Here is a 46,957-nt window from a genome sequence, read left to right on the forward strand (position 1 = left end):
AAGGACTACGAGCGTTACGCTTCAACCCTCGCAAGTCTCCATGTCGTCGCTTTCGCATGTTTCATGCTCAGAAACGCCGCTATACTCGCTCAAGGTGCATAACACCCTCTAGAGTTAGTGGTATAACCAGTCAAAACGCCAGCATAAGTTCTGATTGCACCAGAGCTGACTCCGATTTCGTTGGTCATCATTCGCGCATGGTTGTGGGATATGATCCAGTCAGACCATTTCTGCGGCAGGGGATTTGCAAACGTGGCACCCCAGGTGGTGAAGGTCGGAATATGTGTCAGACCATCCGGTGCCGTGACAGCCGTTCCGGTCGTGATGAAATACGGTGAGCTCGGACCTGCATAGGTATATCGCGCGACGGCATCAAAATTATCGTAATTGGCAATGCCATTAGCGTCCCCGACGCCGACGCCCGCTATCGAACCACGCATGTTTTCTGACTGCATATAAACGCCCTCGACAATACCCATATTGCCTTCGCCATACGGAATATTATGGACGAAAAGAGGGACGCCATCGAACTCCTGCGAGCCGCCAAGACGCAGATGATTTGCCGGCATGTAATCATCGACAGTATTGTTATCCATCATCCATCGGTGATTAAATGCAATCTTGGGATTTGCTTCCTGAACTGCGGTTCCGGTATTGACGGTCCATGTAATTGCATCGTTCCAGCCGATTGTTTCATAATCGCTTGCTGTCGAAATGGTCGTGGCGAGCGGGGATGTCAGCGAACCGGTTGAATCCAGTGCCGCGGGACCGTCAGGTAAACCCAGTTCCGACGCCTGAAGAGCAGACAATGCCATGGAATATATCTGATCGACGGAGGCCGAGACCGAATTGATGGAGGTCGTGTTCTGCTGGGCCGCGCTGACGACGCCGGCGAGTGTCTGGTTTGTTCCCGAGACGATCGTCGTGCCGCTGATTTCCGGTACTGTAAATACAGATGCTGCGAGGCAGGCAGGATTAAATGGTATCAGACATGCCGCTGCTATTCCGAAGAAGAACCGCCGTCCGGGCGTCATCAGAAAACGATATTTGAGATCCCGATCCTGCGTTTTCGGGAGTGCCCGTGAAAAATTCTCTGTCATTATGTCCTGCTGGTTCAGGGAAGTAAAATTGAAAGTGTCGTTAAATATCTGTCGCAGACTCTGCGTGCACGGGAGCAGATATTACCCCGTCTCCACCTGGCGGGATGAAACGGGATATGACGGATAGCTCCGCGTCTCCGGCATCTGGTCCGTCAGTCCGGGGGTTTTCTCCGGCCTGCGAAGCGGCTATCCGCCCATGGAATAACGGCAGCCCTGACGGGCACACTACGTGGGCGAGGTCACATGAGCGACGATGTCAGTATTCTTCGGCAGGAGTGTCTGGATGCACTTGCTGCGGCGTCGGGCCATCGTCAGTGGGATGAGATCCGTGTCAGCGTACTGGGAAAATCCGGCCGCCTTACAGGCTTGCTGAAGCAGCTTGGTCGCATGGATGCGAGCGAGCGCAAACTACGGGGCGCGCAGCTCAACCGCCTGCGTGATGAACTCACTCGTGCGATCGAAGCCAGAGGAGATGAGCTTGAGGCGGCGGCTCTCGATGCCCGGCTCATTGCCGAATGTGTGGACATATCCGTTCCGGTCCCTACGGGCAGGCGGGGCGGAATTCACCCGGTCAGTCAGGCAGTGGAAGAAATAACCGCAATTTTCGGAGCAATGGGGTTCGCGATTGCGGAAGGTCCGGACATAGAAACCGACTGGCATAATTTTTCCGCGCTGAACACGCCGGAACATCATTCCGCCCGCACGGATCATGATACGTTTTACCTTCCGGCGGAGGCTGATGGTCGTAACCGGGTACTCAGAACACAGACTTCAGGCGTACAGATACGCACGATGCTCGGCAACGAGCCTCCGATCCGTATCATAGCGCCTGGCCGCACCTACCGTGCGGATCATGACGCCACCCATTCTCCGATGTTTCATCAGTGTGAAGGACTGGTAGTCGACAGGAATATCACGCTCGGGCACCTGAAAGGCTGTCTGATCGAATTCCTGCGTGTCTTTTTTGGCAAGCCCGCTTTGCCTGTTCGTTTTCGTGCGTCCTATTTTCCGTTTACCGAACCTTCCATGGAAGTTGATATCGGCTGGTCACGCAAAACAGGAGAAATCGGAGGAGGAGAGGACTGGCTGGAAGTCCTGGGTGCCGGCATGGTCCATCCCCGCGTTCTGGCGAATTGCGGTCTCGATCCGGAAGAATGGCAGGGCTTTGCCTTTGGCATGGGCATCGAACGTCTCTCGATGCTGAAGAATGGGATTCCGGACCTCCGTTCGTTTTATGAAAGTGACGTACGATGGCTGCAGCATTACGGAACTGATCCGCTGACACCTGCTCTGCTGCACGAGGGATTCTGATTCATGAAATTCACGCTGTCCTGGCTGCATGATCATCTCGAAACTACCGCTACGGTTGGTGAAATATGTGCCACGCTGAATCGCATAGGGCTTGAAGTCGAACATGTGGAACAGCTGGGCGCTCAGCTCGAACCGTTCCGGACCGCCCGCATCATCGAGGCTGTCCGACATCCCAATGCCGACAGGCTTCAGGTGTGCAAAGTCGATACCGGTCCGGAAACTGGCGAGGTGCAGGTTGTCTGCGGTGCGCCTAACGCACGTGCGGGTATCGCCGTAATTTTTGCTCCGCCCGGCACATACGTTCCTGGGCTGGACACAACTATAAAAGCGGGGAAAATCCGCGGCGAAGTCAGCGGCGGAATGCTCTGTTCACTGCGCGAACTGGGACTTGGGCAGGAAACGGGCGGTATCGCGGAACTTCCCGAGGATACTCTTCCTGGCGAATCATACGCGGATTTCGCGGGTCTCGACGATACAGTGATCGAGATAGCGATTACCCCCAATCGTGGCGATGCTCTTTCGGTGTACGGGATCGCGCGCGATCTGGCGGCTGCCGGTCTCGGTAATCTCAGACCGTTTCTCGCCGATACGGTCGAAGGCACTTTCGAGTCTCCGCTCCGCTGGAGCATCAGCTATCCGGAAGCGTGTCCATGGGTGCTGGGCCGGATGGTTCGAGATGTAAAAAACGGTCCAGCCCCGCAATGGCTGCGTGACAGACTGGAATCCATCGGACTGCGTTCAGTCTCCGCGCTTGTCGACATTACCAATCTGTTCACTTTTGACCTTGGACGACCACTGCACGTCTTTGATGCCAGGCGGATAAAGGGAGATACCCTGACGATCTGCAGAGGAGCTAACGAGACAATCCGGGCCCTCGACGGAAAAGATTATATCGTCACGGCCGAAGACTGTGTGATCGCCGATGGCGCGGGAGTGCAGTCGGTGGCAGGCATCATGGGGGGAGCGGAAACCCAGGTTACGGACGACACGACCGATGTGTTTGTCGAGTGCGCCCTGTTCGATCCGGTGCATATCGCCCTGACCGGACGCCGCCTCGGAATCAGTTCTGATGCGCGATATCGTTTTGAACGTGGCGTAGATCAGGCCATGCCTGTAGCGGCCCTAGAGGCTGCGACCCGCCTGATCATGGACCTCTGTGGTGGCGAAGCCAGCAACGTGGTTTCCGCTGGCGCACAGCCGCACTGGCAGCGGAACGCGAAACTGCGTTTTGAGCGGATTGCCGCTCTTGGCGGTCTTGAGATTGGCCAGGACGAAGCTGTGGAAATCCTTGGTCATCTTGGTTTCGAGGCGAAGTCCCGTGATGAGGTTTCGGTGACTGTCGCTGTGCCGTCATGGCGCAACGACGTCGCGCAGCCGGTTGTCCTCGATCCTGCTTCCACACTCTCCGCCGAGCGGTGCATGACCCTCGAAAAGTCAGTTGCCCGGATTGAGCCGGAATGTGATCTGATCGAGGAGATCCTGCGTATCAGGGGGCTGGATCAGATTGCGGCTGTCCCCCTGCCGCCTGTTTCCGTCGTGCCCGGTGCTGCAATGACGCCGGCTCGTGCGCGTGTGGCACTGGCGCGTCGGGTGCTCGCAGCACGCGGTCTTATGGAGACGATCGGCTTCTCCTTCGTGGCTCACGATGAGGCAGAAAAATTCGGGCCTGCTCCGGAATCTCTGAGATTACTGAATCCGATCGCCGCCGATCTTGATCAGATGCGCCCGACACCGCTGCCCGGGCTTCTCGCCGCAGCACGGCGCAATACAGCGCGCGGCTGGCCCGATCTGGCACTGTTTGAGATTGGAGCCGGTTTTGCCGAAGATGGTCAGACGACGATTGCGGCCGGTCTGCGTGCAGGCAGGTCTCCGCGCAGACCCGGAGAAGCCGGGGAGACGATGACGTTCCTCACAGCGAAAGCAGACGCGACTGACGTTCTGCTGTCTCTCGGTATCTCTCCCGACGCGCTGACCACAGCCACCGAAGCACCCGCCTGGTATCATCCCGGTCGTTCAGGAGTGCTGCGCCTTGGTCCCAAAACGGTGCTGGCGGCATTTGGAGAACTGCATCCCTCATTGTTACGGGATGCCGGGTTTGATGCGCCGGTCGTCGCATTCGAGGTTTTCCCCGATCTGATCGGCGACCCGAAGCGCCGTCGCAAAGCCGCGCCGGATCTGTCCGCTCTCCAGCCGGTCCGTCGCGATTTTGCATTCCTTGCCGAACGTGACACGCCGGTCGAAGCTGTGCTGCGGGCCGCAAGAGGGGCAGAACGGACTTTGATAACTTCTGTCTCGCTTTTTGATATCTATGAAGACAGTAAGCTTCCTGACGGGCAGAAATCCATAGGAATCGAAGTCACGTTGCAGCCGCACGATACCAGTCTGACAGATGCCGGGATCGAGGAGGTTTCAGAGAAAATTGTTGCCGCCGTGTTCAGGGCGACAAACGCGACCCTGCGCTCATGATGTGGAAACTGCCGGACATGACGTGCGGCACACAGGGTGATATGAGCGCGTTATGATGAGTGAACAGCTCCCTTCACCGGCCCTTCTTCCGTCCGGGTTCGTTGATCGTCTGCCTCTGGACGCGCAGGCAGAGGCCAGCGGAACCGAGACACTCCTGTCAGTTTTTGCGAGCCACGGCTATGAGCGCGTGGCGCCGCCGTTGCTGGAGTTTGAGGATACGCTTCTGGGAGGGGCAGGCGCCGTACTCGCCGATCAGACCTTTCGGCTGATGGATCCCGACACGCGCAGAATGATGGCGCTCCGTCCGGATATCACACCTCAGATCGCCCGGATTGCCGCAACGCGGCTCCATGCGGCTCCGAGACCTCTTCGTTTATCTTACGCCGGACAGTCGGTGATTGCTGGCAATGGCAGCGCCGGTCAGAATGAACGGCAGATCGGACAGGCCGGAATTGAGCTGATAGGTCCGGACAGTGTCGAAGCCGATGCTGAGGTCGTCGGCATCGCAGCTGAGGCGCTCGCATGTCTCGGCGTTACGGCTGTGTCTTTTGACGTGACGATGCCCCCCCTGGCTCCGTCGCTGATTGAACAGGCCGGATTGTCCGGCGCAGCGAAAACAGCCCTGATGCATGCCCTGGATCGTAAGGATGCGACCGCCGTCGCGGCTTATGGCGGCCCAATAGCAGATACGCTGATCGCGCTTCTCAGTGCTGCGGGCCCGGCTGATCAGGCACTCGAAGCTCTGAACGCTGCCGATCTTCCTTCGGTGACCCGTCCGTTCAGCAACCGGCTGAAAGCCTCCGTTGATGCTATTCGTGCAAGACTTCCGGGACTGCAACTGACGGTCGATCCGGTGGAGTTTCGCGGCTGGAAGTATCATACCGGCGTATGTGTCACTGTTTATGCGCTTGAAAGCGGTGAAGAACTGGGACGCGGCGGCCGTTATCTGTGCAACGACAATGAGCCGGCCTGTGGTCTCACCTTCCGGCCGGACGCTGTTTTTCGGGCGGCGCCTCGCGGAAAGCTTCCGGAGAGAGTCTATATCCCGTTCGGCACGGACTTCCATGTCGCGAAAGCCCTGCGTGAAGCAGGATATGTGACAGTCGCCGCTCTTGAACCGCACCGGCACCCTGAAGAGGAAGCCCGACGTCTGACCTGTTCTTCCATAGCCAGTGCTGACAGGCTCATTTCGCTCGGATGACGGTCAGCATTACAGCCTGACTATTTGTGTGCCAGCCTGCCCGAAGGCATCATTCTGAACTCATCGCCGGAGAATCTGCGTCATGTCAAACGTCACCGTTATCGGCGCCCAGTGGGGCGATGAAGGCAAAGGAAAGATTGTCGACTGGCTGGCCAGCCGCGCCGATGTCGTGGTGCGGTTCCAGGGGGGACACAATGCAGGCCATACGCTCGTGGTCGGTGAACAGGTTTATAAGCTGTCGCTGCTGCCTTCGGGACTTGTCCGCGGCAAGCTTGGCGTGATTGGCAATGGGGTGGTGGTCGATCCGGAAGCGCTGCTGGCCGAAATTGGCCGCGTGACGGAGAAAGGTCTGTCAGTCTCACCTGAAACACTGAAGATTGCGGAAAATGTTCCGCTGATCCTGCCTTTGCATGGTGCGCTTGACCGGGCGCGGGAAGCCGCGCGTGGAGAAAGGAAAATCGGAACAACGGGGCGTGGTATTGGTCCGGCATACGAAGATAAGGTCGCCCGGCGCGCCATTCGTCTGTGCGATCTGGCCGAACCCGAGACACTGGACTGGAAGCTCGACGAACTTCTTTTGCATCATAACACGCTGCTTGCAGGACTTGGCGCTGAAACATTTGAAAAGGCGGATCTTCTAGCGTTTCTGAATGAGATCGCGCCGCGCGTGCTGCCTTATATGGCGCCCGTTGCGGATCTGCTGGAAGAACAGCGTAAAGCCGGAAAGCGCATCCTGTTTGAAGGAGCGCAGGCCGTTATGCTTGATGTCGATCACGGGACATACCCGTTTGTTACGAGCTCCAACACAGTCGCATCCAATGCCGGGACGGGCGCCGGCATGGCTCCTTCCGCCGCTGGCTTCGTGCTCGGGATCGCAAAAGCGTACACAACCCGTGTCGGGGAAGGACCATTCCCCAGTGAGCTGCATGATGTCACCGGACGTACGCTGGGTGAACGTGGCCATGAATTCGGCACGGTGACAGGAAGGCCGCGTCGCTGCGGCTGGTTTGACGCTGTGCTTGTCCGGCACGCGGCGCGTGTGGGTGGTGTCGATGGCCTTGCTCTGACCAAACTGGATGTTCTGGACGGACTGGAAGAAATTCAGGTCTGTGTCGGTTACGAACTTGATGGAGAAGTTGTCAGACGTTTTCCGGCGGGGCCTGCTGCGCAGACGCGCGTCAGACCGGTTTTCGAAAAGCTCGAAGGATGGAAAGAGTCAACGCGCGGCGCGAGAAGCTGGGCGGATCTGCCCGCGCAGGCGATCAAATACATCCGGAGAATCGAAGAGCTTGTTGAGACTCCCGTCACATTGCTCTCTACCAGCCCTGAACGCGACGATACGATTCTGATGCGTGATCCGTTCGATTCCTGATCCGATACGGAAGGAAGCAGCGCCGCTTCGGGTGAGTCCGTAAGCAATCCTTTAAGAGCTCGCTGGTATCCTGATCGCGTTCATAAATGCGTGAAGGACAGCTATGGCGGACGCCGATTTTGCTGCGGATGTGGAGCACCCGGAAGAAGAAAGCAGCACCCGCATCACGATCGAGGGGCGATATGTCGTTGAAACAACACATACGCTCCCCGAACTTGCGAGATGTCCGGCGTATGTCGCGCATGATACGTTATCGGCTCATTCAGGTGTCGTAGCTCTCGCTCCTCCCGCTCTTTATCCTGCGCGCGCGAATGCACAGAAGATGGCGAGAGTTCGTTCTCCTCACCTTCTGACAGTCCATGCTCTGGACGAAGCCAGCGGTTCTGTCTGGCTTGTCTGTGATGCCCCTCCAGGGCCGGCGCTGACGGAGGGATCGACCTGGTCTGAGATATCCGTTCTTGAAAGAGTGATCGAACCGATTGCGGCGGTTCTTCATACGTATAAAGAGGCCGGATTTACGCATCGTGCGATTCGTCCTGATAATGTGTTTGATCCGGGTGGCCGCTTTTCCGTCCGGCTGGGACCGGGGCTCGCATCTCCCCCGGCCATTTTTCAGCCCGACCGGTTTGAGTCACTGTCGTCTGTCATCTGCGTTCCGGCTGCCCGTGGAAACGGGACGACAGCCGATGATGTATTTTCGCTGGGAGCACTGGCTGCATGGCTCCTGGGAGGATGCAGACCCTATGGTGACGAGCAGCCAGGAGCGTTTACCGAAGAACGTATGGCACGGAGCAGTTTTGCTGTGCTTGCGGGGCAACTTACTTTGTCGCCTGACATCATGTCTCTTCTGGCAGCAATGCTTTCCGACGACCCTTCCGCCCGGCCTGCTCCACGGGATCTGCTGAACGCCGCCGATCGTAAAGGATTTGTTGCCCGGCGGCAGGCGGCGGCTGCGATCCCGGTTCAGATCGGACCCGTTAATGTACATACGACCCGGGAACTGGCATGGTACGCAGCTCGCTACCAGACGGAGTTTACCGGGCTTTTTCGGCGTGGGGTCGTAGAACGCTGGCTGTCGCACGAACTGGGTCTGACACAGGCAGCCAGTCGCCTCGGTGTAATCGCTAAAGATGGTGCGGTATCGGGAGATTCATCTCTTTCTCCTCTTACTCTGATGGAGATTATTGCAGTCCTCGACCCGTCATTGCCGATGTTCTGGGACGGTCTCTGGTTCTGGCCCGATGCGATCGGGCATCTCTCGGCAGCGGCCGCATCCGGAGCCAGCACCTTTCCCGTTGATCTGGGATCTGCGCTTGTGGCCGTCGGACAGGGAGGCAAGCTAGCCCGCTTTGCCCAGTTGTCTGTCGTGGAAGGGCAGGCGATGGCGTGTCAGCAGGTTCAGATGGCGATCAGACAGGCGGACGTCGGAAAGCCGGCGGATGTGATCCGGCTCGCTTATTTTCTCAATCCGTTCCAGGCCTGCCTGTCATCCCGTTGCGCAGATAAACGCTTTTCGGTCGCGTGGGCGCTCCTTCAGTGGCTGAATGCAGGTCAGAACGTCGATCAGCCAGGTGTTCCGGGTTTGCTCGATCCTTACATGACGGCCTTTCTGTTTGCGTGTTCTCACAGAAACGGTCTGGTGGATTATTTTGATGACATTGCAGGAAAAGATGCCTCTGCATGGGCTTCCGATCTGAGAGTTCTGGCAAAGTTACAGCATCTGTATGTGACAGGACCATTGCCTGGAATTGCCAGAAAACTTCTTCCGCATCTTACCTCGTCACTGAAGCAATGGCGAAGCCGCACGACGAGAACACGGCGCGGTGAAGATCTGGCTGGCGCAGCGGAAGCCGGAGATCTCGTCAGAATGTTCGAGCTTCTGAATGATGCCGCAGCGGTGGCAAAAGACCGGGAAGCTTGGCTTGTCGCACGACGTGAAGCCAGAACCCTGGAAATCGCTCAGGCGAACCTTACGCAGCAGTCAGCGGACGTTCCTCCGGGAATGCGGGCCGAGATGTTCCGTGTCGCGATTGCAGTCGGAGCAGTCTCGGCAATTGCGTCATTGTGTCTGGAGATTGCGTTGTGACATCTCTCGTGAGACGTGGATTGCCGATGAAATGGAGTCACGGACTGGTCTGCGGCGCCGCTCTTGCCTGGCTGCCCGGCTACTCTCTTCTGACCGGTGTCCTGCTGCTACCTCTTATCATGGTATATATGACCGACGCGTCACGCTCTCAGGCGATGGTTCAGATGATGCTGCCTTACGAATTTGCTGCGCTCGTCCACCCGCTGCATTTATTGTGGAACGAAGACGGATCGCTTGATACTGCCGTATCACTGCTACTGAACCCGATGACAAGCATTGCCGGATGGCTTGCGGCAGGAGCCGGATGGTTCGTACTTGAAATGGCGCTGCTGTCAGCAAAATTCATCAGACAGTATCAGGCTCGCGCCAGAAAGGCAGAAATCGCCGCACGTCTTAAAGAATTGCAGGATGAATGGGCTGAGGATTCATCAGTCCCCGAGACATCTGCCTGATCCCGGCTCGTCAAAAGTATTTCCTCCGGGCATTACAGATTTGTATTGTCCGGAGGAAATTACATCAGCTGTTGCTAACGACCTTGCTGAATTGCGGACAGAAGCCAGCTTCCGCCACGAGAAGGGCGGATGAATGTCCACAATTCTGTCACCGTTACCGGATCGGTAGAACTGCCGGCTACGACCCGTCCGGTCATGTCCGTTGTCAGATCAATCAGACTATAACGCATTGCTACTGTCGCATAATCGTAGCCGTTTTCGGTCCATGATTCGGACAGATCGCCCTGAATAAATCTGACATCAGAGACAATATTGCGTTCTCCGCGGCTGGTTAGCGCTGCTAATTGCTGATTGAAATAACCTGTCATCTCAGGCGTCGCCATTCCCTGCAGAGCCTGAATGTTTTGCTGGCTCCAGGCCGCCTGAACATTCAGCAGCAATTGCTGGAAAGCCTGATAATCCTGTGGCCCGATCTGCAGGCTGGCGGCCGGGCTCCCCGAGGGAAAACCAGTCCTTGCCGTTGGGAACGCCGGTCCCGATGAAGGTGGAGCGCCACTATTCCTGTTACGCATAAACAATCCTGCCAGCCATCGGATGACCAGGATTGCCAGGGCAATCTGAATAAGCAGACCGACGAGACCGAACAGACCATGCACGCCACCGAACAGGCCGTGTCCGGACAACAGACCGAACAGGCCAGCCCCAAGCAGCCCACCAGCAAAGCCGGTCAGAAATGGATGGCGGACAGGCGCCATTCCCATCCCGTTCCTCAGATAGGGCGAATTGTATCCGTTGTTGTAGCCTGGCGAGGGACGGGGAGCGATGGATCGCTCCATCGGCGAAGCGCCATATGGCGAAGTCCGTGTCGGAGCAGGTGCCGACCAGGTCCGGCTGCCGCGGCTACCCATCGATCCGCCTTCACCGGGCCTTGCGTGAGCCGGTCCGGTGGAAAGCGCCAGCAGTATAGCCAGAACGGCTGCGGAGCAGAAGACGGTACGTTTCATGGCGGGCAGAGTAAATCTCCTGTTAATCACAACAAATCGGCAGTCCCGCTGAAGCTTTTCGCAGTTGCCGGTTTCAGTATCAGGCATATCATAATAGCCTGATTACGGATGAGACCGGTGTCAGTTTCCGGCAATGCTCATTGCATCAATCCGGATCGTCGGAGCATTCGTGCCGAAGCGAAACAACAGGTCATCTGCCAATTGTAGCCGCCCGAACATGTCCAGAAGATTGCCGGCGACTGTGAATTCCGCAACAGGCTCAGCGATCTGTCCGTTCCGGATCATAAAACCCGATGCACCTCGACTGTAGTCCCCGGTCAGCCCGTTCACCGCTGAGCCCATCATTTCAGTTACATACAGACCTTCAGAAATATCGGACATCAGATCGGCAGGCGACACCGTTCCGGGTTCGAAGAAAAGGTTGGTAGTACCAGGGGCAGGGGGCGATGAGGTGCCACGAGAAGCTCTGCCATTCGTCTGAAGGCCAAGTTGCCGGGCACTGCGGCTGTCCAGAAGCCAGCTCTGCAGGATACCACCACTCACCAGTTCAAGTTTTCGCCCGATAACACCTTCCCCGTCAAAAGGCCGCGACCGCAGGCCTCGCTTCCACGACGAATCATCCGTCACAGTCACTCCCGCAGAGAAAATCCGCTCGCCCATTTTTGTTTTCAGAAATGAAGTGCCGCGGGAAATCGCAGTACCACTGATCGCAGATGAAAAATGGCCAAGCAGGCTGCTGGCTACGCGCGGAGCAAAAACGACAGTCAGCGTTCCGGTCCGGGGCCGAACCGGATTGAGACGACTGACAGCTTTCTGTCCGGCACTCGCGCCAATGACTTCCGGGTCGTCCAGATCCGACAGATACACAGCAGAATGGTAATCGTAGTCGCGCTGCATGCCGGTCCCTTGCCCCGCAAGCGCGCTCATCGACACGGAATGACTCGTGCGTGAATAACTTCCCGCGACACCCTGCGAACTCGCCAGCGCCACCAGACTTCGTCCCCAGCCTGCATTTGCGCCGGCCGAGTTTGTCACTCCCCTGACTGACCGGGCCGCATTCTCCGCGCGTCGGGCGCGTTCAAGGAGCATAGCGGCATCGGGCTCCACAGGGTCGATCAGGTCGAGGGCATTTGTTTCAGAGCGCCCGATAAGAGGGGCATCGTCAGGAAGGCCGGCATGTAGGTCTTCGGGAAGAACCTGTGCCATTGAGAGAGCCTGTTCCACGAGCGCGTCAAAGCCGTGGGGATCAAGTGTCGATGTGGAAACGATAGCGGACCGTTTGCCGCGAAAGACCCGGAGCCCAAGATCCGTAGTCTCGGAACGTTCGAGCTCTTCTGTTGTCCCGTTTCTGACGCCGACGCCAAGCGACGTGCTGCCGACATAGACCGCGTCCGCTGCATCGGCACCCTTTTTGCACGCCCGGTCAACAAGATCACAGGCGAGTGCGAGAGGAGACACGCTCATGCGGCAAGCCGTTCCTGAAGCGAGTTAAGAGACATGACGCCAGCAATCGGACCAAGTGTCGCCAGGGTCGGTTGCGCACGGAATATGCGTGATGCTGCCCGACAGACATCGCCGGGTGTCACGGCGTTGATCTTTCCAACTGTTTCTTCGACAGGAATCAGACGACCAAATATCTGGAGCTGGCGTGCAATCTGCTCGCAACGGCTACCGGTGCTCTCCAGTGACATGAGCAGAGAAGACTTGAGCTGCGCCCGGGCGCGGGATAATTCATCATTACCGACATGAGACTGGATTTTCTGCAGTTCAGCCAGCGTCACAGGGACAAGTTCTGCCGCTTCTTTCTGACCTGTGCCCGCGTAAATTCCAAACAGGCCACCATCAAGGAACGGCGAGGCAAAGGAATATACAGAGTAAACCAGTCCGCGCTTCTCACGGATTTCCTGGAACAGGCGTGACGACATGCCTCCGCCGAGAACGGTGGAAAGCAGCAGTACGGCGTAATAGTCCGGATCGCCGAAACCTACTGATGGAAAACCCAGTACGATATGGGCCTGGTCCAGATCCTTCTCGCGGCGGAACTCACCTCCTGTGTATCGGCCTGGCATTCTGTCCGGTACCTGCACTGCGGGCAGATCCTCAAAATGGCGGGCGACCATGTCCACAACCGCGTCATGTTCGAGATTACCGGCGGCGGCAACGACCATATTCGTCGGGGTGTAATGGGCCTTCATGTAGGACATGAGCGTATCCCGGCTCATCTCCCTGATCAGGGCATCCGTCCCCAGAGTGGGCAGTCCCATAGGCTGGGCACCAAATGCAGTTTCCTGGAAATGATCGAAAATGATGTCGTCAGGAGTATCGTTCGCCTGGCCGATTTCCTGAAGGATCACACCGCGTTCGCGCTCGACCTCTTCCGGTGCGAAGGCTGAATGTGTCAGAATGTCGCCAATGATATCGATGCCGAGCGGCAGATCTTCTTTCAGAAGCTTGACATAATACGCGGTCTGTTCCCGGGCGGTGTAAGCATTGATATGGCCGCCGACATTCTCGATTTCCTCCGCGATCTGTGCCGCGGACCGCGTCGCCGTACCTTTGAATGCCATATGTTCAAGGAAGTGCGACACACCATTTTCTTCAGGACGTTCGTTCCTGGTGCCCGTCGCTACATACGCGCCGAACGATACGGTCTCGACGCGCTCCATGCGCTCAGTCACGACGGTCAGGCCGGAAGGAAGTCGGGTCTGTTGAATAGGATCGGTCATGCTGGTCCTGAAGACGTGGCGGAAAGACGCCGGTGAAGATCAGTGATTATTAGCGAGAACGCCGGAGCGGACGGCGTCCTCAACAGCCTCGATGACATTTGGAACGACACGGAAACGCTCTTCGCGATCGAACAGATCCGCAAGGGAAGGCGGCAGAGCCGGAAAAATCCCCGTTGCTGCCCGTATGGCATCCGGAAATTTCGCCGGATGAGCCGTCGCCATAGCAACCATCGGAACGCCCGGATGACGGAATTTCCGACCGGCTGCGATACCGATGACTGTGTGCGGGTCCGCGAGGTACTGGCTTTTCTGATGCACCTCACGGATTTCGGAAGTCGTTGCCTCATCATCAAGGGCCAGACCAGAAAAAAGCCCGTGGATGGACGCCCAGACGGTGTCGGGTACATCCATTTTCCCGGTTTGACGGAAACCGGTCATCAATGCCGCGCAGGCCTTTGCATCACGACCAAGAAACTCGAACAGAAGGCGCTCGAAATTCGAGGACACCTGGATGTCCATGGAAGGGGAAAGGCTCGGTACAACCGTGTGCGCCGTCATATCGTTAGCGTTAAGAAACCGCGTGAGAATATCGTTCCTGTTTGAACCGACACACAGATGCCTTACCGGCAGTCCCATTTTCCGTGCCGCCCAGGCAGCAAGGATATTGCCGAAATTACCAGTCGGTACGGCGAATGATACTTCGCGGTCAGGTGCTCCCAGCGACAGGGCTGCGTAAACATAATAAGGAATCTGCGCGGCGATCCTTGCCCAGTTGATCGAATTTACAGCGGAAAGGCGCATATCCTCGCGGAAGGCTGTGTCCGCAAACATCGCCTTCACCAGATCCTGACAGTCGTCGAATGTTCCCTGAACGGCCAGATTAGTAATGTTCGCGTCCAGTACGGTCGTCATTTGCCGGCGCTGAACATCGGAAGTACGCCCTTCGGGATGCAGGATGACAACGGACAGACGCTCACGCCCTTTGAATGCCTCGATCGCCGCTGACCCCGTATCGCCGGAGGTTGCACCAACGATAGTCACCCGCTCATTCCGCTCGGTCAGAACATGGTCAAACAGCCTGCCCAGCAACTGCATCGCCATGTCTTTGAAGGCCAGGGTTGGACCGTGGAACAGTTCCTGAACGAACAGACCGTCTTCAATCTGTAAAAGCGGGACAATGGCCGAGTGGTCAAAATTTGCGTAAGCCTCCTCGCAGAGGTGCAGCAGCGTTGCCGGATTGATTGATCCCGCCATGAAAGGCGCCATGACACGTGCTGCCAGTGCCGCGTAGGGAAGGCCACGCATGCTTCGCCACTCGTCGGCGGTGAATTGTGGCCATGCCTCTGGCATGAACAGGCCACCGTCTTCGGCAAGGCCGGCAAGCAGGATGTCGGAGAAAGAGCGGGCTGGCGCCTGTCCGCGCGTGGAGACGTATTTCATCCGCGTTGTATAACCTCTCTGATCCCGGCCGGGGAGGGGGACTATTTGTGAAGAACGTTGGATGTGGCGTCTTCGGGCACTCTGAATTTGTAAATTGTGACCGGCCACCGGACCATGCTGTGTCCATTATGGAACCGTGCCGCCTGATCGAGTTGCGAGGCGGGCACATATAAGAACCCGCCTGAAAGAGAAAGTCCGCCGGGCCAGCGCAGGCGCGGATCTGTGATCAGATGATGCGGGATACGACCTTCAGTATAGCTGTCGATACTGCCAGTCGTCACATCAGCCCAGTAGAGGGTTCCGTCTGGCCCAACCGTAAGACCGCCCAGCGAGTGAGTTTTATACCACCGCGTCGCGCTTTCCTGCAGCGCGGTGCTTGTGGAGCCGGGATCGCTGAAAAGAGAAGTGGCGATATGGAAAAGCGGGCCGCAATAGGGCTGAACGTAGAGCCATTTTCCATCGGGACTCACCGCGATCAGACTGGCGTCGATAGCCAGAGGCTTTCCATCCGGAGCTTTGACTATACCCGCTGCCGCCTCGATCGGTCGTCCGGCGGTCAGCGCCTGAACACGGTCAAGTGCGCGGCGCGTCTCACCGGTCTGCAGATCAATGGCAAGCAATCCGGCCACCCCGGAATCGGGCACGTACGCTGTCTGCGCATGAACAGCAATGCCGCCGAGGATGCTTCCGCGACGGAGCGCGGAAGCCGGGATCGGGAGAATTTTATTCACCTGGTTCGTTGTTGTGTCGATGGAAATCAGACGGGCGGGAGCAACTGGTGGTTTTTCACGGTCCGGTACGCCGCTATCCACGACCCAGAGTTTACCATCGCTGGTCAGGGTCATTCCGGTAATCGCAACGAAATGCTGACTGACCTGTCCGTCCGGTGCATTCCAGTTCTGATCCGGATAGGGAGTTATTTCAGATGATGCTCCGGGGCGGGCGATACTGAGCTGCGGTGGGGAGTTTTCCAGCCAGCGGGGAGCCTCAAGAACCAGACGCCCATCAGGCAAGACGATAACGGCGTCGATGATCTGTGACGCCGATGTCAGAGCCGGGGTCAGATCGGCCGCTGTCGCCTCCGGCTTATGCGGCATATGCACAGCCAGGCCAGGAAGCACAGCGGCAACCGCGACCGCCAGGAAAAACAGGATGAGAACAAGCCGGCGTTTCATGATAGTCTATGTCGCCTGGACGTCAGTAACTGGCAACACCCGGGCTTTGCGGGGCAGATTCGTGCGGCTGAGGCTCAGGCATCTGCCGGCACTTCAGCGAGAGCCAGCCCCTCCGCGACGGACACAAATTCTCCGCCGAGTTCCACTCGTCCGGACCCAAAGCGGCTGGTAAATAACTGTCGGACTGCGGGAACAAACGATGTGCCGCCCGTGAGAAACACCCGGTCAATCTGACCCGGCTTCAGTCCGGCGCGTTCCACTGCCAGATCAATCCCTCTGCCGAGCTGGTCGATGTCCGGCGCAATCCACTGTTCAAATTCTTCCCGTGTTACAACCTGCTCGATTGTCATGCCGCGCTGGGAAAATCGCAGGGTTGCCTGCTCGGAGGAGGAAAGAGCTCGTTTTGTCTCTGATACTGCTGTGTAGAGTGACTGTCCGTTTTGCTCACGGATGAGCTCAATCAGATTTGCGAGCTTGTCAGGTTCGGAAGCTGTGCGGGCGACTTCTGTGATTTCATTCAGCACTCGTGGCGTCCGCATCAGGGAGAGGCGATGCCATTTGGCAAGTGCGCTGTACCACTCTTTTGGCACGGGCAGTGGTGTGCCTCCCATAATACTGAAAGTGCTGTCACGCCCCAGCTGCGGAGAAATAACATGATCAACGATCCGGAAATCGAACTGATCGCCAGCCAGCCCTACACCGGCATAGCCGAGAGCCTGCGTCGCATCTCTGGAATCCGGATCGAAACGCATGACTGAGAAGTCGCTCGTCCCTCCGCCAAAATCACCGACCAGCACCGTCGCTGGTCGGTCCAGCCGCTGTGCGAATCGCCAGCCAGCAGCTTCCGGCTCCAGCATGACCGAAACATTCGTAAAGCCCGCTTCAGTAAAACCGGCGCGCAGACGTTGCTCTCCAAGCGTATCATCGGCGCTGTCTCCGACAAACTGTACTGGTCGTCCCACTGTGACCGCACAGTCTGCGGGATTGAGGCTGGCCTGTGTCATGAATTCGCGAAGAAAGGTGGCAATGAGTGTTTCAAGTGGCACCCGATGGCCAAAAATCTGTGTTTCCCGGAAGCTTGATTGTGCCAGATACGATTTCATTGACATGACCAGCCTGGTTTCGGCCGGATCATCCAGATAGGCTTCAATGGCATTGGCCCCGACTGCTCGTCGGGTAATGCGCCGGCTTCCTTCATGATCGAGCCAGATACCAAGCAGAGTCCGGCATGTGTCAGTTGTGTCCCCGGAAGGTAACTGAAAACGGATCGTCTGAGTGGCACCATCAGGATGCCGGACGACTATGACACTGTTCGTAGTTCCGAAATCGATCCCGACCCGGGTCTGGCTGGCATGTGTGGTCATGGCGCGCGAATAAGACGTCTTTGGCTGGCTTGTCCAGAAAGCAGAGAATCTGCTCTCCCGGAATGCATCACCGGGACTAAGATGTCCCGAAATGCGACGTAAGGAAAAGCGGAACTGGCTGAGATTTCCCCAGTGCCGTTCCACGTCCCTCCTGACAACCGATATCCCTCAGGAACGCGAGCATCTGCGGATTGTCGATCCCTTCGGCGCGGGTATTCAGACCAAAATCCCTGCCAAGTTGCACAATCGCGCGTGCCAGAACGTGTCCGGTTTCGCAGTGGGACGGGTCCGGAAGATAGCGATCGAGTTTGAGACCGGTCAGCAGCCCGGCAAGCACACGGTCCCGCAACAGAGTCATGCTTGTCGGTCCTGATCCGAGTCCCGAAAGCACAAGGCCAACTCCAAGATCCCGGAGTGCTGCAAGCGAATAATAAAGCGCATCAGTATCCGCTGTGAGACACGATTCGCTGAACTCAAGATCGAGTCGTTCGATGCTGATCTCGGCTTCGGCAACTGCCGCAGTGAGTTGCGGAATGAAATCGTCCGGAATGATTTCCGTATGTCCGACTGGCAATGCGATGCGGAAATGGGCCGGAAGCATCCCGGCGACGGCGCAGCCCTGTGTAAGTGCACTGACCCATACCGGTTCCCGTGGCTTACGGCGCATCGTCCGACCAGAGGTCAGGACCGGTTCGGCCAGCATATCTGCCCCGGCCAGGGTCAGCGTGGACAGGACGAATCGCGGTGCAATTACCGGGGTGGAATTGTTAGTTCGGTCTTTAGCACGCGGCAGAGCACTTCGAGCGAGTCTGCGTCTTAGTGGATCTGCTGACACCGGTTCGGTTGTCACAGGCAAAAAAATCTCCGTGCTGCGAGTCAGCCACAGAGCATGCGCTGTACCGGTAACTGTCTGGTAAATATCGGAGGATTCCGACGTCCGTCCGGTCTGTAAACTGAAAATAGCTGCTCCCGAAAACCGGGAACAGCCATTTTTTCATGAAGCACCCGGTAATGGGTGCCATGTAATGTTTTAGATCAGACCAGCTTCTGCTTCAGAGCCGCGGTCAGGTCTTTCGTCGTTGCCTTTCCACCCATATCGCCAGTGCGGACTTCCCCGCTGGTGATCACGGATGTGATGGCGCTGTCGATACGGTCAGCAAGATCCTGCCGGCCGACATGACGCAGCATCATGACCGCGGCGAGCAGAAGGGCCAGCGGATTGGCTATGCCCTTGCCTGCAATGTCAGGTGCTGAGCCATGCACGGCTTCAAAGACAGCAGCTTTATCGCTGATGTTGGCGCCAGGGGCGAGACCGAGACCACCGACAAGACCGGCCGCCTGATCCGACAAAATGTCACCAAAAAGATTGGTCGTGACAATCACGTCGAACTGCCAGGGATTGGTCACCAGCTGCATTGAGCAGGCATCCACGATACGCTCGTCAACGGCTACCCGGCCTTTGTATTCCTCAGCAACCTTACGGCCCTCTTCGAGGAACATGCCACACATCTGTTTGATGATGTTCGCCTTATGGACGAGCGTCACTTTTTTACGGTTGTTCTTCACGGCGTAATCGAACGCGAAGCGCACGATGCGATTGCATTCCTGGCGGGAGACATAGCCACCGCTCAGTGCGATGCCCTTCGGATCTCCATTGGCCGGAATCGTGTGTTCCATCGCCGCGTAGTAACCTTCCAGGTTCTCACGCACGATAACAAGGTTGATGTCCTCGTAACGCCCGCCTGGAATGATCGTCTTGGTCGGACGAAGATTTGCGTAGAGACCGAACTCCTGGCGCAACGTGACGTTGATGGATTTGAAGCCACCGCCAACGGGAGTTGTCAGAGGACCTTTAAGCGCCAGACCCGTTTTACGGATGCTGTCGATCGTGTCCTTCGGGAGGGGATCATTGACGGCATCAACTGCCGCCATGCCGGCGATATGTTTTTCCCATGCAAACGGGGCGTTAACGGCGTCCAGGATTTCGACCACGGATTCTGTGATCTCGGGTCCAATTCCGTCGCCCGGAATAAGCGTGGTGGGGATGGTTTTGCTGTCTGTCATCATACACTCCCTAAGCATCCGCCGCCTGTTCTGCCTCGCATCGGCTCAGAACGCGACGCGCAATCGCGTGTTTTCACTTCCTGTTGATGGGAGAGCAGGCATGCGTCAGCCATGAACGCACTTCATCCGGAAGATGTGGTCCGACAGTCGCAAGAACGTGAGCATGATAGGCATCCAGTGCTGCTGTGTCTTCCTCTCCAAGAATAGCCGGATCAATCATGCGCTTATCAAATGGCGCCAGAGTGAGTGTTTCGAACGACAAAAACGCTTTTCCGTCCGGTCCGGGCTGCGGTTCTGTCACCAGAAGCAGCGTTTCGAGGCGAATCCCGAATGACCCTGGCAGATAATATCCTGGCTCATTTGAAATTATCATTCCGGGAGCAAGCGGGACCGGGCTGAAAACTTTCGAGATACGTTGCGGCCCCTCATGCACTGAGAGATAGCTGCCGACTCCATGTCCTGTCCCGTGATCGAAATCGAGTCTGGCCTGCCACAGAGAAAAACGCGCCAGAGTGTCGAGAGCATGGCCGGCGATGCCTGCAGGAAATACAGCACGTCCCAGAAGAAGATTCCCTTTGAGAACACGCGTAAATGCCGCTTTCAGCTCACCAGGCGGAGTGCCCGGCCCCGTCCAGATAGTGCGTGTGATATCTGTGGTGCCGTCCGGATACTGACCGCCACTATCGACGAGATAGACAGCATTTTCGCCAATGGTCCGGTTTGTTGCAGGGGTCACGCGATAATGCATGATCGCTCCGTTCGGTCCGGCGGCCGAAATGGTGTCAAAAGAATCGTCGCGAAACTCAGGCGCTTCAGCCCGGAAAGCTCTCAGGCGCGTAACAGCATCCATCTCCGTAAAGCCGATGGCGTGCGCATCAAGCCAGCAGAGGAATTTGCATACGGCTATTGCATCGCGAAGATGAGCTTTTCGTGCTCCCTCCTGTTCGACAAGATTTTTCTTTGCACGGCGAACAGCGCAGGGATCGTTCGCCTCATTAATTGTTGCTCCGGCCTCCGCCAGCCTCTGAGCAAACCAGACGGGAGTTCCCACAGGATCAACTGAGACGGTCTTTCCTCTCAGAGCCGCCAGTGCACCGGATAACTCGTCCGGGTTCCTGATGGTAACGTCGTTACCCAGCCAGGTCCGCACCTCCTCCGTGATTTTCGCCGGAGCAATGAACAGATCAACCTGGGCATCACGATAAAGCAGGGCAGAACTGAGAACTACAGGCGTGCATGGAACATCGCTGCCCCGGATGTTCAGGAGCCACGCCACCGAAGTTGTATCACTGATGACGACAGCGTCCTGATCCTGCCGGATCAGTTCATCGGCCAGCGCCCCTCGTTTTGCTGCACTGCTCTCGCCTGCGAATTCGAGCGGCTGGATCAGGGCCTGTGCTCCTGGAGGATTCGGGCGATCTGTCCATATTGCGTCGATCAGATTTCGTGCTGTCGGAACAAGTTCAAAATGGTCTGACGTGAGTGATGCAAGCATGGAACGACTGATCACACGCGGATCATATCCGATCTTCGCTCCTTCAGGAGCGTGCTGAGCAAGCCAGTCACGCGGAGGCGCTTCCGTTATGTGCTGGCAGTCCCACAAAGAAGTGTCGACCTGTCCGGCCATCTGCGTAATGTATCGTCCATCCGAAAAAACGGCAGCCCGACTGTCGAGAATGATTGCTACGCCTGCGCTGCCGGTAAATCCGGAGATCCATGCCAGGCGTTCAGCGCAGGGGGGGACATATTCTCCCAGATATTCGTCGCTGCGGGGGACGATGACACCATCAAGCTTCTCGGCCCGAAGCAGGCTGCGGAGTGTGTTCAGACGGGCATGTATACTGAAGGTGTCATCAGACATTAGCAGATGTTTCCTGTAATGAGTTGCGGGACCGCGGCGGAAACAGAAATATTAGCGTCCTGGCGGATAAAGATCGACGCCGGCAGAAGAGAGAGATTATCCGCAGCTTGCGGGAGGTCGCAGAATACGCATCTGACTGATACGTATTCTGGTTGTTGAAAATCAGTTTGAAGTCTGGCCTGATTTTGCTGAATTCCCCGTGAAAAAGTTCCCTACGGTCTGCCCCGTTCTGTGTCCCCAGTTACCCACCTTTTTTCCGGTCCTGCTACTCCAGTTGCCAACGTTCTTTTCTGTTTTTCTGCCCCAGGACCCAATATTCTTACCGGTGCGTTTACCCCACCGTGCAGTATCCTGAGTTGCGTTTTTTGCCCCGGTTGCAATGTCCTGACCGACATCCTGATTCCGGGTGCATGATGACCCGGTACAGTCTGTTGCTGCCATCACAGGAGAAGCCATCGCGATCAGCCCCGCGGTAAGTGCAGTAATAAGAAAACGTTTCATCATTCCTGAATCCATTCAGCGTTTTGTTATCTTCGCCGTGCATCATGGCGATGTGGATCACGCCAGCCTCTGGCGCGTTCGTCATGCCAGATGCCGTTTCTTTGCCAGCCTCGCCAATTGCCCTGGCGATCATACCAGCCTCTGTGGCCATTATAATAACCGCTATACCAGCCCTCACTCCACCCTGCCGGCCGGTAGTTGTACTGCGCATAGCAGCCAGTCAGACTTAGAATCATCAATAATGAAGTGGCTGACAGAATATGACGTTTCATTATTCCTCCGAAGAACGATCAGGATTATTCAGTAAATTTCTGGCCGGAGTATCAGAGTTTTCTTGTGAAGAGCAGAAAGCCGATTGCCGGTTGCTGTTGTTTGATGATCTGATGCTTCACCCGGAATAATTAAGGGACACAATTCGTGGTCGTCCTCTCCGCCGTGTTCTGAACCATGATGTTATATTATGCGTTGCCTGACGTAAGGAACTCATTCTGGTGCTATGTCTTTCGACAGAAGATATCGTGTCTATATGGAAGAAAGCGTAATCTCAGTCTCATGAGGCCGGTTTTTGAATCAGAATTTTCATCATATTCATTTTACACGCAGGGAAATTGAGGACCGTCCGCTCGCAGGAGCCTCTCATCCCGACCATCCGTTTCACTGGAAACTTTACGGATGTGAAGCTGTTGCTACTGCGATTATGATGATTATCGGTGTCACCGCCGTTAGTATTCTGTCTGCGGACAATTCACCTGTAGCACGCCTTCTCGCCGGACATCCCTGGTTGCAGACAGCACTCTGTGGTCTGTTTTTCGGTTCAGCCGGAACCTGGGCAGCGATGACCCGCTTTGGGAAAGTCAGTGGAGCGCATCTGAGTCCTTCGGTCTCTCTGGCTTTTGCTTTTGCGGGACGTTTATCTGCAGTCGATACCATCGGATATATCTGTGCCCAGACTATCGGAGCAATGTGTGGCACCGGACTTGTCTTTCTTAGTGGCGTCGTCTTCAGTTCCTGGGGATATATTGCGTCATCGGCGCATTATGCCGCGACAGTACCTACTCCGGTTCTGAGCCCTGTCTGGGTAGTGCTGACAGAGACTATCGTTACTGCAGGGCTGATTTTCGCCTTATACTGGGCTGCTGCCCATCCACGTTTCCAGTTTTTCACACCATGGATCGGTGGCTGGTATTTCTTTCTGATGAATCCGATTTTTGCCTGGATTTCCGGAGACAGTACGAATTTTGTTCGTTCACTTGCGCCCGCGATATTTGACGGGAATATGGGAGCATTGTGGATTTATCTTGCCGGGCCTCTGATTGGTTCAGTCCTGGCCGTTGGCATACTCAGGTCCGGGCTGGTGGGGTATGTTCATCTCGCTGAAGCGCGAATTATCAATTTTGGTCATCATGGCAGAGTGCCCCGGCTAAGTGCACCCGATGTCAGAAGTGCGGTGCCCGTGAAAGATGATGATCATAATTCGGATGGAATTTTGTCCCACCAAAATAAACCCGGTTAGGGTCATTTCTGGAATAAATCTGATGTTTATTCAGCCATATCTGACTTGCGAATTGCTGGATATCTGGTGAGCACAAATTCGGAAACAGCAACGACACTGCAGAACAGGGTAATTTTTTACCAGCGCTTATCAGCTTCACTTCATAACTAATCGATATTTCCTGATTACAGGAAATCGCCAGAAGAAACGATATCAGCGAAAATTTTCAGGCAGTGAGTGAATCAATGCATTTGTTCCTGCGGTGGTTCTTTGACAGGAACGGGTTGTTCCGGATCGTGCTGAGGAGGAGGCGTATCCGGATCGTCATGAACGGGAGGGGGACCGGACGGCTTTGGGGGAATTTCAGGGCTGGTTGGGACACCGCTCATTATGTTTCGCATCTGAACCTCCGGAAAGAGATGCCGTTTTAACGAGGAAATAGTGAGCGGGTTGCCGTCTTAATGGCTCTCCTGCTGGTATGCAGACGAGATGTTTCAGCTCCAGAAGCACAGATACGGCAAAATTCAGGTGATGATGGTGTCCGCGGCGGGATTCGAACCCACGGCCCCAGGATTCATACCACTTCGACTTTCGCCGCCGCGAGGCCATGTGGCATCGCGTTCGTGGTCTGGACTGTCCCTTCGCCGTGAGCCCTGCCGGGCCGACAGGCGCTGCCCGTCCAGTCTCTACACCTTCCCGGCCAGAATGACCGGGCTTGGCTCGGGATCGGCACGACCTGAGATGGCCAAGCGTTCCCCGAATTTGAGCAGATCCACCACACAGTTTCCCATGCGGCGCCCAATTCAATAGGAATCCTGTGCTCTATCCTGCTGAGCTACGCGGACAACACGCAGCTTCTCTACCGTAGCTCGGGGACAGCAGCAAGCAGGAAAACAATGAGTGAATAGACCTGTCAGGTCTGAACAAAGATTTGATCCAGTCGATCAGACGATCGACTCTGATAATTCCTGGATGTCAGACCACAAGATCAAGGTAATAACCACGCCGCCGGAAAACGGGCGTGGCTCCATCGTCAGGCAAAGACATGGTCCGGCCCTCGCTCGCGAGGCGCGGCGATGATCCTGACTGGACGACAGTCAGCGCTGAGGCAGAAGCCGCACTTTTCCTTTTCGCCTGCGACGTTGTTGACGTCCCGGCCGGCGACGAAAAGACAGTCAGAAGATCTGACGAGATCATACGGAAGCGCTCTGAGATCGGATCACCGGCATCGGTGGTACCCGACGCCGGTTAATGATAATTTAAAGCGGCGCAACATCGTGCGCGGTTTCTCCGAGCATCACTATGCCCGGAAGCACTTTCCCCTCCAGCCATTCAAGAAATGCACCGCCTGCCGTCGACACATAGGACATGTCGTGAAGCACATGGGCATGACGGAGAGCTGAGACAGTATCTCCGCCGCCAGCCACAGTTCTCAGCTTGCCTGCCTTGGTCAGGCGCGCCGCTTCCTGAGCAACGGCATTGGTGCCCGTATCGAAAGGCGGCATCTCAAATACGCCCAGCGGACCGTTCCATACGAGAGTCTTCAGTTTACGAAGTTTTTCGGTCAGAAGCGCCACGGTTTCTGGTCCGATATCAAGCGCCATCCAGCCATCGGGAATTTCACTGACCGGAACAATCTCGGTCGGCGCACCCGCCATGAAATCCGACGCGATCACCACGTCCACCGGCAGCACAAGATCACAGCCCCGTCCTTCAGCCTTTGCCATGATCGCTCTTGCCGTATCGAGCATCTCCTCTTCCCTGAGCGATTTGCCTACGGAAAATCCCTGCGCGGCGAGGAAGGTATTGGCCATTGCGCCGCCTACGGCGAGCATGTCCACTTTTTCGAGCATGTTGTTCAGCAGATCGAGCTTCGTCGAAACTTTTGCGCCCCCGACAATTGCACCCACCGGCCGCTCGGGATTTTCAAGAGCGGCTTCCAGTGCGCCCAGTTCCATCTCCATGAGGCGGCCTGCAAAGGACGGAAGATGGTGAGCCACACCTTCGGTTGATGCATGGGCTCTGTGTGCTGCCGAAAAGGCATCGTTGACGTAGATATCTGCCAGAGAGGCGAGGGCTCTCGCCATTTCCGGATCATTTTTTTCTTCACCGGGGTAAAAGCGCGTGTTCTCAAGAACCAGAACATCACCGTCTTTCATCGCAGCGACTGCATCCTGCGCTGCCGGCCCGATGCAATCGGGAACAAAGGTCACTTTTTTGCCGAGGATACGGGCGAGCGCTTCGGAGATCGGAGCAAGCGACATCTCCGGTACAGGTTTGCCTTTCGGCCGGTCGAAATGGCTGACAACGATCACGCGTCCACCTTTGTCGGCCAGTTCTTTAATGGTCGGCGCCAGCCGCTCAATCCGGGTCAGATCGGAAATAATCCCATCGCGCACCGGTACGTTTAAGTCAGCTCGCAGAAGAATTTTCTGACCCTGGGGAGCAAGCGTATCCAGCGTCCTGAAAGACCGGGTTGTCATCGACTTATCCTTTCTGTCTTCTCGTCGCCCGGCCGCCGTTCTCCGGAGGTCGGGCCAGCGTCCACGAGCGGGATGACCAGTCAGAAAGCCCGGAAGCGACTCTGCTGCGAAATGCTTCCGGGCAAAACGCTCAGAGTGTCCCGAAGACGGCGGCTGTATCTGACATACGGTTAGAGAAGCCCCACTCGTTATCATACCAGGCGCAGATGCGGACGAGCTGGCCGCCGTCAACCAGCGCCGTCTGAGTGGCGTCGAATGTTGAAGAGGCCAGCGCATGGTTGAAATCGGAGCTGACGAGCGGAGCGCTGTTATAGGCAAGAATGCCTTTCAGAGGACCTGCTTCAGCGGCTTTTCGAACAGCGTCATTCACGGCTTCAACGGAAGCCGGCACTTTTTCCGGAACAAAATCGAGTGAAACCAGCGAGACGTTGGCTGTGGGAACACGAATGGCAGTGCCATCAAGTTTGCCTTTTAAATGAGGCAGAACCAGTCCGACAGCGCGCGCAGCGCCCGTCGAAGTCGGAATCATGTTCAGTCCGGCAGCGCGTGCGCGACGCAGATCCTTATGGAGCGTATCCACAGTGCGCTGATCTCCGGTGTAGGAGTGGATTGTCACCATATAGCCTCGTACGATGCCAAATGCGTCATCGAGGACTTTCGCGACCGGTGCCAGGCAGTTGGTTGTGCAGGACGCGTTGGAGATGACCGTCATATCGGAGGTCAGCGTGTTCTGATTCACGCCGTAGACAATCGTCGCGTCGACACTGTCAGCCGGTGCGGAAATAATGACCTTGCGCGCTCCGGCAGAAAGAAGGGGAGAAGCCTTTTCCTTTGTCGTAAACAGGCCGGTGCATTCCATCGCCACATCGACGCCACTGAGCGGCACCTTCGATGGGTCCCGTTCCGCCGTGACAGTGATCGGATCCCACGTACGGCCATTAGCGCTGATAATTAGCCTGTTGCCATCAACGCTCACTTCGGCAGGAAAGCGACCGTGAATGCTGTCATAGCTCAGAAGATGCGCGTTGGCTTCGACACTGCCAAGATCATTGATAACGACCGGAACGACATCTGTCCGCCCGCTTTCAATGATGCCGCGCAGCACGAGGCGGCCAATGCGGCCGAATCCGTTGATCGCGATTTTGACTGCCATCTGAGTTTGTCTCCGTCTTGTTGTTCAGACGTCGGAATGACGTCCTGCGTTTGACTTGTGCGACAAGGTTTTACCCACACCGCATTTCAGTGATGCAGCCCGCCATGCGGGTCCGCCGCCTTTCGTGCCGTTCTGAGAAGTTTATGAGCCCGTTCACGAATGGCTTCCGGCGTAATACCCGAATTGTGGTATAACGCGCCAAAACCGGCTGCCAGGCCAAATTCGTCCCTGCCGATAAAAACTCCTTTGCTGCCCAGCCAGCGCTCCCAGCCGAAACCTGAGGCCGCCTCGATTGCGACGCGTGGGGCTTTCCCAAGCACGAAGTCACGATAAGCCTGATCCTGCCGGGTGAACAGTTCCCAGCATGGCAAAGAAACGAGCGCGACCCGCAGGCCATCCTCATCAAGGAGTTCCTTTGCCCGCTTTGCGATCAGGATTTCAGGACCTGACGCGATGAGTGTCACATCACGTTTTTCGTTATCTGCGGAGGAATGCTCCAGCACGTAACCACCGCGCGATAATCCGGTACGCATATCAGGGCCGTCCGTAACCCCTGTTTCCGGAATTCCCGTTTCTGACAGACTCTGGTTCATCATGGATATGAGCGACGCAGGCTGGCGTCCAAGGACAATAACGCTGGGTCCGCCCTGCCATACCAGGGCACAGCTCCATGCAGCCGCCGCTTCATGGATGCTTGCTGGTCGGAACAGGGCCAGATTCGGCATGGCCCGCAGGCTCGCTAACTGTTCAACCTGCTGCCACATGCCACCCCCGAGATCGGGATCACTTTCTGTCAGCAGGCAGATCAGCCGTTGCCGGGCGAGGGCTGCAAAACGGAGAGCAGGCCGCATACGGTCTATAGAGTGCAGCGGAGCTATGCCGCATGGAATGAGGCCGCCGTGCAGCGCCAGGCCGTTCATCAATCCCACCATGGCCGGTTCGCGCGGACCACAGACATAGAATCCGGCAGTTGCCGGCCGGTTCGTTTTGCTGATGCTGGCCGTATTTTTACGTCCCGTCGGAAACTGGGCAGGCTCTCCGCTTCTCAGCGTAATAAATTCGGGCATCAGAGCGGAAAAAATGTCACGACCATGCAGGCCCGCGCTGATGATCGGCTGAGCAGAGCCATGAGGTTCAGCCGTCGCCCGAGTCATCATCCAGTTTCGAAAGAAATCGTCGTTCAGTCCCGGGATCGGCCGACCGGAGATGATGCGCTCGAATTCAGCCCGTTGTGCATGATGACCCAGTCGCCGCAGCCAGGCGCGCCTCGCGGCCCGGCCCTTCCTCTTCGTAGGGTCCCACGCCGTCACATCGATGGCGGTTTTAGATGGCTCAGGTGCCTTAGCGTTGGACTCGCAAAGAATGAGGGACGGTTTCCGGGAGCGCTGAGAAGCAGTCAATGCCGAAATGATGGCTGCGGGATCTTCGGTATTTATCCGACGGACTGACCATCCGGACGATTCAAAGCTTCCCGCTATCTGACCAATATCCTCATCTCCTGACTGGCGTTCTGTATTTCGTGTGACGGAAGCCGCTGCGACCACAGTCAGCCGCTCCAGACCGAACCTGCCTGCGAGAACGGCTGTCTCGAGCGCCACACCCGTGTGCAGATCACCGGGCAGAGCGATCAGCCATGTGCGGTGGTTGACAAGAGAGTGGCCAAACCGGCGGCTCAGTATTTTCTCGGCAAGAGCCATTCCTGCGGCAGACGCGACGGCCTGACCGGGTAATCCTCCTGCCAGACCGTGAAGTTCTCCCGCCGCACTCAGTTCGTCTTTCCATCCTGCCAGTTGCAGAAATGCCTGCCGCAGAGGCAGAAGCCGTGGAGACGAGACAACAAAACGATCCCGGTCAGGCCAGAGGGCATATTCAGGGTCGAAGCGTAAGGCGCGTTGCCAGAGGGCTGCGGTAAACAGCCATAAAGCATTGGGGATGGCGTCAGACAGGTCGGGTGATGTTGCGAGCCGGGACGCAAGAGAGCGGGCCGCTGACGCGAAAGCATGTACCGGATCATGACCGTGTCGGCGTTCGGCCGTCATCGGAGAGACCGTCATGACATGGACTGCAGAAAAATTTGCAACTCGGGCGTCAGCTGATTTTGCCCCATATTTCTTATTTTCTGCGGCTATTAGGGCGTGATTTCACCCATAGCAAGGTCACGCCCGCCACATCTTCCAGAAGACCGCTGTGAACGGGATGTAAGCAAGTGTCTTGCCGAGCCATGAACTTCCTGCAACCGTCTCCGGTATGGCACGTCACACTTCCAGAGAACCGCTGTTCCCGAAATTATCCCGGTGTCCAAAAATGTCTGTGCAGGGGTCGTCAGCCCGAAGACTTTTTCTCCGGTCAGGCCTGACCGGAGCCGTTGCCCTGCTTGGAGGATGCGATCTGCTTGATCAGCGCACTTTTAATCCGCGGGCCAGCCGTCCACCGAAAGTCTACATCCCGCCACCACCGCCAGGACCACCGCCTGTTCCGCCGCTGATCGAGGTGATCGCCGGCACACCACCCGCCGAATGGACAAAGCCCCTTCAGTCAGTCGTCAGACAGGCCCTCGTCCGAAAGCCAAATATTCTTTTTCAGGTGCGCGCTCTGGCCCCTCCTGGTGCTGATGCCGACGCCATCCAGAAAATTCTGGCCCGGCTTGTGGCCGTCGACGGTCAGGAGGTGGCTGGCGCCATCATAGCTGCCGGAGCCGCGCCAGAGCAGGTGGAGATGACGGCTATGCCGGATTCCGGAGTGGCAGGACCAAGAATCCGGGTGTATGTGAAGTGAGATTGCCGCCTGGGACACACGGTCAGCGTGTGATGGGCTGCCTTTTTGCTCGTGTCTGAGAGTAACTCCGTCCGGAAAACGGCGGTGATTCTTAATCCGGGATGTTCCTCATGTGGCATCTCTTACTGACAGGCGGGACGTGTCGAAACCGCTGATGAATGCCCTGTGCGTCCCGCCCTCTGTCAGGAGGTCGGGTCTCGTATCAGGCTTGGAATGAGGTCGCACCCGATCGGGGCTGACCATAACAGGAGTGAGGCAGGGTGACTATTCGTAACGCGAGACACCCTTTTTACGATTTCTGTGATCAGGCCCTTGCGGACATTCGCAGGCAGGGACGTTACCGGACCTTCACGCCACTTGCCCGACAGGCTGCACGATATCCGGTTTACGAGGAAGAGCTGAACGCCGTACCTGACGGGCGTGAAGTAGTTGTCTGGTCCTCTAACGACTATCTCGGAATGGGAGTCGAGCCGGAAGTCTGCGAGGCGGCGATCAGCGCCATTCGTGAGCACGGTGCGGGGGCCGGGGGCACACGTAATATCGCTGGCACAGGTCCATGGCATAAAGCGCTGGAAGCCGAACTCGCCTCCCTGCATGGCAAGGAGGCCGGACTTTTGTTCGTGTCCGGGTACGTGTCGAATCAAGCCAGCCTGCAGACTATCCTGACATCGATGCCCGGCTGGATCTGTTTTTCCGACCGGCAAAACCATGCGTCCATGATCGCCGGGATCAAGGGAGCACGCGGATCTCAGACAGTCATCTATGAGCATAATGATCTGGCTGATCTTGAGGCGAAACTGGCCGCCGCTCCGGCAGATGCCCCGAAACTGATTGCTTTCGAGAGTGTGTATTCGATGGATGGCGATATTTCCGATATCGCCGGAACCTGCGCTCTTGCCCGCAAATATGGTGCTATGACCTATATTGACGAGGTTCATGCTGTCGGTCTCTATGGCGAGGAGGGCGGGGGAGTCACGCAGCGGGACGGCGTTGCCGACCAGGTCGATATCATCGAAGGTACCCTCGCCAAAGGATTTGGTGTTCATGGCGGATATATTACCGCCTCTGCCCAGATTGTTGATTATCTGCGGTCTTCGGCTTCCGGTTTTATCTTTACGACCTCTTTGCCACCTTCGGTCGTGGCGGCGGCGCTCGCCAGTGTAAAACTGGTCCGTTCACAGAACTGGCGTCGTGAAAAAATCTTTGAACGCGTGAATACGTTCCGGGCAAAGATGCGTGCGGCCGGAGTACCGTTCACGATGACGCCGAGTCATATCGTGCCGGTGCCTGTTGGTGACGCAGAACGCTGTAAGACAATCAGCAGACGGCTGCTGAATGATTACGGGCTCTATGCGACGCCGATTAATTATCCGACTGTCGCCCGCGGCACGGAGAGATTGCGGCTGACGCCCGGACCGTTCCACACGGATGAGATGATGGACAGAATGGTGGAGGCGCTCGGAGTGCTTCTGGCAGAAGTGCCTGTGCCATCATCGGGCCAGACACCAGTCGATAAAGCTGCGTGATTACTGGGAAAGGCAGTTTCGTCGCATCATCTGATGCAGGAAGCTGATGTCGCCGGAGCTTAGTCTTTTGCCAGACTAGCGGATTGTATCATCAGCTTAGCGGCGCATTGTCCGAGCACAAAAGGGCAATACAGCTCTTATCGCTTCAGAGCATGTACAAAATCCGGAGAGTTGTCTGAAATCGCCTGTTGTCAGAAATTTAATCTGCTGCAGAAATGGGACGTACGGTCTGAACGCACGCCCCGGATATGGTCGAAAGCAATTAGTCGCCGGTCGGCGCGTTCGCAGGGACGGTTGTTGTCGGCGCAGCCGGTGCGGCCGGGGCAACGACACCGGTGCCCGCTGCCGGAACAGAAACAGTCGGAGCTGTTACAGTCGGCATCTTACCGGTGGGCATGCTCATACCAGGAGGTGCTGGCATTCCCGGCATCGCATCGGGACTCATTGAAGGGACCTTGTCCTGCTGCGCAGCCGCCAAGCTCTTCGCATTCAGATCGTCAGTCGTGGCCTCACCGGTCTCTTTTGATGCGCCAGTTTTTGATTTGGCATGATCATGATGATGTGCAGCTGAGGCCGGAGCCGCAGAGGAAATGGTCAGGGCCGGCGCAGCAATAAGAATGGTTGCACCAAGGAGGGCCTTTGAGAAGAGCGACCGCATGAAAGGATTCCTTTCGTCATCTGACTCCGCGGGGCAGAGCCGGTATCGAGGCAGAGAATATATTGCCAGGGCCACTTATAACGTAACAGGCGACCAGGAAGACACGTCGCCATGAAAATTTTTCCCGAACAGGAATCGTCGGGCCTTATTTCCTGTTGATGATTTTTCATCTCTTTCTGATGTATTCAGAAGAATTCTGTTTTCCAATATCATATTATGTATTTATATAATATTTCTTATCTTCAATATCTATATTTTAAATAGATCTCTTTACAAATATCCGGTCTGGCAGGTCATTACTGACCGGTTACCCCAAACAGGAAGCGGAGCAACAGAAAAAGCAGCGCTCCGACGCCGAAGCCAACAAGTGTGCCGTTAACCCGGACATACTGCAGATCCCGTCCAACCCTCAGTTCCAGTTTGTCGGCAACGGCGACGGCGTCCCAGTTTCCCACCACAGTTGCGATGAACCCGGAAAGATGTTCGCGTAAGTAAGGGAGTGACCTGACGATGGCTTTCCGTGCGCTGTCCTCGATGCGCGCACGCATGGCAGGGTCATTTCTGGCCTGTGCGGCCAGTTTTGTCAGTGCTTCCCGGACAAGTGTGGCAATCCAGCCGTCGTCTTTGCGGATATCTTCCTGAATCATGCGTTTCAGTCGCGACCAGATATCACCACCCCAGGCCAGCATGGAATCATGCGCAAATACGGTTTTCAGCGTCTGGGACAGATCCTCGCCGCGCTTCGGGTCAAGCTCTATGCGGTCAATTTCCGACCTTACCCACTCAGTAAATCCTTCCCGTAAGGTCGAGTCTTCCGGATTGATCCGATCAAGCTCCTCGCTTGCCGCTACGAGGACTTTATTTGCGATTGATCCGCCAATGGCCCAGCCCAGTATACGGCCGCCCTGTTCGCGAACACGCTCTTCAATCATTGTCCGGAGAGCCGGTTCTTTGGCCTTCAGTCCGGATTTGAGCTGACGCAGGAGAAAAGACAGAACTTCCTGATGCTGATTGCCATCGACCAGCGCCCTCAGTGCCCGGGCGATGACGGGCGCGAGATGACTTCCCCCGAGCAGAACCGGCAGGCTGCGTCCGACAGCAGCACCGGCACGGCCATCTTCCATGCGCTCCAGCATCTGCGGCACTGCACTGACCACACCGGCAGTAAGAGTGTTTGCTGTGGACGGGTCAGCAAGAATATCGGCGACCACGGTTGGAATATCGATCCTCGTCAGGACCTGATTGATTTCATCTTCCGTGAAGACCTGTGTGGAAACGAACCGGCCCAGAGCCCGGCCGAGTCGTTCCTTTTGTGCGGGAATAATTGCCGTGTGCGGAATCGGCAGACCAAGCGGGTGGCGGAACAGCGCCGTGACCGCAAACCAGTCCGCCAGACCTCCGACTACACCCGCCCGCGCACCGGCCCGTAATGTCTCCAGCCATAGACCCGGTGCGACAAGACCATAGAGAGGGGCAAGATAACCCGCGGCTGTAAGGCCACCCATTGCTGCAAGAAGGCCTGTCGCCGCGTGTTTCTGCCGCGTAAGCGCCCGGCGGGCATCATCGTCTGAATAAGGCTGAATACTCATCAATTGCTGGATAGCACTGCCTTGACCACCTTCCCAAACGAATGGCGTCATGTCGAAGTGGAATCATCCGCCGCACGACCTTACGAAACATGACACCGCATCAATCGGATCGGGAAGAAATCTATGGCTGAAACGCTCTCCTGTTCCGGTTCGGCCGGGTCTTTCAGGCTGGAAGATGCATCGCCGGGCGTCCGGGCCGTGCTCTCAATGGCGGCGCCAGAGAGTGATCTGGTAAAAAACGGCGCTGGTGGCGTTCCTGAGACAACCGGGAACGACGTCCTGTCGATGGCCCGCCGAATCGACACGATGCTCGATCACGGAGAGCTGTCCCTGTCTGATCTGCAGACAGTCGTAAGGCATTTGCGGGATGATGCATTCCTCCGTCGGGCTGCCCGCCTGCATCGATATCCGGAAGGGACCGGGTCGCCCGCGACGGAAAACCGCTTTTCCACGGTTGTCGGACTAATTCTGGAAGAGGCACTTCGGAGCACGAATCCCGAACAGGCAGAAAAAACAGGCGATGTCGCCGGTCTGTCCGAGGCCTTTGACCGGTTTCGGCAGCAGGTGGAACGCATACATTTCGCTGCGGTCTTTACTGCCCATCCGACTTTCGCACTCGCAAACCGGGTTTATGCGGCGCTGGCCGATTATGCATCCGCGCCTGTATCCGGTGATGTTGCACCGGATTTTGAAACACACCGCCGCAGTGCGCCGCCGACTCTGGAAGAGGAATTTACTCTCGCTACGGAGGCAATTCTGCGTGGCCGGGATGCGATTGATGAGTTCGTCTCTGATCTCCTGCTGGCCGCCCGCAGCAAGTGGCCGGATTTATGGAGTACGCTCGTGCCGCGCTCCGTGATTCTCACGACATGGGTGGGTTACGATACAGACGGTCGTACCGATATCGGCTGGTGGGACACTATGCGGCTGCGTCTTCGCATGAAACTGTTTCAGCTTCAGCGGCTCCGTTCGCAGATTACGGACTCCGGTGCGGAGGCACCGATCCTGCACAGCCGGCTGTCCCGCGCCTGTTATACAGTGGAGGCGCAGATCGCCGCATGTCCGCAGGCGAATGATCCCGATGCCGTCGTTGAATTCGCCCGCCTTATTGTAGATCGTCGCGCCGATGCAATTGCCGATCCTGCGGTTCTGGCAGATGCGCTGCAGGATACCATTGATACAACCTCGGGTGAAACGGCCCTCAGGCTGGCTGTCGCCCGTGCCGGGCTGTTCGCGCATGGCATGTCAGCCGCTCACAGCCACACCAGGCTGAATGCAACTCAGATCCATAATGTTATTCGCCAGCGCCTGCGCCTGACGGATGATCCCGCCGACCCTGCTCACAGACGCGCGTTGCTCTCCCGTATTAATGAGGCGCTGGATGCGGTGAAACCGGTGCCGGTCGATTTCGGTGCGTTGCTTGCGGAGCAGGCCTCGGCGGCACGGCTGATGATGACGATCGCGCAGATCGTCAAGCATATCGATTCAGCGACATCTGTACGTTTTCTGATTGCCGAGACGGAGAGCGGCTACACGTTGCTCGCCGCACTCTGGCTGGCACATTATTTCGGTATTGCGGAAAAAATCGAGATTTCGCCGCTTTTCGAAACCCGGGAAGCGTTGCTCGGTGGCGCGCAGATCATTGATGAGGCTCTGCGTTCCCCGCATTGGAGAGCTTACCTTCGTGCAACGGGCCGGATGAGCCTTCAGTTTGGATACTCCGATTCGGGCCGTTACGTAGGCCAGCTGGCGGCGACGTATCTGGTTGAACGTCTGAGGCTTAAAATAATCGATCTTTTGCGGAAATGGGATCTGCCGGATGTCGAGGTGATCCTGTTCGACACGCATGGCGAAAGTATCGGGCGCGGAGGTCATCCTTTCCGGCTTGCGGACCGGCTCGACTACCTTTCCCCACCACATGTACGCGCGCGGTTCGTCGCTCAGGACGTGAAATATCGTGAGGAGACAGCTTTTCAGGGAGGCGATGGCTACCTGCTGTTTGGTACGCCTGAACTCGCCCGGGCCAGTATCGCGACGATCGCAGAACATGTGTTTGAACCGGCGCAGAGTCTGAGAGACCCGGTTTACGACGAACCGGATTTTTCATCAGACTTCTTTTCCACCATCGCAGAAGCCATGACCGGACTGGTGGCCGACCCGGGCTACGCGGACCTCCTGGGCGCTTTTGGCCCGTCGCTTATCGACAAAACCGGCTCCAGGCCTGCCGCGCGACAGAGCGAGGGGCGGGGCGTGACACCGCGCATCACTCATCCAGGTCAGCTCCGAGCGATCCCCAATAATGCCATTCTGCAGCAACTCGGCTGGTGCGCAAACACGATTCAGGGACTCGGTTCCGCGGCACGCCGCCATCCGGAGACGTTCGATACATTCCTCGAACACAGTCCGCGTTTCCACAGGGCTCTTGATTTTGCCGCGCACGCGCTGGCTCATTCAGACGATCAGGTTCTTCGAAGCGTGATATGGCTGCTTGATCCGGGCTACTGGCTGGATCGGGCAACGACGGAAACACGTCCGGGTCAGCGTGAACGCTATCTTGCAGTCATGCATGACCTTGAACGGCTCGATTTCTGGGCGGATACACAGTCCATGTTCCGGCGTATTCAGGCTGATCATCTCGCTCTGCGTGCGGCCTGGCCGGATGCTCCGGTGATGGGAATGCCTGAACGCCTTCTTCACGCAATCCGTATTACCCTGATTGAGCGAATCTGGGTACTGGCTACGAAAGTTCCATTCTTCATGCCCCGTGGAAATTTTACGCGTGAGGTGATGATGCAACGTATTCTGTGCCTCGAAATTCCGTCAGTGTTGCGCGAACTTGACGCGGTTTTTCCACATGGAAGCCGGCCACCGGAATTTGATTTCCATGAACCTGCCGGTCCTCAGAATGAAAGTTCCTACAGCGAGGAGCATGAGGAGATCTTCGCGCCGATGCGGTCGATGTTCCAGACGATGCGGGAAATCAGTATTGCGATCAGCCACCACGTCGGAGCTTTCGGCTGACAAAACCGGCTTACGTGTTTGTGTTCATGCAGTTGCTGCACGGCTCCCGCGATGCTTTGGCCTTGACGTTCCGGCACGAGAGCCGCATCTGTGTAGAAACCGGACTGATTTAGTCCACAATGGCAGGTCACCCTGCAGTACATGGACGGGAAACGATGCTCAGGCTGTCGAAGCTGGCCGATTATGCTGTTTTGACTCTTGTCGGACTTGGCCGGCACGAAGAAGTCGTGACGTCTTCCGCGCTTGCGGCCGAGACCGGGGTGCCGGAGCCGACTGTGGCCAAAGTTCTGAAAACACTCTCGGCGGATGGGCTGGTGCTATCCCATCGGGGCGCGCGGGGGGGATACCGGCTTGCCGGAAGGCTCGAAGATATCTCAGTCGCTCGTGTCATAGCCGCTGTTGACGGACCGATTTCGCTGACGGCCTGTGTCAGCGGAGGCGGGTGCGATAACGGCGCTGACTGTTCGCTTTACGGGAGCTGGGATGTCGTGAACGAAGCCATCCGTGATGCGCTGTCAAATATCTCGATTGCGCAAATGGCTGAAACGAGCGCGCCGGCAAGACGTATCCGAACCATGCGCTCTGCGTCTCAGGATAACACGCTGCGCAGCAGCGAAGTGGCCGATCACCCGGTCGGAACGTTTGGAGGATAGGGGATTATGCCAGCTGTTACTGAAACGCGTGAGCAGGTCGAGAAGCTGGGTCAGTCCTCTTATAAATGGGGATTTGAAACCGATATCGAGATGGACTTCGCTCCGAAGGGGCTGAACGAAGATACCATTCGTCTGATCTCGGCCCGCAAGGAAGAACCGGAATGGCTCCTCGACTGGCGGCTGGCCGCCTTCCGTGCATGGCAGACTATGACGGAGCCGACCTGGGCGAAAGTCACCTATCCACCAATCGATTATCAGGATGCGCATTATTATGCCGCCCCTAAAAAGAAACCTGGTCCGAAATCGCTGGAGGAAGTCGATCCGGAACTTCTGAGAACGTATGAGAAGCTCGGAATTCCTCTTCATGAGCAGGCCCTTCTCGTGGGTGTCGAGGTGCCGGAAGGGGAGGAAGCCAGACTTCCGGTAGCGGTTGATGCTGTATTCGACAGCGTCTCGGTGGCGACGACCTTCCGGAAGACTCTGTCTGAAGCTGGCGTGATTTTCTGCCCGATCTCGGAGGCTGTACGCGATCATCCCGATCTGGTCCGAAAATATCTCGGCAGCGTGGTTCCCGCCGGTGACAATTTCTATGCTGCGCTGAATGCCGCCGTGTTTACAGACGGGTCGTTTGTGTTCGTTCCAAAGGGTGTGCGGTGCCCGATGGAACTGTCGACCTATTTTCGGATCAATGCCCGGAATACGGGTCAATTCGAGCGGACGCTGATCATTGTCGAGGACGGAGCCTCAGTTTCCTATCTCGAAGGCTGCACCGCTCCGATGCGCGACGAAAATCAGCTTCATGCCGCTGTCGTCGAACTCGTTGCGATGGAAGATGCAGCAATCAAATACAGTACCGTACAAAACTGGTACCCCGGCGATGAGAATGGACTGGGCGGTATCTACAACTTCGTTACGAAACGCGGCGCCTGTCGTGGTGCGAGAGCTAAAATTTCCTGGACGCAGGTAGAAACAGGCTCTGCAATCACCTGGAAGTATCCGTCCTGTATTCTTCAGGGCGAGGGTTCGGTCGGTGAGTTCTATTCTGTGGCTGTGACAAATAACCATCAGCAGGCCGATACAGGGACAAAGATGATCCATATCGGCCGGAATACACGTTCCACGATCATCGCGAAGACGATCAGCGCCGGGCAGTCTGACAGCACCTACCGTGGTCTTGTGCGGATGATGCCGAAAGCATCAGGTGCGCGTAATTTTACCCAGTGCGACAGTCTGCTGATTGGCGACAGGTGTGGTGCCCATACTGTTCCTTATATTGAAAATCGCAATATGTCGGCACGGATAGAACATGAGGCGACAACGTCGAAGATATCTGAAGACCAGATGTTCTACTGCCGGCAGCGTGGATTGTCGGAAGAAGATGCTGTTGGTCTGATTGTGAATGGTTTCTGCAAAGACGTGCTCAGGGAACTTCCGATGGAATTCGCGGTGGAAGCGCAGAAACTGCTGCAGATCAGCCTCGAAGGCAGCGTCGGTTAAGACACGAACATTTATGACTGTCGTTACAGATATCAAAAGAAAACAGGACCTTTGTCGTGACGTGGCAGAGACTTCCGGGGTGAAAAAGATGAGCGAATTACTGAAAATTTCCGGTCTTCATGCCAGTATTGACGCTGATGGCACACCGAAGGAAATCCTGCGCGGCGTTGATCTCGTGATTCCTCCCGGCGAAGTGCATGCCATTATGGGGCCGAACGGATGTGGCAAATCCACCCTGTCCTATGTGCTCGCCGGTCGGGAAGAATACGAGGTCACAGCCGGGTCTGTCTCTTTCATCGGCAGGGATCTTCTCGCCATGGAGCCTGAAGAGCGTGCCGCAGCGGGTCTTTTTCTTGCATTTCAGTCACCTGTTGAGCTTCCGGGCGTCAACAATGCGAATTTTCTGCGGACAGCTGTAAATGCTGTGCGTCGGGCGCGCGGAGAGACCGAGCTGGATGCAGTTGGGTTCCTTAAGGCAGTCAGAGCGGCGACTAAAAATCTTTCGATGTCCGACGATATGCTGAAGCGGAACGTTAATGTCGGGTTCTCTGGCGGTGAGAAAAAGCGCAACGAGGTTCTGCAGATGACGATGCTGCAGCCGAAGCTCGCTATTCTAGATGAAACCGACAGCGGTCTTGATGTCGATGCCCTTCGTATTGTCGCTGAAGGTGTCAGGAATCTCCGGTCACCGGATTTCTCTGCACTGGTTATTACGCATCATCAGCGTCTGCTCGATTATCTCGGACCGGATCGTATTCACGTCATGGCCAAGGGACGGATCGTTCGCAGCGGTGGCCCCGAACTGGCGAAACAGATTGATGTGGAAGGATATGCGTCCTTCCTCGCGGAGGCGGCATGAACGCCATAGCTCCTGCCGGCCGTAGTCTTGCGCCTTTTGAGACCAGGCTGGCCGGCCTTCACGATTCGCAGCGTAAGGCCGCAGCCGGTGATCTCGCGAGAGTCGGATTGCCCGGGCCGCGTATTGAGGCTTGGCATTATACCAACCTGCGTGCTTTGAGCGCCCATTCCTTTACGGAACCAGATGCCCGGTTCGACGAACAGGCCGCACATGCCGCGCTGGAAGCGCTTTTTCCGAAAGGAAGCGCGCTTGAGAAGCTGCCTCGTCTGGTTCTTGTGAATGGACACCTGGCGGCAGGCCTCTCTGCTTCGGCCGCTTCATTGCCCGCAGGAGTCTCGTGCCTGTCTTTTGCGTCCTCGCCTGAGTTCGGAACACTGGCAGCGCCTCAGCGTGACCCGCTGGTGGCGCTGAATACGGCGCTGGCATCGGACGGTGTCAGACTTTCTGTTGCTTCCGGGGTTAATGCTGGCCAGATCGTGCTCGTGTCACTGGCACTATCATCATCAGGGACAGTCTCATTTCATCCCCGCCACAGTGTTGCGCTCGGGGCAGAGGCTTCTCTTACTCTTATCGAGATCGCCGCCGGAGACGATGTTTCAGATCCGTACTTTCACAATCCGGTTCTGACCTGCTCTGTTGCGGAGAAAGCTCACTTCGAGCATGTGAAGCTTCAGCGTGAGGCGGGTGACGCTATCCATCTTGCGACGGTTTACGCCGATATCGCCAGTCACGCGACTTATGAAAGTTTCGTTCTCGGGCTGGGGGCGGCGCTTGCGCGTCATGAAGTTCACGCCGGTCTCTCAGGGACACATGCTGCTGTGCATGTTAATGGCGCACAGCTTCTCGGTGATGCCCAGGTCGGGGATATTACGAGTGTCATCATGCACGGAGCGCCAGACTGCATTTCACGCCAGACGGTTCGAAACGTGCTTACGGATCGGGCACGCGCTGTCTTCCAGGGAAAGGTTCTTGTAGAGCGCGTTGCTCAGAAGACCGACGGTTATCAGATGAATCAGGCGCTGCTGCTGTCGCCAGGCGCTGAGATTGACGCCAAGCCAGAACTTGAGATTTACGCTGATGACGTGCGGTGCAGTCACGGCGCAACAGTCGGCGCCCTTGACGAAGAGCAGCTTTTTTATCTGCGCAGCCGTGGTATCGCGGATGCCCATGCCAGACGGATTCTGGTCGAGGCGTTCCTCATTGAGGTAACGGAGCTTGTGCAGAATGAGGCCGCGCGTGACTTTCTCGATGGAGAACTTGCGCGCGCGCTGGTAAAGCGGGTCACGACCGGGGAGAACCTATCATGAGCATCTCCGAAACAGACAGTCTGAGCCATGCCGATCTCTCGCATCTGCGTGGACAGTTTCCAATTCTGTCGCAGACCGTCCACGGAAAACCGCTGATCTTTCTGGACAGTGCGGCGTCTGCTCAGAAGCCGGATGTCGTGATCGATGGCATGGCAGAGATGATGCGGTCGCAATATGCGAATATCCATCGTGGTCTGCACTGGATGAGTGAGCGCAGTACGGAAGCCTATGAGGCGGCCCGTTCTCGTGTTGCTGAATTTCTCGGGGCGGGATCCCGCGAGGAAATCATTTTCACCCACAACAGTACCGAAGCGATCAATCTGGTTGCTTATTCTTATGGCTCGCTCATCAGACCCGGCCAGGCCGTTCTGATTTCAGAAATGGAGCATCATGCCAATCTGGTGCCATGGCAGATGCTGCGTGACCGGGCCGGTATTGATCTGCGGGTGGCGCCCATCAGCGATGATGGTGATCTGGATCTGGACGCATACAGCGCGCTTCTTTCGGATGGTAAGGTGGCGCTTGTCGCGATCACCCATATGTCGAATGTGCTGGGAACAGTCACGCCGGCGGCGCGCCTGGTTGAAATGGCTCATTCCGCCGGCGCGAAAATTCTGCTCGATGGCAGCCAGGCCGTTGTGCACCGCCGCGTGAATGTCCGCGAACTGGATGCTGATTTTTATACATTTACCGGACATAAGCTGTACGGTCCGACCGGCATCGGTGTGTTGTACGGTCGCCGCGAACTGCTGGAAGCAATGCCTCCGTTCATGGGCGGCGGCGACATGATCTCGTCGGTAACGTTTGAGAAGTCTACATGGGCGCCGGTTCCGGCGAAATTTGAAGCGGGTACACCGGCTATTGTTGAAGCAGTCGGGCTTGGAATCGCCATTGACTGGATGGAGAGTGTGGGCTTCGACATGATTGAAGCCCATGAGGCGGCCCTGACGAAACACGCTCTGCGGGTTCTGCCTGATGTTCCCGGCCTGTCCATTGTCGGAAAGCCGAAGGACCGGGGAGGTGTGGTGTCGTTTACGATGGATGACGTCCATCCTCATGACATTGCGACTCTTCTCGATCGTAACGGCATTGCCGTGCGCGCCGGGCATCACTGCGCCGAACCGCTTATGCGCAGACTTGGGCTTACAGCTACGGCCCGCGCGAGTTTCGCCGTTTATACGACCGAGCACGAGATCGATGTGCTTGCCGCGACTCTCCGGCGTATTCGCCAGTTTTTTGTATAGGTCCGGATTGTGGATGCGTGTTCTCTTTATGACGCGGTGATTGTCGCCAGGTCCCGCTCTCCGCAATATGCGGGTACGGCCAAAGCGGAGACCGCCCGGGCACAGGGCACCAATCCGCTCTGCGGTGACCGGGTCCGGTTGTCGCTGTGCGAGGAGCGGGACGGGATCAGAGATCTTCGTCATGAAACACGTGGCTGCGCGATATGTATCGCTTCCACGGATCTGATGGCTGAAACCGTAATGGGCCGGACAAAAGCCGACGCTCTTGAACTGGCACGGCGGTTTACCGATATGCTTAACAGCCAGTCCTCGGCGGCCGATCTGGATGACGAAGCTGGTCTGCCCGGCGCATTGCAGGCGTTTTTGCCGCTGAAAACCCATCGTTCACGTCTGCGGTGTGCGACGTTGCCCTGGACCGCGCTTGGGGAGGCGCTGAAACATGACTGATCCTGCGACGATCAACAAAGACGTTCAGGCCTCTGAAGCAGCCGGGGCAGATGTGCTTCCGCAGGGAGGCATCAAACCGGATGTGATGGAGTCAGCGGGCTCATCCGTTGGTGCAGAGTCTCATCAGGCTGCTGTGGCGCACTGGACACCTGACGGAGAAGTTCTGCCTCATTCGGGCGTTCCGTCCGAGGATGCCGTAATCGAAGCAATTGCAACGGTGCATGATCCTGAAATTCCGGTGAACATCTATGAGCTTGGGCTGATTTACGCGATTGATCTGCATGATGATGGTCGGGTGAAGGTTGAGATGACGCTGACAGCCCCCAATTGTCCGAGCGCACAGGAACTGCCGGTACAGGTGCGTGAGGCTATTGAGAAAGTGAAAGACGTCACATCCGCCGAGGTTGATGTCGTCTGGGACCCGCCCTGGGACATGTCTCGGATGAGCGATGAGGCCCGGCTTGCATTGAACATGTTCTGAGGCAGGAAAAGATAATGAGCGCGCAGGCAATGACCGGATCCGAAAATACCTCTGCTGCTGTGCAGGCAAAAGCCAGACCGGCTCGTGAGCTTCCGCCAGTGGTTACTCTTTCCGATGCTGCCGCAGACAGGCTGCGCGGCCTTTATCAGGACGCACACGCCGGCCAGTTGCTCCGGATTTCCGTGACGACAAAAGGCTGTTCAGGCAAGGCGTACGATATGAACTTCGTCGCTGAACCCGGCGAACCTGGCGATGAGCGCGTAACAGATAAGGGGGTGACGGTTCTTATCGACCGTAAAGCCGTCCTGTTCCTTATCGGTTCGGAAATGGATTATCAGAGTAGCGAGCTTGAAGCTGGCTTCGTGTTCAGTAATCCGAACGAAAAGGGACGCTGTGGCTGCGGAATGAGCTTTCACGTCTGATTTTGTCATCAGGAAATTTTTGCCCGATATTTTTCGGTGCTGACCGATTTTACTGATCGCAGCGGAACTGGATATACGGGGATCTGGTCCTGGGTGATCATCCGTGTGAACCGGGACATCGCAGCATCGATAAGTCGTACGAAATCCGACCGATGCAGATGATTGCAGGTGAAGTGCTCAGGGCTTTTCCGCCAGCTATTCCCGCGCTTTCGTGACCTGTCTGTTATCGACCAGGGCCGCAAGTTTCGCCATTGCATTACGGGCGGTCATAAGATCATTTTTGACACTGGTTGAAACAAACTCCCGCACATCGTCAGATGTATCTCGTCGGGAAGCAATGCGATCCACAGACAGCGACGTTCTGCTGCCACCGGTGTGAATGCAGTTAGACAGATCGGGACGATCCTGTTGCAGGACCGAACCCCAGTGGTGTTCACTTAGCTGATAGTTTCCATGGCGTCCCAGAGCCATGCAGCACCGCGCACTCCGGAACTGTCTCCATGCAGATTTGGAAGAATCTGCGTTTCACATTGCGGCGTGATGACGTGCCGGGAAAGCAGCGACGGAATGCGTGCAAGCGTCTTGCGGAGGTTGGAAACGCCCCCGCCAAGGACAATCGCGTCGGGATCGAGAAGGTTGATCACGAGAGAGCAGGCGCGAGCCAGACGATCGACATAGCGATCAAGAGCGGCCTGTGCGGCCTTATCGCCCTGGTCCGCGGCTTCTTCGATTCCTTCGGCGCTTCGATGTCCGGCCCCTTTCCAGTCAGCAGCCAGAGCTGGCCCGCAAAGGAAACGTTCCAGACAGCCTTCATTGCCACAGAAGCACCTGGGCATTGGGAATTCGTCGATTCGTGGCCATGGAAGCGGTGTATGGCCCCATTCTCCGGTGACATGATGCAGACCCGTCACGAGGTGCCCGTTAATGACGAGACCGCCACCCATTCCTGACCCGATAATGACCCCAAAAACGATGCTTTTTCCTGCTGCCGCACCATCTATGGCTTCTGAAAGCGCGAAGCAGTTTGCATCATTCTCGACTCGCACAGGCCGGCCGGTAACCCCGGGCAGATCCCGTTCGAACGGTTTACCGTTCAGCCATGTCGCGTTCGCATTCTTGACAAGTCCGTCTGCTTTATTCGTCGAGCCGGGAATACCCACCCCAAGAGGAATATTTTTTCCGTTCCCTCCGATGCCAAGTTCACTCACGGCGAGATCAGCGAGATCGCGGATGGTCGTCAGAAGACCATTATATTCCCCGGGATTGGGAACACGGCGCCTGAACCGGATCTGCCCTGCCTGATCGATGGCCGCCAGTTCGATCTTGGTACCGCCGACATCGACGCCCAGATGCAATTTATTCATCGTTGCTCGCTCTACCCCTGCGTGTCGGCCAGCGGGACATACCCGGCCAGGATTGAAAGCCTCTCTGACTGAACGAATCACTCATGCGGACGAATATGTCTATAATGGGGAGCATTTTTTGAAACGGATTGAAGCTGGTGAGTGAGACACTTCTGGACGTGCGGGGACTGAGCTGTCCTCTTCCGGTCCTTAAAGCCAATAAGGCACTGCGCAGCCTGAATGCAGGTGACCATCTCCGTGTGCTGGCGACGGATCACGCGTCAGCCTCGGATTTCCGCTCCTTTTGTCGGGAAACCGGACACGAACTGCTTGCCTTTGGTGAAGAAGGCGGAGTGTTGTCGTTCGTTATTCGTAAGAAACAGATTCATAACTCCGGTATCTCCGGATAATTGTTGTTCTGTGGTGCGGCGGCTGACAGCATCGTTTTCTTTTTTTCTGAGCCTTACATGCCTGATAATCGTGCGGACTTGGCAAAGAGCCGGTTCACGCGGTAAGGGCTGCGGCTTGATGACCGAATGAGGACGCCATTGGATATGACGGGTGATATCGCCTCCCTGTCCTTCGAGGATGCTCTCGCCGAGCTCGAACGTATTGTGAAAAGCCTTGAAGGTGGTCAGCTCAGGCTGGAGGAGGCCATCACATCATACGAGCGTGGAGCTGCCCTGCGTGCTCATTGCGAGAGCAAGCTGCGTGAAGCGGAAGCCCGCGTCCAGGCGATCGTCCAGAGAGCCGACGGCTCCCTGGACGCGAAAACTTTGGATTGAATTTCGTCATGACCAACTCCGGCGCAAGCCAACGTCCTGTATTGTCCGAGCGTGAATCTGAAGCGTTGCGGGTTTCCCTGAAAGAACGTGCGGCCGCAATTGAAGAAATGCTCAGCCGGCTGATTCCAGTGTCAGATGGGCCTGAAGCAAGACTGATCAATGCCATGCGTTATGCGACGCTCGGCGGCGGGAAACGTCTCCGCGGGTATCTCGTAGCCGAAGTCGCGGCACTTTTTGGTAGTCGTGCCGGGTCTTCTTCTGAAGAAGGCGCTTACCGTGCCGCGGCCTCGGTTGAGATGCTTCATGCGTATTCTCTGGTGCATGATGATCTTCCGGCGATGGATGACGACGATCTGCGACGTGGCCAGCCATCGACTCACCGCAAATTCGATGAGGCAACTGCGATCCTGGCAGGAGATGCCCTCCAGACGAGGGCATTCGAGGTCCTCGCAGAAGCGAAGACTCATCCGGACCCGGCAGTGCGTCTGGATCTGGTCCGGGCTCTGGCTCAGGCCTCCGGTGCAGCCGGGATGGTGGGCGGTCAGATGATCGACATGGAAGGAGAGGGGAGAACCCTGTCGCTGGATGAGGTGCGGCATCTGCACGCTCTCAAAACCGGATGTCTGATTCGTTATTCGGCAGAAGCCGGCGCTGTTCTCGGGCAGGCAACTCCTGAACAGCGTGAGCGGATCGTGATCTACGGCCGGGACATCGGAGCCGCTTTCCAGATTGCCGATGACGTACTTGACGCGACGGCGAGCGCCGAGGAACTGGGAAAGACCGCCGGCAAGGATCTGGCAGCGGAAAAATCCACTTTCGTGGCTCTTCTCGGTATTGAAGGGGCGCAACGTGAGGCAGAAGCATTGATACAGCGCGCCTGCGGGGCACTGGACATTTTCGGAGACAGAGCTGAACGGCTGCGCGACCTGGCGCGTTACGTCGTCGAGCGCAGGAGCTGATTTCTATGAGCGAACCGTCGGGGTCATGCCCTTCCCGGGGCCGTTTTCCGTTACTGGACCGGGTAGAGTATCCGTCTGATTTACGGAATTTGTCGACGGAGCAGCTGAAGCAGGTTGCGGACGAGCTTCGTGCTGAGACG

Annotated in this window: 40 protein-coding genes and 1 pseudogene; 23 read left to right on the top strand and 18 right to left on the bottom strand. The window is 56.7% G+C overall.

Annotated elements, in window-relative coordinates; translation table 11 throughout:
- A pseudogene (locus tag GOB93_RS15880) lies at positions 1 to 102 on the top strand (IS5/IS1182 family transposase); the annotation flags it as partial.
- Here the strand turns inward: GOB93_RS15880 and GOB93_RS15885 are convergent.
- Complete coding sequence (locus GOB93_RS15885; RefSeq protein ID WP_173584480.1) at positions 90 to 1,100, bottom strand: hypothetical protein; 1,011 nt, start codon at positions 1,098 to 1,100, stop codon at positions 90 to 92. The pseudogene GOB93_RS15880 and the gene GOB93_RS15885 sit on opposite strands and share 13 nt — an antisense overlap.
- A gap of 243 nt (positions 1,101 to 1,343) precedes the next feature.
- On the opposite strand from GOB93_RS15885, the gene pheS reads away from it, so the two are divergent.
- The 6 genes from pheS (at position 1,344) to GOB93_RS15915 (ending at position 9,988) form a co-directional block, all read left to right on the top strand.
- Positions 1,344 to 2,411, top strand: coding sequence for a phenylalanine--tRNA ligase subunit alpha (gene pheS / locus GOB93_RS15890; protein WP_173584481.1), 1,068 nt, complete (start codon positions 1,344 to 1,346; stop codon positions 2,409 to 2,411).
- Between the two features lie 3 nt (positions 2,412 to 2,414).
- A complete protein-coding gene (gene pheT / locus GOB93_RS15895) occupies positions 2,415 to 4,877 on the top strand; it encodes a phenylalanine--tRNA ligase subunit beta (protein ID WP_173584482.1) in 2,463 nt (820 codons plus the stop codon).
- Between the two features lie 52 nt (positions 4,878 to 4,929).
- On the top strand, positions 4,930 to 6,078 hold the full coding sequence (locus GOB93_RS15900; protein ID WP_408742407.1) for an ATP phosphoribosyltransferase regulatory subunit: 1,149 nt from the start codon (positions 4,930 to 4,932) through the stop codon (positions 6,076 to 6,078).
- Positions 6,079 to 6,160: 82 nt separating this feature from the next.
- Positions 6,161 to 7,450: an adenylosuccinate synthase gene (locus GOB93_RS15905; RefSeq protein WP_173584483.1), complete on the top strand. Its 1,290-nt coding sequence runs from the start codon at positions 6,161 to 6,163 to the stop codon at positions 7,448 to 7,450.
- Positions 7,451 to 7,553: 103 nt separating this feature from the next.
- Positions 7,554 to 9,536 carry a protein kinase family protein gene (locus GOB93_RS15910; RefSeq protein WP_173584484.1) on the top strand — a complete coding sequence of 661 codons (1,983 nt, stop codon included), beginning with the start codon at positions 7,554 to 7,556 and terminating at the stop codon, positions 9,534 to 9,536.
- Positions 9,533 to 9,988: a hypothetical protein gene (locus GOB93_RS15915; protein WP_173584485.1), complete on the top strand. Its 456-nt coding sequence runs from the start codon at positions 9,533 to 9,535 to the stop codon at positions 9,986 to 9,988. Before GOB93_RS15910 ends, GOB93_RS15915 begins: the two co-directional genes overlap by 4 nt.
- 74 nt (positions 9,989 to 10,062) lie before the next feature.
- Here the strand turns inward: GOB93_RS15915 and GOB93_RS15920 are convergent, their stop codons facing one another.
- The 10 genes from GOB93_RS15920 to GOB93_RS15965 all read right to left on the bottom strand — a co-directional run bounded on the left by GOB93_RS15920 (position 10,063) and on the right by GOB93_RS15965 (position 22,256).
- The gene (locus tag GOB93_RS15920; protein ID WP_173584486.1) at positions 10,063 to 10,992 is read right to left on the bottom strand and encodes a Tim44 domain-containing protein; all 930 of its coding nucleotides are present in this window, start codon (positions 10,990 to 10,992) and stop codon (positions 10,063 to 10,065) included.
- A gap of 120 nt (positions 10,993 to 11,112) precedes the next feature.
- The gene (locus tag GOB93_RS15925) at positions 11,113 to 12,456 is read right to left on the bottom strand and encodes a TldD/PmbA family protein (protein WP_173584487.1); all 1,344 of its coding nucleotides are present in this window, start codon (positions 12,454 to 12,456) and stop codon (positions 11,113 to 11,115) included.
- Positions 12,453 to 13,718, bottom strand: a complete 1,266-nt coding sequence (locus GOB93_RS15930; RefSeq protein WP_173584488.1) for a M16 family metallopeptidase — start codon at positions 13,716 to 13,718, stop codon at positions 12,453 to 12,455. Before GOB93_RS15930 ends, GOB93_RS15925 begins: the two co-directional genes overlap by 4 nt.
- A 39-nt stretch (positions 13,719 to 13,757) precedes the next feature.
- On the bottom strand, positions 13,758 to 15,158 hold the full coding sequence (gene thrC, locus GOB93_RS15935; protein WP_173584489.1) for a threonine synthase: 1,401 nt from the start codon (positions 15,156 to 15,158) through the stop codon (positions 13,758 to 13,760).
- Positions 15,159 to 15,199: 41 nt separating this feature from the next.
- Entirely contained in the window at positions 15,200 to 16,333 is a 1,134-nt protein-coding gene (locus tag GOB93_RS15940) for an L-dopachrome tautomerase-related protein (protein ID WP_173584490.1), read from the bottom strand.
- 74 nt (positions 16,334 to 16,407) lie between these two features.
- Positions 16,408 to 17,697, bottom strand: coding sequence for an Hsp70 family protein (locus GOB93_RS15945; RefSeq protein WP_173584491.1), 1,290 nt, complete (start codon positions 17,695 to 17,697; stop codon positions 16,408 to 16,410).
- A 76-nt stretch (positions 17,698 to 17,773) separates the two neighbouring features.
- Positions 17,774 to 18,400: an EAL domain-containing protein gene (locus tag GOB93_RS15950; protein WP_173584492.1), complete on the bottom strand. Its 627-nt coding sequence runs from the start codon at positions 18,398 to 18,400 to the stop codon at positions 17,774 to 17,776.
- Between the two features lie 332 nt (positions 18,401 to 18,732).
- Positions 18,733 to 19,764: an isocitrate/isopropylmalate dehydrogenase family protein gene (locus tag GOB93_RS15955; protein WP_173584493.1), complete on the bottom strand. Its 1,032-nt coding sequence runs from the start codon at positions 19,762 to 19,764 to the stop codon at positions 18,733 to 18,735.
- A 70-nt stretch (positions 19,765 to 19,834) separates the two neighbouring features.
- Positions 19,835 to 21,622 carry an aminopeptidase P family protein gene (locus GOB93_RS15960; protein ID WP_173584494.1) on the bottom strand — a complete coding sequence of 596 codons (1,788 nt, stop codon included), beginning with the start codon at positions 21,620 to 21,622 and terminating at the stop codon, positions 19,835 to 19,837.
- A 331-nt stretch (positions 21,623 to 21,953) separates the two neighbouring features.
- Positions 21,954 to 22,256, bottom strand: a complete 303-nt coding sequence (locus tag GOB93_RS15965) for a hypothetical protein (RefSeq protein ID WP_173584495.1) — start codon at positions 22,254 to 22,256, stop codon at positions 21,954 to 21,956.
- 432 nt (positions 22,257 to 22,688) lie between these two features.
- Between GOB93_RS15965 and GOB93_RS15970 the strand changes: the two genes are divergently transcribed.
- Positions 22,689 to 23,636, top strand: a complete 948-nt coding sequence (locus GOB93_RS15970) for an MIP/aquaporin family protein (protein ID WP_194300096.1) — start codon at positions 22,689 to 22,691, stop codon at positions 23,634 to 23,636.
- A 1,000-nt stretch (positions 23,637 to 24,636) separates the two neighbouring features.
- Positions 24,637 to 24,867: a hypothetical protein gene (locus GOB93_RS15975; RefSeq protein ID WP_173584496.1), complete on the top strand. Its 231-nt coding sequence runs from the start codon at positions 24,637 to 24,639 to the stop codon at positions 24,865 to 24,867.
- Between the two features lie 7 nt (positions 24,868 to 24,874).
- Here GOB93_RS15975 and GOB93_RS15980 read toward each other — a convergent pair whose 3' ends face one another.
- From GOB93_RS15980 to GOB93_RS15990, 3 genes are all read right to left on the bottom strand, one after another.
- Positions 24,875 to 26,098: a phosphoglycerate kinase gene (locus GOB93_RS15980; RefSeq protein ID WP_173584497.1), complete on the bottom strand. Its 1,224-nt coding sequence runs from the start codon at positions 26,096 to 26,098 to the stop codon at positions 24,875 to 24,877.
- Between the two features lie 130 nt (positions 26,099 to 26,228).
- Complete coding sequence (gene gap / locus GOB93_RS15985; RefSeq protein ID WP_173584498.1) at positions 26,229 to 27,251, bottom strand: type I glyceraldehyde-3-phosphate dehydrogenase; 1,023 nt, start codon at positions 27,249 to 27,251, stop codon at positions 26,229 to 26,231.
- Between the two features lie 86 nt (positions 27,252 to 27,337).
- Positions 27,338 to 29,290, bottom strand: coding sequence for a transketolase-like TK C-terminal-containing protein (locus GOB93_RS15990; protein ID WP_173584499.1), 1,953 nt, complete (start codon positions 29,288 to 29,290; stop codon positions 27,338 to 27,340).
- A gap of 265 nt (positions 29,291 to 29,555) precedes the next feature.
- Between GOB93_RS15990 and GOB93_RS15995 the strand changes: the two genes are divergently transcribed.
- Positions 29,556 to 30,026 carry a hypothetical protein gene (locus GOB93_RS15995; protein ID WP_173584500.1) on the top strand — a complete coding sequence of 157 codons (471 nt, stop codon included), beginning with the start codon at positions 29,556 to 29,558 and terminating at the stop codon, positions 30,024 to 30,026.
- 260 nt (positions 30,027 to 30,286) lie between these two features.
- A complete protein-coding gene (hemA, locus tag GOB93_RS16000; protein ID WP_173584501.1) occupies positions 30,287 to 31,552 on the top strand; it encodes a 5-aminolevulinate synthase in 1,266 nt (421 codons plus the stop codon).
- A gap of 262 nt (positions 31,553 to 31,814) precedes the next feature.
- Here the strand turns inward: hemA and GOB93_RS16005 are convergent, their stop codons facing one another.
- Together GOB93_RS16005 and GOB93_RS16010 are read right to left on the bottom strand one after the other, a co-directional pair.
- Positions 31,815 to 32,210, bottom strand: coding sequence for a hypothetical protein (locus GOB93_RS16005; protein ID WP_173584502.1), 396 nt, complete (start codon positions 32,208 to 32,210; stop codon positions 31,815 to 31,817).
- 296 nt (positions 32,211 to 32,506) lie between these two features.
- Complete coding sequence (locus GOB93_RS16010; protein ID WP_242010845.1) at positions 32,507 to 33,850, bottom strand: DUF445 domain-containing protein; 1,344 nt, start codon at positions 33,848 to 33,850, stop codon at positions 32,507 to 32,509.
- Positions 33,851 to 34,006: 156 nt separating this feature from the next.
- Here GOB93_RS16010 and GOB93_RS16015 point away from each other — a divergent pair, with 156 nt between their 5' ends.
- The 9 genes from GOB93_RS16015 (at position 34,007) to GOB93_RS16055 (ending at position 43,730) form a co-directional block, all read left to right on the top strand.
- Positions 34,007 to 36,820 carry a phosphoenolpyruvate carboxylase gene (locus tag GOB93_RS16015; protein ID WP_242010846.1) on the top strand — a complete coding sequence of 938 codons (2,814 nt, stop codon included), beginning with the start codon at positions 34,007 to 34,009 and terminating at the stop codon, positions 36,818 to 36,820.
- Positions 36,821 to 36,975: 155 nt separating this feature from the next.
- Positions 36,976 to 37,473 (top strand): SUF system Fe-S cluster assembly regulator, encoded by a 498-nt coding sequence (locus tag GOB93_RS16020; protein ID WP_173584517.1) that lies wholly within the window; start codon positions 36,976 to 36,978, stop codon positions 37,471 to 37,473.
- 6 nt (positions 37,474 to 37,479) lie between these two features.
- Positions 37,480 to 38,970, top strand: a complete 1,491-nt coding sequence (gene sufB / locus GOB93_RS16025; RefSeq protein WP_173584504.1) for a Fe-S cluster assembly protein SufB — start codon at positions 37,480 to 37,482, stop codon at positions 38,968 to 38,970.
- Between the two features lie 88 nt (positions 38,971 to 39,058).
- The gene (gene sufC / locus GOB93_RS16030; protein WP_173584505.1) at positions 39,059 to 39,829 is read left to right on the top strand and encodes a Fe-S cluster assembly ATPase SufC; all 771 of its coding nucleotides are present in this window, start codon (positions 39,059 to 39,061) and stop codon (positions 39,827 to 39,829) included.
- Positions 39,826 to 41,136 (top strand): Fe-S cluster assembly protein SufD, encoded by a 1,311-nt coding sequence (gene sufD, locus GOB93_RS16035; protein ID WP_173584506.1) that lies wholly within the window; start codon positions 39,826 to 39,828, stop codon positions 41,134 to 41,136. Before sufC ends, sufD begins: the two co-directional genes overlap by 4 nt.
- Positions 41,133 to 42,380, top strand: a complete 1,248-nt coding sequence (locus GOB93_RS16040; protein WP_173584507.1) for an aminotransferase class V-fold PLP-dependent enzyme — start codon at positions 41,133 to 41,135, stop codon at positions 42,378 to 42,380. The genes sufD and GOB93_RS16040 overlap by 4 nt, the downstream gene beginning before the upstream one ends.
- Positions 42,381 to 42,389: 9 nt before the next feature.
- A complete protein-coding gene (sufU, locus tag GOB93_RS16045) occupies positions 42,390 to 42,827 on the top strand; it encodes a Fe-S cluster assembly sulfur transfer protein SufU (RefSeq protein WP_173584508.1) in 438 nt (145 codons plus the stop codon).
- 85 nt (positions 42,828 to 42,912) lie between these two features.
- Positions 42,913 to 43,308, top strand: a complete 396-nt coding sequence (locus tag GOB93_RS16050; protein WP_173584518.1) for an SUF system Fe-S cluster assembly protein — start codon at positions 42,913 to 42,915, stop codon at positions 43,306 to 43,308.
- 14 nt (positions 43,309 to 43,322) lie between these two features.
- Positions 43,323 to 43,730 carry a HesB/IscA family protein gene (locus tag GOB93_RS16055; RefSeq protein ID WP_408742408.1) on the top strand — a complete coding sequence of 136 codons (408 nt, stop codon included), beginning with the start codon at positions 43,323 to 43,325 and terminating at the stop codon, positions 43,728 to 43,730.
- A 195-nt stretch (positions 43,731 to 43,925) separates the two neighbouring features.
- On the opposite strand, the gene GOB93_RS16060 is transcribed toward GOB93_RS16055, so the two are convergent.
- Both GOB93_RS16060 and GOB93_RS16065 read right to left on the bottom strand, forming a co-directional pair.
- On the bottom strand, positions 43,926 to 44,201 hold the full coding sequence (locus tag GOB93_RS16060; protein ID WP_173584509.1) for a hypothetical protein: 276 nt from the start codon (positions 44,199 to 44,201) through the stop codon (positions 43,926 to 43,928).
- Positions 44,168 to 45,094 carry an ROK family protein gene (locus GOB93_RS16065; protein ID WP_173584510.1) on the bottom strand — a complete coding sequence of 309 codons (927 nt, stop codon included), beginning with the start codon at positions 45,092 to 45,094 and terminating at the stop codon, positions 44,168 to 44,170. Before GOB93_RS16065 ends, GOB93_RS16060 begins: the two co-directional genes overlap by 34 nt.
- Before the next feature lie 137 nt (positions 45,095 to 45,231).
- Here GOB93_RS16065 and GOB93_RS16070 point away from each other — a divergent pair, with 137 nt between their 5' ends.
- The 3 genes from GOB93_RS16070 to GOB93_RS16080 all read left to right on the top strand — a co-directional run bounded on the left by GOB93_RS16070 (position 45,232) and on the right by GOB93_RS16080 (position 46,817).
- Positions 45,232 to 45,483, top strand: a complete 252-nt coding sequence (locus GOB93_RS16070) for a sulfurtransferase TusA family protein (protein ID WP_173584511.1) — start codon at positions 45,232 to 45,234, stop codon at positions 45,481 to 45,483.
- Positions 45,484 to 45,627: 144 nt separating this feature from the next.
- A complete protein-coding gene (locus tag GOB93_RS16075) occupies positions 45,628 to 45,858 on the top strand; it encodes an exodeoxyribonuclease VII small subunit (protein ID WP_173584512.1) in 231 nt (76 codons plus the stop codon).
- Positions 45,859 to 45,866: 8 nt separating this feature from the next.
- Positions 45,867 to 46,817 (top strand): polyprenyl synthetase family protein, encoded by a 951-nt coding sequence (locus GOB93_RS16080; RefSeq protein WP_173584513.1) that lies wholly within the window; start codon positions 45,867 to 45,869, stop codon positions 46,815 to 46,817.
- Positions 46,818 to 46,957: the final 140 nt, after the last annotated feature.

Origin of the sequence: Acetobacter musti (assembly GCF_011516835.1) — a bacterium.
GTDB lineage: Bacteria > Pseudomonadota > Alphaproteobacteria > Acetobacterales > Acetobacteraceae > Acetobacter > Acetobacter musti.

What these genes read in the sequence shown, in the direction of transcription:
- GOB93_RS15885 (WP_173584480.1), bottom strand. Translation starts at nt 1,100, where the DNA reads ATGACAGAGAATTTTTCACGGGCACTCCCGAAAACGCAGGATCGGGAT.
- pheS (WP_173584481.1), top strand. Translation starts at nt 1,344, where the DNA reads ATGAGCGACGATGTCAGTATTCTTCGGCAGGAGTGTCTGGATGCACTT.
- pheT (WP_173584482.1), top strand. Translation starts at nt 2,415, where the DNA reads ATGAAATTCACGCTGTCCTGGCTGCATGATCATCTCGAAACTACCGCT.
- GOB93_RS15900 (WP_408742407.1), top strand. Translation starts at nt 4,930, where the DNA reads ATGATGAGTGAACAGCTCCCTTCACCGGCCCTTCTTCCGTCCGGGTTC.
- GOB93_RS15905 (WP_173584483.1), top strand. Translation starts at nt 6,161, where the DNA reads ATGTCAAACGTCACCGTTATCGGCGCCCAGTGGGGCGATGAAGGCAAA.
- GOB93_RS15910 (WP_173584484.1), top strand. Translation starts at nt 7,554, where the DNA reads ATGGCGGACGCCGATTTTGCTGCGGATGTGGAGCACCCGGAAGAAGAA.
- GOB93_RS15920 (WP_173584486.1), bottom strand. Translation starts at nt 10,992, where the DNA reads ATGAAACGTACCGTCTTCTGCTCCGCAGCCGTTCTGGCTATACTGCTG.
- GOB93_RS15925 (WP_173584487.1), bottom strand. Translation starts at nt 12,456, where the DNA reads ATGAGCGTGTCTCCTCTCGCACTCGCCTGTGATCTTGTTGACCGGGCG.
- GOB93_RS15930 (WP_173584488.1), bottom strand. Translation starts at nt 13,718, where the DNA reads ATGACCGATCCTATTCAACAGACCCGACTTCCTTCCGGCCTGACCGTC.
- thrC (WP_173584489.1), bottom strand. Translation starts at nt 15,158, where the DNA reads ATGAAATACGTCTCCACGCGCGGACAGGCGCCAGCCCGCTCTTTCTCC.
- GOB93_RS15940 (WP_173584490.1), bottom strand. Translation starts at nt 16,333, where the DNA reads ATGAAACGCCGGCTTGTTCTCATCCTGTTTTTCCTGGCGGTCGCGGTT.
- GOB93_RS15945 (WP_173584491.1), bottom strand. Translation starts at nt 17,697, where the DNA reads ATGACCACACATGCCAGCCAGACCCGGGTCGGGATCGATTTCGGAACT.
- GOB93_RS15950 (WP_173584492.1), bottom strand. Translation starts at nt 18,400, where the DNA reads ATGCTGGCCGAACCGGTCCTGACCTCTGGTCGGACGATGCGCCGTAAG.
- GOB93_RS15955 (WP_173584493.1), bottom strand. Translation starts at nt 19,764, where the DNA reads ATGATGACAGACAGCAAAACCATCCCCACCACGCTTATTCCGGGCGAC.
- GOB93_RS15960 (WP_173584494.1), bottom strand. Translation starts at nt 21,622, where the DNA reads ATGTCTGATGACACCTTCAGTATACATGCCCGTCTGAACACACTCCGC.
- GOB93_RS15965 (WP_173584495.1), bottom strand. Translation starts at nt 22,256, where the DNA reads ATGATCGCCAGGGCAATTGGCGAGGCTGGCAAAGAAACGGCATCTGGC.
- GOB93_RS15980 (WP_173584497.1), bottom strand. Translation starts at nt 26,098, where the DNA reads ATGACAACCCGGTCTTTCAGGACGCTGGATACGCTTGCTCCCCAGGGT.
- gap (WP_173584498.1), bottom strand. Translation starts at nt 27,251, where the DNA reads ATGGCAGTCAAAATCGCGATCAACGGATTCGGCCGCATTGGCCGCCTC.
- GOB93_RS15990 (WP_173584499.1), bottom strand. Translation starts at nt 29,290, where the DNA reads ATGACGGCCGAACGCCGACACGGTCATGATCCGGTACATGCTTTCGCG.
- GOB93_RS15995 (WP_173584500.1), top strand. Translation starts at nt 29,556, where the DNA reads ATGTCTGTGCAGGGGTCGTCAGCCCGAAGACTTTTTCTCCGGTCAGGC.
- GOB93_RS16005 (WP_173584502.1), bottom strand. Translation starts at nt 32,210, where the DNA reads ATGCGGTCGCTCTTCTCAAAGGCCCTCCTTGGTGCAACCATTCTTATT.
- GOB93_RS16010 (WP_242010845.1), bottom strand. Translation starts at nt 33,850, where the DNA reads ATGACGCCATTCGTTTGGGAAGGTGGTCAAGGCAGTGCTATCCAGCAA.
- GOB93_RS16015 (WP_242010846.1), top strand. Translation starts at nt 34,007, where the DNA reads ATGGCGGCGCCAGAGAGTGATCTGGTAAAAAACGGCGCTGGTGGCGTT.
- GOB93_RS16020 (WP_173584517.1), top strand. Translation starts at nt 36,976, where the DNA reads ATGCTCAGGCTGTCGAAGCTGGCCGATTATGCTGTTTTGACTCTTGTC.
- sufB (WP_173584504.1), top strand. Translation starts at nt 37,480, where the DNA reads ATGCCAGCTGTTACTGAAACGCGTGAGCAGGTCGAGAAGCTGGGTCAG.
- sufC (WP_173584505.1), top strand. Translation starts at nt 39,059, where the DNA reads ATGAGCGAATTACTGAAAATTTCCGGTCTTCATGCCAGTATTGACGCT.
- sufD (WP_173584506.1), top strand. Translation starts at nt 39,826, where the DNA reads ATGAACGCCATAGCTCCTGCCGGCCGTAGTCTTGCGCCTTTTGAGACC.
- GOB93_RS16040 (WP_173584507.1), top strand. Translation starts at nt 41,133, where the DNA reads ATGAGCATCTCCGAAACAGACAGTCTGAGCCATGCCGATCTCTCGCAT.
- GOB93_RS16050 (WP_173584518.1), top strand. Translation starts at nt 42,913, where the DNA reads ATGGAGTCAGCGGGCTCATCCGTTGGTGCAGAGTCTCATCAGGCTGCT.
- GOB93_RS16055 (WP_408742408.1), top strand. Translation starts at nt 43,323, where the DNA reads ATGAGCGCGCAGGCAATGACCGGATCCGAAAATACCTCTGCTGCTGTG.
- GOB93_RS16060 (WP_173584509.1), bottom strand. Translation starts at nt 44,201, where the DNA reads ATGGCTCTGGGACGCCATGGAAACTATCAGCTAAGTGAACACCACTGG.
- GOB93_RS16065 (WP_173584510.1), bottom strand. Translation starts at nt 45,094, where the DNA reads ATGAATAAATTGCATCTGGGCGTCGATGTCGGCGGTACCAAGATCGAA.
- GOB93_RS16075 (WP_173584512.1), top strand. Translation starts at nt 45,628, where the DNA reads ATGACGGGTGATATCGCCTCCCTGTCCTTCGAGGATGCTCTCGCCGAG.
- GOB93_RS16080 (WP_173584513.1), top strand. Translation starts at nt 45,867, where the DNA reads ATGACCAACTCCGGCGCAAGCCAACGTCCTGTATTGTCCGAGCGTGAA.